Raw genomic sequence first — 48,417 nt, 5'->3', positions numbered from 1 at the left:
CGTGTCCGGTGAGCGCACACGAGCACCTCCCGGCCAGATCGACAGATCCGGTTGAGGACCCTTGGTCAGTCAGTCGGTGGGTCAGACCCCGCCGGGAGGTGCTCACCTACATCCTCACTGTCAGTCGGGGCAGGGGGTGAGGCGAGGTCGGGATGCTCTGATGCCGACCCACGCTTCTCCGGCTCTGCCCGCAGGGAGGCGCACTGCCGTCAGGCACTCTCAACCGGGGCGAAGGGATGCGTCCTCGTCGAGGATGGTCAACCTGCCGAGGGATGCGGAGCCTCCGGAGACGACGAGCCGGACGGCCGCGCTGAACTCGGTCTCCGGGTTGGCGATGAGGGCGCCGACCTGCCCGGCGGCCGCCATCTGCTCCACCGGCGCGCCGGGGCGGACACCGATCACGAAGTCGGCGTCCAGAGGGCTTGCGGCGGTGACGCATCCGGCCGGCAGGACCCCGAGCGGTCCTTCGAAGACACGGCTCCCCTTGGGGATCAGTGATGCGAGGGCGCGGACCACGACGCGCGCGGCCGGACCTCTCACCGACACGGCCTCCATGTGCGTGAGCGCGTTCTCGATGTGGGAAAGCTGAGCCTCGGTGAGGATTCCGGAGGTGAAGAGATCGATCGCGGTCGGGCCCGGGTCGTCGCGCCGGCTCACCACGACGGAGTCGCCGACGCGGGTGACGATGGCGGCCATCCGGTCCGCCGCCGCCTCGACGGCTTCGATGGCGCGGCGGGCGACGGTGCCGCCGGGGAAGCCGAGAACCTCACGGATGCCGCGTCTGCCGCAGACGATGACCCCGGTACCGCGGATGTGCACTTCGGCGATGTCCTTGTCCTGCCACAGCTCACCGATCAGGTGCGTGCCGTCCAGCACGTGATAGATCCTCCTGCCCAGCGTCTGGTCACCGTCGGCCTCACCGATGAGCAGGTCGAGCCACATCCGACCGAGCCGCGGGCCGATCGACTCCGCGATCCGCGCGGCGTTGTCCCAGCTCGGGTCGGGCTCGTGCGGAAGGTCCGAGCTCGGGGCGGCGCCGTTCTCCGTCGTCGTCTCGGGAGACGCTTCGGGGGAGGACGCCGGTACGGACGGGGACGGTTCGCTCTCAGCGACCGTCTGTTCGATGTCGATGGACGGTGGGGTCTCCTGAGGCTCAGGAGGCGTTCCCGGAGGCGTCTCCGGCGGCGGCACCGACTTGGTGCCCGCCACGAGTTTGTCCTGCTGGGAAACCGGGTGCGGCTCTGCCTCGGACGTTTCCTCGGACGTGTCGTTCACGCCGATGGTCTCCCAGAAATCCAATCCTGAAGTGGGCTCTTCTTCGGTCGTCATCTATCGAATCCCTTCAGGTTGATCAGCTTTTTCCAGCGGCCTGCCGACGGCGGGCTCACCGGGGTGCCGAAAACGGGGTCGTCGCTGACGACTCGCAAGATCCCCCGGAGGGTCGCCTCAAGTTCCGGGCTTGTCCGCAGCTTCAGCAGCCGGTGGCCGTTCACGGCCTGCATCCATTCCTCGTCCTCGGGGATCAGGCCGACGAAGCGCCAGCCGCGCAACCGCTCCATGACCTCTTCGGGGCCGCACTCGACATCGGGACGCGCCCGGTTGAGGATCAGCGAGAACTTCTCGGGGGAGACTCCGCCGCCCTGCGAATTCTTCGGCATGGTGATCGCGGTGAGCCACGCGCGAACGGCCTCCAGCGTCACCCGGTTGGGCTCGACGGGTACCAGGATCGCGTCCGCCTCCGGCAGGATCAGGTCGGCGAAGGTCGCGTGGTGGAGTTCGGCGACCGGCGTGTCGACGAATACGAAGTCGAACGCCTCGCGCAGCACGGTGAGGATGCGGCGGTACAGCGTCGAGTTGATCATGGCCGGGTCGGCGCTGACGGCGTCCGGCGGGCCGAGCAGCGTGTACAGGCCGATCTCGGCGATGTACGCGAGATGATGGCGGACCGACCGGGGCGAGAGCGCGCCGGGCGCCTGCAGCAGATCCAGAATCGTGGGCGATCTCAGGCTGAGATACCGCCCCACATCGGCCTGCTGGAAATTGGTGTCCACCACCACGGCGGACCCTGCCCGCCCGGCGGTCTGCAGCAGCCTCGCCGTATGGACCGCGAGATTCACGGTCGTGCTCGTCTTGCCCACTCCGCCCTTCGCCGAGGCGACCGCGATCACCCGGCCGCGCCTGCCGGGCGCGCCGGGCGGCGGACCCATGGCCCCGGCCGGTGCCGCCCAGCCGTTCACAGGCGCCGCCCAGCCGTTCGGTGGCCCCGCCGGGGCGTTCGCGGGCGCTGCCCAGGCGTTCGCCGGCGGGGTTTCGGGCTGTCTCACCTCCCTGCCGTAGGCGGCCGGCGCGGGACGAGAAGGCGGCCTGCCGTTGGGAGGGGGCGGTGGTCGAGTTCGAGGACCGGCGCCCTGCCCGGCAGGCGGTCCGGGAGCCGCCCAGGGTTCCGGGGGCGGGGGCGGCTCGAACGGGAGTTCCGCCCCGGTGACGCCGAGTGCCCCCAGCAGCTCCGACATCTTCATCTGCTTCCCGGCCGCGACCACCCTCGGGTCGAACGCGCCGCCGCCTTCCGCGAAGGTCGCGTGGACGAGCACGGTGAACCCGCTGCGCGCGAGCCCGTTCGCCAGCACGACGACCCCGGCGCCCGGGAGGTCCTCGTCGAACCCGGGCGCGAACATGAACGCGGCCGGAGTGCCCACCTTGCCGTTCCTGGACAGTTCCCGGAGCTCCGAGGCGGAGGCGACGTCGTACACGACCGGGAACAGTCCGGTGTCCCGCAGCTTCTGCGCGACGCCCGGGTGCCCCGCCACGACGAGACTCGGCGCAGTGGCCATCAAGAATTTCCCTCAGAACTCTGGTCTCGGCCGGCCGACCCGGCCGGTTCTCCCAAGCAGATAGTGCGGTCAAGTGGCGCCGCCGCCAGCGCCGGGCCCGGATTGTCCGCGGACAAAGGCCGCGAGAAGACCGAGGAGGCGCGCGGACCGCGGCGCCACCGCCCGGGTGGCGCGTCCAGGCAGCCGGTGGACGAGTGCGCCGGAGGGGCTTGCGCATCCGAGCGGTGACCGCACTGTCTTCAGGCAGGCGTGGCAGAGATGAAACATGCTGAGTCGGCCGCGATGCGCCTGACCATGGGCGCCTGCCCCGCGCAGTGCGGCTCCAGCAGGTCAGGATGGCTTGTCGATGTGGCAATCGAGGATGAAATATCGTGCGCCGGGACGGTAGTAAAGTCGCGGTCGGGATCGGCGTTGCGGGTGTCGGTCTCGTGGGTATCGTCGCCATGGCGGTGGCGCTGCTGGTCGGCCTCGTTGCCCTGATCTTCAGTCCCGTTACCGGGCTCATGTCGAAGATATGCAGCCCGAGCATCGGCTCGGGCGTGGCGCATGCGCAAAAAGCGTTGGCGTCGGACGCCATCCCCAGGAAATACTTTGAGCTCTATCGACGGGCCGGAGCGGAGTGGGGCATTCCATGGAATGTGCTCGCCGGGGTCGGATACGTGGAGACGAAGCACGGCACCTTTGGTGCGTCTCGTAAAGACGGGCCGAACTTTGCGGGGGCCGCAGGTCCGATGCAATTCAAGCAGGGGACATTCAATTCATACAAGGTGGACGCCAACGGTAACGGGGCAGATCGGTACGAAGCGGGCGATGCCGTCTTCAGTGCGGCAAAGCTACTTAAGACCCAGTTCTCTTCCTATGCGGGTCTCCAGCGAAATCTGACCGCGGAAGAGTTGAAAAGAACGATCTTTGCGTACAATCACGGGCCTGGAGCTGCCTACCGCCCCTCGGACACGTACGTTAATGATGTGCTGGCTGCGGCCAACCTTTACGCTAAGAAGTATCATCTGACGTCGGACAATTATCTGGATTCGAGCCTGTGTTCGGCGGGGCTGGTATCAGGGTCCGGGCCCTTCGGACGTCGCATCGCCGAGAAGGCCGCATATTATGCGAAACCGGGCCCGGGGCAGCCGCATCCGGCCACATCGCTGGGCGTGAAAGTTCCTTATATATGGGGTGGCAACGGCCCTCCTGGCGGCTTCGACTGCTCCGGCCTGGCGGTGCGTGCCGTCAATGAAGCCTCTGCGGGAAAGGTCTCGCTGCTTCGAACGACGCAGGCCATGTGGCGGGGACAAAAGGGAGTCGTCAAGATCGGCGGAGACCGCAAAGACCTGGTGCGCCCCGGGGATCTGCTGTTCTTCAATGATCCGAATGCGCCGACGCACATGGCGATCTATTACGGCGTGTTCAAAGGCACCCGGTGGATGGTGGAAGCCCCGCGCCCGGGTAAGTTCGTGCAATTCGCCGATTTTGACGCCAGGGCCGAGTATGTGGGCGCCCTTCGAGTCACGCCGCCACCCGGCATGGAGGGCAGGTCCCCGGGGACGGTGCGGGCGATGTCTCGTCCCGGTCCACGGGGTGGCGTGGCATGACCGGGGTGTCGGTGACGGGAGTTCGTTCCGTGTTGTGCGTCGTGTCGGCGGTCGCTCTGGTGAGCGGCTGTAGTGCCGGGGAGCGGGTACGGCCGGGCACGAGGTCATTCGAACCGGGCGCGAAGACCCTGATTCCGGCGATCAGCGCAGGCTCGCCGTCGCCATCGCGCAGTCCTCGGATACCCGGGGGCCTGCCGGATCCGGACCGGATCGACCAGAAGGACGCGACGGCGGTGTCGCGGGCGGCGTTGACCGTCATGTACACGGTCGACAGCACCGTCGATTCGGGATTGCGAGATGCGAGACTGCGTGCGGCCCGCTATCTCGCCCCGGCCTACGCAGCCGAGATCAAGGCGGAGCCCGTGCAGTACATACCTGAGGAATGGAGGCAGCACCGGGCCTATCTCGCGGTGCGGCTGAAACGGCTCGCCCCGGAGGCGGGAGTCCCGTCCGACGGGCCTGCCGCCGCCTACCGCGAATGGGGAATGACCACGGTCCCCACGGGGCGGGACCGCTGGCGCGGCACCAGCAGGGAATCGGTGGTCTACATGTCGCTCACGAGGTCGTCGAAGAATGCTTCCTGGCGAATATCCGATGTCACCGTTCAAGATGCGAAATAGCCGGAACGTGGCCGAGCTCGGAACGGAATTCGAAGTGAGGAGCGCTCGTGAGTGATGACGATGACGGTGCGGTGTACACGCTCTTCATCGGTATCGCCCTTGTGACCGTCCTTCTGGGTAACGCGGTCAGTTTCGTGACCTGGCTGGCGGGCCAGGTGTCCGGGCTGCTCACGGGCGGCGGCTGGCCGGACTCCAGTCCGAAGGACTTCCTGAGCGTCGCCTTCCATTTCGTTCGGCATCCCGGCGATCCGCACGGTGCGTGGCCGCCGGCGGCGGCGGCCGCGATGGGGCCCGCCCCGGTGTTCTTCGGCCTGCTGATCGTTTTCCTCGTCCTGGTGGCGGTGGGCGGTTACGTCCTGGTGCGGGTGATCCTGAACGTGCGGCGGCGCCGGTCGTTCCGGCGGCTGCGCCTGGGGTTCGCGTCCGGGTGGGAGGTCCGCAGACTGCTGAGCGCCCAGACCGTCCTGAGCAAGACGCGGCAGGTCCGGCCCTCCATCGCGAACCTCCCCGCACGCCAGGTGAGGCCCGAGGAAGTGGGCTTCCTCCTCGGACGAGATATCAGGTCCCGGCGGAAGCTGTACGCCTCCGTCGAGGACATGGCGATCGTCGTCGCGGCGCCGCGGCAGGGGAAGGACGTGCACTTCGTCACACCGTTCACCATCGACGCGCAGGGACCGTGCATCGTTACCTCCACCCGCCGGGAGACCTTCGTCAATACCGCGATGGCACGGGCGCAGTTCGGCGAGGTGTACGTGTTCGATCCGTACAACTTCACCGCGTGGCCGAACCGGTTGCGCTGGTCACCGCTGGACGGATGCGAGGACCCGAATGTCTGCGCGGTGAGATCCGGGACCCTGGTCGCCGAGAGCGGTTTCCAGATCGGGATCGAGGGGGCAGGCGTACTCGGCGGGGTGATCACCATCATCCGCTGCCTGTTCCACGCCGGAGCGATCGGCAGGGTCAACTTCCGGGAGGTGATGGGCTGGGTCTACGAGGCCAACGCCGACGAGCCCATGGCTATCCTGCGCCGGGGCGAGCGCGAGGGCAGGGTCGCCGAGGGATATTCGTCCCAGCTGGAGTTCAACAGGCAGGACGAGCGTGTCTGGTCCGGTGTCATCCAGGTCATGAGCTGTTTCTCGGATCCGCGCGTGCTGGCGGACTGCTCGCCGCTCCCCGGCGAGGAGTTCGACTTCGGCGAGTTCATCAGGGGCCGCAACACCATGTACTTCATCGGCAAGCAGCAGACCGACTACGGGGGGATCGCGCCGATCGTCACCACGATGATCGAACAGTTCTTCCGGTCGGCTCGCGGTGCGGCGATGCAGGAGCCGACCGGCCGGCTCGACCCGCCGCTGACCTTCGAGTTGAACCAGGTGACCGACATGTGCCCGCTGGGCGGCCTGCCCACCTACATGGGCGAGTCCGGTGGTTACGGCATCACCGTGCACGTCTACCTGACCTCACTGGCGGAAGCACGTACCAAGTGGGGGGCCGACGGGACCGCGCGCCTGTGGGACAACGCCACGGTCCGGATCATCTCGGGCGGTACCGGTACGGCCAAGGACCTCGAAGAACTCTCCGATCTCGTGGGCAAGCACGACGGGAAGCCGGCACTGCAACCCGAAGAGCTCAGGACCATGCCGTTCGGTCGCGCGGCTGTCGTTGCCGGCACCGCACGTCCGGTCGAAATGTGGCTCACCCCTTGGTGGAAGCGCAAGGACCGGGACGCGATCTCCAGAGGCAGGCATGCCGTCGAGGAGATGATCCGGAGGTACGACCCGTCCGAGATCGCCTACGCTGAGGACGCTCCCACCGTGGCTGCGCCGGATGAGGAGAACCCCTGGCCCGCGTTGTGAGGCGCGGGCCTGCGACCCTGCCGTTACCTCCCCCCTTCCGGATCCGTCATCACCCGTGACAGGTTCCCTTTGTGGAGGCTGACTAGTTGCGGGAGGTACCAACATGACCGGACTTGTTCCAGATGAGGTCGTGGCGGAAGCCTTCGAAGACCAGCGCGGGCGCCTTGTGGCGGTCGCCTCCCGGATGCTCGGGTCGCGGGCGGACGCCGAGGACGCCGTCCAGGAGGCATGGCTGCGGCTCGCGCGCCAGGACGCGGCCGCGATCGACAACCTCGCCGGCTGGCTGACCACCGTCGTGGGCCGGGTGTGCATCGACATGCTGCGTGCGCGCAAGGCCAGGCCGGAGGCATCGTACGAGGACCGGCTGCCGGAGCTGGTGGTGACCGAGGACAACGACCGGGCTCCCGAGGACGACGCGCTGCTCGCCGATTCGGTCGGGGTGGCGCTGCTGGTGATGCTCGATGCCCTCCGCCCCGCCGAGCGGCTGGCCCTGGTGTTGCACGACATGTTCGCGGTGCCGTTCGAGGACATCGGCCAGATCATCGGCAGGTCCGCGGACGCCAGCAAGATGCTCGCGAGCCGTGCCCGCCGAAAGGTCCAGGAGACGCATCGTCCGGTCGATGAGCGCCGGCAGCGGCATGCGGTCGTCGATGCGTTTCTGGCCGCGGCGCGGACCGGGGACTTCGAAGGGCTGCTGCGGGTGCTCGATCCGGAGGTGACGTGGCGTGCCCACACGTCGCGCGGCCTGGTCGTCAGGGTGGGGTCCGCCAAGGTCGCCGACAGGGCCCAGCACGGGATCAAGGCGAAGCTCACCGTGCGCCGCGTTCTCGTCAACGGTGAGCCGGGGGTGGCGGCCTGGGACACCAGCGGCAAGCCGCGGGGCGTGATGACGTACACCGTGGTCGGGGGCCGGATCGTCGAGATCCTCTCGGTGACGGACCCGGAACGTCTCGCGGCGGTGGACGGGCTCGGCTCATTGCCGGCCGGGTGATCGCCACCGCGCGGAACGGGTCTCTCCGGCATGGATCAGCCGCCGGCCTCGCTGAGTGAGGTGGTCACGACGGGCCGAGTGCCGCGGTGGGTGACTACGTCGGGTACAGGGAGCGGTTGTCCACCGCGGTGCGGCGCCGCGAGATCCCCTCCAGTGACGTGGTCATGGTCGTGGCCTTCGGCGATCCGCTCCACCCGCTGCGGTTGCCCCGAGGCGCGGCAGGAGAGCGCTACACCTGTCTGGTCGTGGCACTGCACGACAGCGTGGCGGTCATCGAGCACAGCGGGCTGCAGCACGGGGTCGCGATCCGGCTCAGTCCGCTGCGGGCCTCGCCACCGACCTGGCCGAGCGGCTTGCCGTCGCATCCGGTTGGACGGCGCGTTTCGAGATCCTGAACACCACCCTCACCGCCCTCTCCACCGCCGGCCCGGCGCCGGATCCCGCGCTGCGGTGGGCGTGGCAACGGCTCAAGACCAGTGCCGGAGCCACCTCTGCGCCGCGCTGGCCGGACGGATCGGCTGGAGCCGAGCGCACGCTCGGCCTTCTCGCCGACCCCGCCAAGGGGCTCGCCGACATCGCCGCCCAAGCCGGGTACAGCGACCAGGCCCACCTCAGCCGCGACGTGCACGTCTTCGCTCAGCGCACTCCCGGCGAACTGGCCGCCAACCTGCGGTCGGCCACGCCTCGGTGCCCTGCTGTCGCGCTCGGCTCCCCGCCCTGCGTTCGCAGCATGTCGCATTCGTTCAATCCGGTGCTCTCCACTGCCGAATAGCGTCCGGCACATGGAGACCAACACGAACGTCCCAGCGCAGTACCGCAGCGGAACACCCCTGATCGCCGTCCATGACGCTCCCGGCCTGGACTTCTACCAAGCCGCCTTCGACTCCTCGATCATCCTGGCCTGTCGAGACGCCGAGGCCGTGCGAGCAAAAGCCGTCGCGGCCGGGCCCGGTCGCTGGCCCCGGTCCAGGACGACTTCAGCGGAGGCCGGCACGGACTTGTGGAATGTCCCTTCGGGCACCGGTGGCTGCCCTCCTCCCGGACCGAGGACCTCACGTGACCTTGACGATGGCCCGGACGGCGTCCCTCCTGTCAGCCACGACGTCGCCCGCGACCCGGTTCGGCCCGCTCTAGTGGTCCTGCTCGGATGACCGCGTCGGGGTGGCGGCGATCTGGGTGATGAGGAAGTCGAGGCGTTCCTCGTCCGGGGGGAGGCGGCCGCTGTCCGACAGGACCGCTATGCCGTGCAACGCGCTCCAGGTGACTTCGGCGAACAGTTCGCGTCGCTCGTTGTCCGGGCGGAAGCAGTAGACGAACTCGTCGAAAACGGCCCGCAGCGGGGGCGGTGTCTCGGCACTCCCGAACTTCAGATCGGTGGGCAGGACGAACATGCCCTGGTACAGGACAGGTCGCTCGGTCGCGAACTCCAGGTAGGCGTTGCAGACGGCACGTAGGGCGTGTGCGGGCTCGACGGCGTCCTGCCGTGCGTGGCGCATGCCTGCGGCGAGTTCATCGAAGCCGTCCAGGGCGACGGCGCGCATGATGGCGTCCTTGCCGTCGAAGTGGCTGTACAGCACCGGCTGGCTGTACTCGACGCGTTCGGCCAGCCGTCGTGTCGTCACGGCCTCCCAGCCTTCGGTCTCCGCGAGTTCGCGCGCGACCGTGATGATCAGCTGATGACGGTGGGCGCGTTCACGTTCGCGGCGCTCGCTGATGGCGGACATGGGTGGCATCATAGCAACGCTAGACATTCTGTCGACGATAGATTAACGTCGCTACATCAGCTAGCGCTGCTAGATAATGCGCCGTCGCCAAGAAGGGGAAACAGGCCATGCTCACCAGCGTCACCAACGTGCTCGCCGGACTGATCGGCGTAGGCAGCATCTTCATCTGCGTACGCGTCTTCTGGGCGCCACAGGCAGCAGTCGGCTTCGGCATACCCGGGCACGCCGGCCGAGGGCCGCAGCTTCCAGGCCCGGCCGCCCGTCAATACCCTGCGCGACATGGCCAAGGGGCAACCGCAGCGGTGATGCTGGCGATCAGAGTGCTCCTGCTCGTCGCGTGACCGCTTGTCGCGCCGCGCCGGTCGGAGGTCGGGTCCACCGACGGCTGCTCCTGGCGGCCGTACCGGTTACCTCGGCCCTTCCGGACTCGTCGTAGGAGGACCGGCCGCCTGAGCCGGTGGTGACAGAGGCCGACGAGCCGGCTGAACCTGCCGGCGTGCACCGTGGCCGATGGTCGGATCGTCGATCTTTCACCGGCTCTGACCTACAGGGAACCGGATCCGGGCGTGCGGACAATAACAGGGTGATCTGCATTGACGTTGGGGAAGGTCCACGATGACGAGAATGAAGCCGCGGTGACCGCCGGAACGTTTCTGCAGGCGTTCAGGCAGCGCGACCGCCGCGACGCCTACGCCTGTACGGCGCCCCACCGCCGGTCTGAATGTTCCTGGGTGCCGGTGGCCGACGGCACTTGCGGTCTTTGCCCTTGCCCGGACGGTCGGGGCCATGACCCCGCGTGCAACTGCGGACGAACATCTGCGGAGTGGCGTGCCGTCACTGACGTGGCAGCGGATGCGAGTCACCGAGCGTTGACACAAAAGACCCTGGAAAGCAGGAAGATGACTGTGGCAGGTTTCTACCGGCCCATCCATCAGTCCTCACCCCCGCACCGGGCATCAGGAGATTCTCCCGACCAGCGACCCAGGTCAAGGCCCGGTCCACCCCCTCCCACGTCCGGGATGGCCTCGGTCGTGGCCTTCGTGGCACCGCTGGCCTTCTGCCTGTCAGAGAGCATCCCCGTGGTGTTGGCGGGGGTCGGGGCAGTGCTGCTGAGCAAGGTGCTGGTCCCACGCCGACCCCTGCGATGGTCCACGGCCGACATGATCGGCACGATGCTCGCGCTGTTGATCGCCGGCGTCCTGGCCGGTTCCATGGGCCTGCCCTCTTCGGCGCCGAGCACCGCCCAGATCGGTGTCCTTGTCGCCGGCGCGCTGGCGATCGAGACCGTCTTGAGCCGGTCCGTGCGGTCGACATTGATCGGCGAGGGGCTGGCCAGGGCGAGCTGCGCCGTCGTGTTCGCGGTGCTGATGCTGAAGGCGCTGCGCGGCGGGGAGCCGGTGTGGGGGCTGCTGGCCGTGATGCCCGTCCTGGCGTACTACCTGGACACCAGAGTCCTGCCGAGCAGGGAGAGCACGCCGGCCACCGCGCGACAGCTGCTCCGGCTGCCCGGCCTGATCGCGGCGCATCGGACGACCGTCGAGGATCTGGTCTCGTTCGTCGAGGGCCTGCAGCCGATCATTGGGTCCGACCTGGTGTGGCTGCACATGTCGCTGCCGTCCGGGGTGGTGCTGGTCGAGGCGTCCGCCGATGGCGGCGTCCGGCGGGAAGGGTGGGCCGACGGTCAGCGTGGGTTCACGCGGCCGGCGGGCGGCGAGCGTCCCGAGACGATTCGGCGGGAGGCGCTGCCGGCCGGCTGGCGCGCGGGTGTCCACGTTCCGCTGCTCGCTCCGGACGGACGTGACGCCGGGTACCTGCTGCTCGGCTGGACACGCTGGAGCGGCTGGTATCTGGCGCGCTGGACGGTCGCCGGCATGCTGGGTGGAGCGGTGACCAGCACAGGCCGTGCGCTGGGGGCCTTCTGGGCCAACGTCTGGGCCGCCCACGACCTTGAGGGCGAACGTTCCAGGCTCAGCGCGGCCATCGATCAGTCCGGCGTCGCCATCCTGGCCCTGGACCCCTCCGGTCAGGTCGTGGTCTGGAACGCCGCGATGGCGGACCTGACCGGCACGCGTACCGCCGATGCGCTCTTCCGGCGGCCCGCGGACCTGTTCACCCTGACCGACGAGAACGGCTCGGCGGTCAGACTCATGGACGGGGTGGACGGCAGCGCCCAGCTGACCACGTCGGCGGACCGTTCCCTATGGGTCGAGATCTCCTCCTCGGCTCCGGATGATGTCGGCACATCGGGACTGCTGACCGCGGTATTCGTGGACAAGTCCGCGAATCGTCAACTGGAGTACATGCGGCACCTGCTCCTGGTTTCGGTCCATCACGAGTTGCACGGCCCGCTCACCAGCATCAGCGGTCATGCCCAGCTGCTCGGCACGGCGTCGGTCGGTGAACGCGAGACGGCCTCGCTGACGGCCATCACCGACGCCGTGGAGATGATGCACCACGTCATAGCCGACCTCGTCCTGATCCTCGGCGAGGACCCGGCCGCTCGCCTCACCCCCGCGCGCGAGCCCGTCGACCTGCCACCGCTGCTCCGGCGGACCCTGCAGGGCGTTCCGTCGGTGACCGTCCGCACGACCATGCTCGTGCCGCCTGAGATGATCGTGCTCGGCGATCCGGTCCGGTTGCGGCAGTGCCTGCTCCTGCTGCTGGGCAACGCCGAGAAGTACGCCCCCGAAGGCAAGATCACCATTACTCTGCGCAAGGACGGCGACCACGCTGTGATCAGCGTTTCGGACGAGGGGCCGGGGATTCCGGACGACGAACGCCGGCTGGTCCTGCGGCCGTATTATCGGTCGGCCGACGCACAGGACCTACCCGGATCGGGGATGGGCCTGCACATCGCCGAGGTGATGATGACCGCCATGCAAGGCCGGATCGAACTGGGGTCCGCGCCGGCCGGAGGTCTTCAGGCGGACCTGTGGATTCCCCTCGCGCCCACCGACCACGGAGACCACGGCCGGGAGGAGGGAGACCGTCCTTCCGGCCACGGGCCCCCGCTGTGATCGCTGACTAGTTTCCGGCCAGCTCGGACAGAACCCGCCGCAGCTCCACGAGGTCGAAAGGCTTGCCGAGGACCCGGGTCAGCACCCCGTCGTCGAGGTCGCGGGAGGCGCGGGCGGCCGCCGTCAGCATGAGGACGGGCAACGCCGCGGTACGCGTGTCACGGCGGAGCCGGGTCAGTAGATCGGCACCGTCCATGTCCGGCAGCATCCGGTCGAGGATCAGCATCTGCGGAGGGTCGGCTCCGGTGACCTCACGCCATCCGGTGGCGCCGTCCCCGGCCAGGACCGGCTCATGCCCATCGCGTTCCAGGACCGTGCAGAGCAGTTGCCCGACCCGAGAATCCTCGACGATCAGCACCCGCATGTTCGCCCTTCCGGTCGGGGGACAACCGCGATATCGCTGGAGACGTTGCGAGGGAGGGTACCAGCGCCCTCCGGCCCCGCCGTCCCTCGGACCCGCGCGGTGCCCGAGCGGAGGACGATCATGTGCGCGGGGGTGAACGCCAGTCCACCACTTCGGCTTATGTCCGGTTTTGGCTGGTGTCTTTTCGATAACATGGAGTTGTGGCACGGGTGCTGGTGGTCGATGACGACGCACGGCTTGTGAAGGTCGTGGGAAGCCTTCTGCGCAGGCACAACCATTCGGTGGAGTCGGTGCCCAACGGGGAGCTGGCCCGCCATGTGCTGCATCGCGGCGACATCGACATCGCCCTGCTGGACGTGAACCTCCCGGACGTCAACGGCCTGTCCCTCGTCCTCCAGCTCCGCGAGGAGGGGAACGACGTACCCGTGATCCTGCTGACCGTCCGGACCGAAGTGCACGACCAGGCTCTCGGTCTGCGGCTCGGCGGGGACGACTACATCGCCAAGCCCTTCGACCCGGAGGTGCTGCTCGCACGGATCGAGGCCGTCCTGCGGCGCAGTACGGGGAGCACGTCCCAGCGGGCCGAGAACCCGCGTGCGGACCAGCTGGAGTTCCCGCCCATAATGATCGATCTCGCCGCACGCCAGGTGTTCGATAACGGAGTGCCGGTGCGGTTGGCGCCCATGGAGTACGCCGTCCTGGAGTTCTTGGCGATCAACCGGGGCCGTGCGGTGTCCAAGGAGGAGCTCATGCTGCACGTGTGGGGCACCAGCCGGGGCATCTCGCGGACACTCGCCGAGCACATCTCCCGGTTGCGCCGCAAGCTGGGCGATGGCCTGATCATGACCCAGACGGGTTACGGGTATCTCATTCCCGCGGCTCCGGGGGACTCCGCAGCCACAGGTCGGTGACCAGGGCGGTGCCCTCCTCCAACCGGGACCACATCTGGTGGCCGTTGACCTGCATGGTCGTGCACCAGCGGGCCAGCCCGAGGTCGACGCCGACCCCGTTCTCGACGCGCGCGGGCCAGGGCAGGCCGACACGTGCGCGCAGTCGTTCGAGAGCGGGGCCCCGCAGGTCGGCGGAGACCGAACGTACGGTGTGGACGGTGAACTCATCCCGTTGCCGCACGGTGACCCGCTGTTCGATGAGGGGGCCCATCAGCGCGGCGTGGGTGCTGAGCGCATCGGCCACGATCCGGTCGGCGGACTCCTCCGGTGCCTGCGAATCCTCAAGATCCGTGAGCAGCCTGGCGAGCCCGTCAACGGCCGAGCCGAGCATCTCCGCGTCCTCGTCGGCCTCCGCGCCGGCCGTCTCGTCGAGGAGCCCGACCGTGACGGACGCGATGGTGAGCTCGCCCGCCATGCGGTGGGCGAATCCTCGGGCGAAACGGCGGTTCCAGCGGCCCTGGCCTGTCCCGTCATCGTGGTTGAAGACCACCGCGGAGGCGCCGGACACCGGAACCGCGGTGGCGGAGCCACTCGTGAACGTCGTCTGCCAGGTCAGGGCCTGACCCGCGACGACCAGCGGATGCCGGTCCACTGCCGTGCCGTCGCCGCTGGCCAGATCCTCCACCCGGCTGGGCGGCACCCCCGCCTGTGAGTGGACGAACGTGAAACCCATCGGACCTTTGTACCTCAGCGCTCGGCCGCAGCGGTCCGCACCGCCGCGAACTGACCGGATACCGTCCGCGGGACGGCGGCGTCCATGGGCGTCCCGCCGAGTGGGGACCTGGGCCCCGGATCGCTGAGGATCGTTCGCACCGTATCGGTTTCCTCTCGTCTCGCGGACGCGCGTGATGCCGCCTGCCATCACCAGGACATCAGGCACTTCCCGCTCGTCTTCTAGAGTCCGTCCGCTCGCGAATCGGCAACCCGCCGCCGCTCTATTCCGGACGATTAGCCCCACCTTGCACACCACAAGTGCACTGGGAGGACACCGGCGAATCAATGCGATGCCCACCAGTGATCAATGTTTTGTCAACGGAATTGCATCTCGCCACCGTCCGCTGGCCGGGAGCGTGCAAACGATCTTCGGGTGCTCACCTGGGCAGTCGGCTGCTCCCGCCTCTTCAAGGGGTGACGAGGACGGCCGCTCCCGTGCGCCGAACACCGTCACCGGCCTGTCAACGGCCTCTTTCTGAGCCGCGCGATCTTGGGCATCGTCGCATCGAAGCTCGCCAGGGAGAGAGATGGACATCGTGCAACCGACCGGCGACGGACGCCCCGCCACGCAGTCCCACGACCGGAACGAGGAATACTTTGCTCGACGCATAGAACTCTTGGACCGGATAGCCGTGCTGCGGGCCAAGGCGGAGACCGGCGAAATCGACGAAGTGTCGGAGCTCGCCTTGCGGCGGGACAAACGGGAACTGGATGACCTCACCTCCGAGATCATGGTCGCCAATTACGGGCTTGTGCGCCGGTACGTCGCCATGTTCACCTCACGGTCGAGTGAGCACAGCGAGGACTTCCAGAGCGCCGGCAAGGTCGGCCTGCTGTGGGCCATCTGCTCGTACGACCCCGCCCGGGGCTCGTTCGCCAGCTGGGCGTTCAGGCCGATCCAGCGGGAAGTCCTGCGGGCCGTACGTGATGCCGACCACCCCAACCTCAACCTCAGCGACTTCGAGAAGCGCCCGATCATCCTCGCCGCCGAACGGGCCCTTCTGGAGATAGCCGGCGCGGACGCCGTCCCGGACTACGCCGAGATCGCCCGACGGGCCGGAGTGACGATCGCACAAGTGCACCGCGTCCTGGACGCGCCCCGCTTGGAAAGCCTCCACGCGCCGATCGGAAACCAAGGTGAGGGCGTGGTCCCCTGGGAGGACCGGCTGGCCGATCCGTCCTCGAGTATCGAGGAGCAGGTGCAACTGCGGTTCCACCTGCGCGCCCTTGCCCGTTACGGGCTGCCGAGGCTCGACGACCGTGAGCTCTATGTGCTGACGCGACGGTTCGGCCTGGGCGGCGAGGAGGAGCAGCCGCTGCGCATCATCGGTGAACAACTCGGGTTGTCTCGCGAAGGGGTGCGGCAAATCCAGCAGAAGGCGCTCGCCAAACTCAACGAGCCCGTCGCCGACGCGGTATGACCGGATCGCTGCCAGGGACACCCCGCCGTTACATGCCATGAAGAAAAGGGAATTCGCATGAACAAGATCCCTGGTACGACCTCGATCCCGCCGGTGGACGAAGCGGCTTGGTACGTCCTTTTGCACGATCCCACGCTCGGACTGGTGCGCGCCGCCGAGGGGCTCCTGCGCGCAGCCCTCACGGGCTGGGCCATACGGAACTACCGCGTTATCGTAACGGCGCAGGTCGTTGTCGGTGAACTGGCCGGAAAGGCGGTGCGCATCGCGCAGGCCGCGGGCCGGTCCGATGAGCTGGAGGTCATGATCCGACTCGTCCGCAGGAAAGAGAAGCGGTACGTCCGGGTCGAGGTCTTCCACCAATTCTCGGAACCGGCGGATTACGAGAGCCGACTGGGCGATCTCACTGATCTCGACCTGCCCGCCGCCGAGTTCGGGTGCCTCCTCGTGTCCGGCGGCACCCGCGTGTGGGCCGAAGTCGACGCGGCCGGCGGTTCGATCTCCAATGGGGAGGCTCCACCGTCCGACGAGTTCTGGCCCCGATGACCGGAACGGCCGGCCGCGGCGCCTGACGTCCCGCGGAGGCCGCCTGGAAGCGCACGGTAGGCGACATGGGAACAGCACAACGCGTCCTGGTGATCGGCGACATCGAGATCGCCCGGCTCGCCTGTACATCACTCACCCGGCACGGCAGCGAGGTCACCCACCTTTTCCAACCCAGCGAGAATGAACTGCGATTGGCCCTGACCGTCGAACCGCATGCGGTCGCCGTCCTCGTCCGCAGCGACGTCACCGCCCTGCGGTACGCGCTGCTGGTCGAGCACCTGCGTCCCCGCATCCGCCTGGTGGTCATGCTCTTCGACCGGACGGTCGCCGACCAGCTCCTGAAGACCGTTCCCAACTGCCAGGTGACCTCCCCGGCCGACATCTCCGTACCCGCGATCATCGGGGCGTGCCTGGACACGGCGGTCCTCGCCGTCGACGTCCGCGGCCGCCCGGCAAGGGTGCTCGTCGAGACCGCCGACGGCGTCACCGCCGACGTCTGGCGGGCCGATCCCCTTCCGCGCAGGCTCGCGCGCGCCTTCACCCGCCAGTTCCGTTCCCACGATCTGACCAGCCGCATTCTGCTCACCGGTCTCGCGGGCCTGAGCATCACCCTGCTGCTGGAGTGGCTGCTGGCCGTCCTCGTCCTGCATCAGCCGGCCGTCGCGGCCTTCTACTCCGCGACCCGTGTCGTCGCCACGGTCGGCCCCAGCGAATCCCATCCCGCACCAGGCTGGTACCTCGTCCTGTCCGGCGTCGGGATGCTGCTGACGATCGGCTACGGCGCCCTGTTCACCGCCGGGATCGTCAACCGGTTCCTGTCCGACCGCAGCATCGACATCATCGGTCCAAGGACCCTGCCCACCCGCGATCATGTCGTCGTGGTGGGGCTGGGACAGGTCGGTCTTCGTCTGTGCATGGCGCTGCGATGCCTGCGCATACCGGTCCTGGCGGTGGAACGCGATCCCAGGGCCACCAATCTGCGGCTTGCCAAGGCCGCCGGGATCCCCGTGCTGATCGCGCACGCCGAGGACCGTGAAGTGCTCGGCAGGCTCTCCCTGCACCGGGCCAGGGCGTTCGCCGCCATGGGCGCCGACGACCTGGACAACGTCGAAGCCGCCATCGCGGCGCTCGCCCTGGTTCCGGATCTGCGGGTGGTGATGCGCGCCGGCGACCACACCGTGATCACCGAGACCAGGTCGCTGTTCCCGATCGGCGACGTCTGCGACATCTCAGCGATGACGGCCCAGGCGGTCGCCGCGGGCGTGAACGGTTCGGCGGCGGACTTCGTCTACCCGTACGGCGGGAAACTGGTCACCCATCCTCCCGCCGAGTCCATGCCGGGGACCGGCGGCCATCCTGTCTCCAGATGCGATTGTCCAGCACCGTCCCCGGTGTGAGGCGGTCGTCGCGGCCGCGAGCGTCCGCCCCTGCCCGCACGGGGCTCGTCAGATGGCGGATGAGTTCGCGCAGCGTCGGCCAGGCGGTGTCCGGAGCGCCGTCCGTGAGCCGGTACCAGGCCCCGGGCTCGGCGGGGTCACCGATCAGCTGTGCCCGTACGGGGGCGGACAGTACGCGCCGCGTCCCCGTTTCGGCGATGCCGGACGGGCCGATGGCCATGGCGACCGGAGTCGGGTGGCCCAGCCGGCGGGCCGGATGGGTGAGGTCCGCGCGGCCCGGTGCCCAGTAGGCCGTGAGGGTGCTGAGCGCGGTGGTCGAGGCATGCTGGCCGGCCAGTTCCGCGAGGGTGTCCAGGGTGTCCGGCGACAAGGTTCCGCCGGGCCGGGACATCACGAAGGTGATCTCCTCCTTGACGCCCGAATCGACGCGGGCGACGCGGACGGTGCCGGCGAAGGCCGGGCCCGTGCCCCCGTGGCCGCCGGTGAACACCAGCCAGGTCGCCCGGGGCGTGCGGCGGCGGCACAGGGCGGTGATGGCGGCACGGTCCCACCGCGACAGGGCCGGCTCGGCGGTGCCCCAGCAGACGGGCGCGGCGCCGGCGAGCGCCTTGGCCAGCCCCTCGACCGCCGCGCCCAGTTCCAGCTCCGCCGTGGCGTCGTGAACGACGCGGAGATCGACGATCACGTGGTGGCCGAGCACCGCGCCCGCCTCGTCCCCGGTGCCGTGCAGGAACGTGCTGGACGGGCCGTCCGTCCGGGCCCGCTCGGCGGGGACGAACTCCATGCCGTCCCAGTCGAGCGGGAGCCCTGTGAAGCCTTCGTAGTGGCCGTCGCCCGGTTCCCGCACGACCCATCTCATCTTGGAGCCGCCGAGCGCCATCCGCAGCGGCAGCGTGATCCGGCCGTCGTGCGGGGTGAGCACCTGGAGGGAGAGGCCGCTCTCCGCGCAGCGTGCCATCGCGTCGATGAGCCATGACGACATGGGCACGAGTGCGCGGTTCTGGACGACGACCGCGCTCCTCGCCGTGATCACGTCGACGGCCGGATGTCGGCTCATGCCGTCTCCCGGTCGCCGCGGGGAGGGGAGGGGGGCCATACCGCGCCGCCCAGCCGCTCGACCAGCGCCGCGGCGAAGCGGTGCGCGAGGGCGGGGGCGGGGGCGCCCCCTGCGGCACGTGCCTCCACCCACCAGTACGGCAGGGTCAGGCCGGCGGTGACGGTGGTCCCGAGCAGCCTTTCCACCTCGCCGGTGACCTCCACCGGCTGGGCGGCCTCGATGCTCACGAGCGGCCGGCCGGTCTCGTCGCAGAGCTGGATGATCGCGCCGTCGCCGGAGCCGCGGACCCGCAGGGTGTCATCGGCCGCCACCATGGAGTCGACCAAGCTCTGCGCATCGGGCGCCAGCTGGGTCAGCACCACCAGGTCGTAGGTCACCTGACCTCCGGAGCGCTCGCCGCCAGGTCTCCGGCGGGGATGGTGACCGGCTCGTCCGGGAGCGCTGTCTGCACCAGCCGGGGGCTCTCGCCGCGGCGGAGCCACAGGCCCCGTCCCGGGGGCTGCGGATCGGCGTAGACGCGCGGGAACAACTGCCCCTCCGACCGGTCGCCGGACATCAGCAGTGTCCCGGTACCGATCTCCCGCATCGCCTGGACCAGCGGTTCGTAGAGGCCGTGGGAGGCCCCGGCGACGCGCCGGGTGACGATGATGTGCAGCCCGATGTCGCGCCCGCCGGCGATGAACGGGACGAACGCCGCGAGCGGCTGCTGCCCGGCCGCCGTGAGGAGGTCGTAGTCGTCCACCAGCACGACGACGCGCGGTGCGGGAACGACGTTGGCGGCCCCCGCCTCGTCCGGCATCCGCTGCGCCAGTTCCGCCACCACGCCGCCCGCGAGGCCCGCGCACACCCGCGGGGTGGCGGCGTATCCGCCGACGTAGGGCTCGGGGATCGCGTCGCGCAGTGATCGGCGCGGGTCCATGACCGCGAACACCAGTTCGCCGGGTTTGTACCGGGCCATCAGCCCGCTCGCGATGAGCCGCAGCAGGGTGGACTTGCCGCAGCCGCCGTCGCCGAGCACGAGCAGGTTCTGGTCGGCGCCGAACAGGTCCAGCGACACCGGGGCGAACGATCTCTCGTCCATGCCGATCGGCACGAGCCGCGGCTCCTCGTCCGGGCCCGGCAGGTCCGCCGCGGGGAGACGATGCGGCAGGACGCGGACCGGCGGCGCCGCCGGCCCGGTCGCAGCGCCGCTGATGGCGCGCACCGCCGACTCCACCGCCTCGCCGAGCGAGGACGGGTCAGGCCGGGCACCGAGCGCCGGCACCGCGACGTGCCCGAACAGCTTGCCGTCGGTGAGGGCGCGCCCGGGAAGTTCCGCACTGATCGTCTGGGCGAGCTTGCGGTCCACGGTGGAATCGGAGGCGTCGTTCAGCCGCAGCTCGATCCGCCGGCCGAAATTGGACTGCGCCGCGATCCGCACGTCGTTCCAGCGCAGCATGCCGGCGATCACGTGCACTCCGTACCCGCCGCCGCGGCGCAGCAGGTCGGAGACCATCTCGTCGATCTCCTCGAAGTCGGCCCGTACCGCTCCGAACCCGTCCACGAGGAGGACGACGTCGGCGCACGGCAGCTCCGGAAGCAGGCCGTCCGCGTGCATCCGGCGCATCCGCGCCACCCCGTCGACCCCGCGGTCCCTGAACACCTCCTGGCGCTGCTCCAGCATCCCGTGCACCTCCTCGACCGTGCGCCGGACGCGCTCGCGGTCGGTGCGGCCGGCGACGCCGCCGACGTTCGGGAGCCCCTCCAGCGTCCGCAGCCCGCCGCCGACGAGGTCCAACCCGTACACCGAGACCTCCTCGGGAGAGCGGGTGAGGGCCAGTGAGAGCGCGATGGTGCGCAGCAGTGTGGTCTTGCCGGTCTGCGGGCCGCCGATGACCGCGACATGCCCGCCGGCCGCCGCCAGATCCAGCCGCCAGACGCCCTGCCACTGCCGGCGGGCGTCGTCCAGCAGGCCGATCGGTGTCGCCAGACCCGTGCCGGCGGCGCCCGGCAGGCGCACCCCGGCCTCGGTGACCTGGACGGGACCGCAGCCCTTGTCCAGCGTGACGAGGGACGGCAGCGGCGGCAGCCATATCGTCTGGATCCGGCGGCCGTGCCGGGTCAGCGACCTGACCGCCACGTCCAGCAGCGTCGGCCCGGACGTCCGCTCCGGCAGGGTGAGCCCGTCGCCCTCGGGTTCGCCTGATCCTGCGGGGCCGTCCGCGGTCTCACCGATGCTGGTCACCGGGTAGGGGCGGATCTGCGGAGCCTCCGCGTCGTCCTCCTCCGCGTCGGCCCCGTCCCGGTACGGGCCCGACACGTAGCCGCCCTTGAACCGCAGGTAGATGCTGGTGTCGACTTTGAGATACCCGAAACCGGGCAGTGCCGGCAGGTGGAAGGCGTCCGCTGTGTCGAGGACGGTCCGGCTCTCCTCCTCCGAGAACGTCCGCAGCCCGATCCGGTAGGACAGAAAGGTCTCCAGGCCGCGTAGCTTGCCGCTCTCGACGCGCTGGCTGGACAGCAGCAGGTGCACGCCGATGCTGCGGCCGATCCGGCCGATGGACAGGAACAGCTCGATGAAGTCGGGCCGTGCGGCCAGCAGCTCACCGAACTCGTCGATGATGACCAGCAGGTGCGGCAGCGGCGGCAGGTCGGGCCGCTCCGCGCGCAGGTGGTCGTAGTCGCCGATGCCGGCGATGTTGCCGGCGTCCCGCAGCACCTGCTGGCGGCGCTGCACCTCGCCCGCCAGGCTGGCGTAGGCGCGTTCGATGAGGCCCGCGTCGTCCTCCAGGTTGGTGATCACCCCGGCGACGTGCGGAAGCCCCTCGAACGGCGCGAACGTCGCGCCGCCCTTGTAGTCCACCAGCACCATGCTGACCTGCTCGGGGGAATGCGTGCACGCGAGGGCGAGTACGAGCGTCCGCAGCAGTTCGCTCTTGCCGGACCCGGTCGCGCCCACGCACAGCCCATGCGGGCCCATCCCGAGGCTCGCCGCCTCCTTCAGATCGAGGATCACCGGCCGGCCCGTGTCGTCCAGCCCGATCGGCACCCGCAGGAACGTGCGCTCGGCGCGCGGCGCCCACAACCGCGCCACATCCACGTCGGCCGGGTCGTCCAGGCCGACCAGCGCGGCGAAGTCGACCTCGCCGCGCTGCGCCGTCGTCTCCTCGGCGGACTCGCGGGACAGCCGCAGCGGAGCGAGCATGCGGGCCAGCCCCTCCAGCATCCCGGGCGGGACGTGGTCCACGGTCCCCGCCATCGTCACCGGGGCCTCGCCGCGCAGGTCGGTGACCTCGACGCGGTCACCGTCCACCAGGATCCGCACGCTCACCTCGTCCGGCTCGTGCTCCCGCCGCTCCACCAGGTGCACCACGGTCGCCGCGAAGTCGGCCACCGGCAAGCTCTCGTCCGGACGGACGAGGCCGGTGGCCGGTGCGCCGTGCATGTCATGGATCACCAGGAGGCGGCGCTGGAAGCTCAGCGACTCGCGCGTCCCGAGTCCCCGCCGCACCTCCGCCGCGACGTCGGCGCGGGCGCGCAGGTCGTCGGCCAGCAGCCCGGCGAGTCGCAGCGGGCCGTCCGCGACGAGCCGCGCGGGGACACCGCCGTCCCGACGGTGCCTGTCGAGCGCGTGCGGCAGCCACTTCAGCCAGTCGACGTCGGGCACGCGTTCGCCGCCGTAGGCGACGGCCACGTCGTCGGGCGCGTGAAAGCAGGCGAGTTGCGCGAGCATCGCGCGCAGCACCCGCATCGTGTCCTCGCGAGGCCCCACCACGCTGACGTCGCCGGCCATGTCGAGCGGGAGGACGAGCGGCATGTCGGGCGCCGTCCGGAACCGGCCGGCCAGCGCCTGCGCCTCCGCCCGCATGAACGGGTCGGGCGGGGTCATCGCCGAGTTCTTCTCATCGACCTCCAGCGGATGCCAGGGCACCAGGCCGGTCCCGACGCGGACCCGCAGGAAGTCCGGATGGCGGCGCCGCCGCTCCCACAGCCGGGCGGGATCGCGCACGACGTCGTACAGCGCCTCGGGCGGCGGGTCGAGCACCCTGGCCTCGGCCCGGCCTTCCCGCTCCTCCTCGGCGAGCGTCTCCCGCAGCTCCTCCAGATACTCCAGGTACCGCTCACGCTGCCCCCGCCGCTTCCGCGACACCTGCCCGCGCCGCGACACCAGCAGTGCGACACCCGCCAGCGCCGCCACCACCAGCAGCACCGCGCCCAGCGCCATGAACGCGGGGTTGCGCAGGACGGTCATGATGGTGAGCGAGCACATCATGCCGACCATGGGCAGGATGCTCATCAGCTGGTTGGCCGAGTCGCCCCCCTCCGGTAGGTCGGGTGGTGCCTCGATCCGCCGGGCGGGACGCTCCGGCAGGGGGTGAACGGCCCGTGCGGGCCGATGGACGAGCCGCGTCGTCACGGTCTCTCCCTCACGCTCAAGGTTTTCCGCGTCCTCCGGTGTCGGGCCCGAGACGCCGGCCCTCTCCCTCCAGCGGAGACGAACGCGATGGCAGGGCGCGGCGGATCGCGCCGGCCGCGGCCTCGACGGCGGTGACACGGGCCGGATGGCCGAGGCGCGCGGAATCCACGGTCGTGCCGACGGCGAGATGCCGGTCGAAACCGAGCACGACCGCATCCGACCCGACCTTGCGCAGGCTCTCGCGGGCCGTGGCGAGGTCCATCGAAAGACCACCCTGCGGTGTCTGCACGGTGAACACGACGAGGGTGCGTTGCACCAGTTCGCGCAGGTCGCCTGCGCGCAGCCGGGTAAAGGCGCGGCTCACGCCGGCGGCGCCCATCGCCGTGCCGGGTGTGACGAGCACCTGGGCGTGCGCGCTCGCGAGGACCGCGCGGTGCAGGTCCGTCCGCGGGCCCCCGCCGCAGTCGATGACCGTCACGCCGAAGAACCGGCTGAGCGGCAGTCCCGCGGAGCGGTAGACGGCTGCCGCGCCGTGGTCCGCTTCGCCCCTCCAGCCCGGCGAGCCCGGCATCGCCCACAGCCGCTCGCCCGGCTGCGCCAGATAGGGCTTGATCTCCTCGAACGGAGCAGTCCCGAGCCCCGCCCGCCGCAGGTCGGCCAGGGACCGGCCGCTTGAGACGCCGAGCCTGAGCGGCAGCGACCCGAACTCGGGATCAAGATCGAGGGCGAGCACCCGGTCCTGCCGGTAACGGGCGAACGTGGCCGCTAGGAGCGCCGCGACGGTGCTCTTGCCGGCCCCGCCCTGGACGCCGGTCACCGCGATCCGCAGCCCCGTGTTGACCGGTTGCTGAACCCAGCGCCCGCTCTCGGCGAGCGCCTGCACGTCGCCCGCCGCCCGGAACGGCCGCGCCATGCCGCGGCCGAGCCGCCGCAGCAGCGATTCGCCGTGCACGTCCTTCAGGACGAGGCCGTCCGGCTCCCGCAGCGGAATGGAAGGCCTCGGGCGGCCGGGCGGATCGAGCACCGTCCGCTCCGATGAGGTGCTCTCTTCGATCCAGTCGTGATCCAATGCTCCCGCTCCTTCAGAAGGTGCCGAGCAGGCGCTCGAACGTGCCGAAGGTGCCGAGCACCACCGGAATGATCGCCACCAGGGCCACCGTCTCCACCCTGTTCATCGCCTGCCGCAGCCGAGCCCGCACATGCTCGGGCCGCTCCCCGGCCAGCACCACGGCGGGGACGACCAAGGCCGCCCCCAGCAGGCCCAGCGCGGGAGCCGCCCCCCAGGCGAACTCGCCGGCGCAGCGGACGGCGAGGCCGATGACGACGGTGACGGCGGCGGCCAGCAGCGCGACCTTCTCCGCCACCAGGGGGAACACCCGTGCCCGGCCGGCCACGACCAGCGCCAGCAGCCCCGCCAGCGCGGCCGTGTAACCGTCGAACCGGCTGAGCGCGCCGAGCCCGGCGACGGCCGCCGCCACCGCGATGGAGCCGATGGCGATGCTCATGCTGCGATGCGCGCCGTCCAGCGCCCGCATGACGTCGCCGCGCAGCACAGGGTCCCCCGCACTCCGCCGGTCGTCCAGGGAGGCCAGGCCGGACAGCGAGAGCGCCAGCCGGAGGACCGTGCTGAGCAGGACGACGCAGCCCAGTGTGAGGACGGCGGCGGTCCGCGGCGTGTCCAGGCCGAGCGTGCCGCACACTGCGGCCGTGGCGCCGAACACCGCCATCGTCCCGCCGCCGATGAGACCGCCGCGGCCGAGCGGCGAGGTGAGACCGAGCAGCGCGAGCAGCACGGCGGCGACCAGAACGACCCCGCCCCATCGCACCCACACCGGCCAGCCCCAGGCATCGGCGGCGGCCCACACGGCCGGCATGGCGATCGCCCCGCCGCCGAAGGTGATCGCGATGCCCAGAGGTTCGCGCCGGCCACCGCTCGCGACCACACCACCCAGGAGGGCCGGCAATGCGGCGGCGGACAGGACCCAGTGGCCGGCCCCGGCGGGCAGCACGGCCCGCGCGACCAGGCTCGCGGCGAACAGCAGCGCGGTGAACGCGGCGGTCGCCGTCCAGCGGGCCGCGGCCGGGTTCCACGACCACGGGCGACCGGCCGTCGCGTCCCCGACCACCTCGGGCATCTCATGCACCACCGGTGCGGGCAGCGGCTCGTCGGCGTGCAGCAGCCGCAGCACCGCGCCGTCCGGGACCCGCCGGTCGGCCAGGCTGGCCGCGGGGTCCAGCACCTCGCCCGTGGACGTGACCAGGTGGCGCAGCCGCGGCGGGCTCAGCACCGGGTCGCCGAGCAGTTCCAGGACGTCGGGCATCATCACGCCGAGCGGCGCGTGCGCCGGCAGCACCATGTCGACCCGGCGCGTCTCACCGACTACGGTCACCTTGCTCCACGCGGACATGGGGCCTCTCTATGCGAGTCACCGGGGCACCGACGTGCCGGCGACGGGTTCCAGGTAGCCGACGCGTCGCAGCCAGCGGACCGTGGGCAGCGCGGGCGGTCGTTGAAACAGTCCTGCGTTGACCGTGAAGCGCACGTCGCCGCCGGGGCTGCGTCCTGCGGGCGCCGACACCGACGCCCGCACGGCGAACGGCTTGACGACGCGATAGCGGTGATAGGCAGAGGCCGCACGCGTCTGGGCGGGCAACCCGCGCGACCCGAACGGCAGCCCGAACGGGAACAGCACCGACCCGCTCTCCTGCCCGAACGCGTCGACCAAGGTGCCCTCCGGCAGTGAGTAGGTCACGGACGCGCTGCCGTCCTGGGCGACCTTGCGTCGCGCATCCGCCGCCAGCGTCTTGCCCCGGCCGATCGCGTCCTGCTCGGCGCGGGCGTCAAGGCTGCGCGGGGGGTGTTCCGGAACGATGAGCTCGCCGTACAGCCATCGGCACGCCTCGTCCTCGGAGGGGAACTCGGCACTGATCCGGCCCTGCTCGAACTCGACCACGCCGCCGGAGTACCGATCCGCGCCTTTGACGATGACGTAGTAGCTGGAGACCGCATGAGGGCGGGACCGGCCCGGCAGAACATAGAGGCTGTGGGGGATCTCCGCCTGGTCGAGCGCCTTCCGCAGCATTGGGAACGTGACCCTGGCGCCGACCCAGCCCGCGGGCACCGCCGTCGGCTCCTCCAAGGGGACGGCGGCCTGCGTCTGGGTGTCCTTCTGCCGCTTCTGCTCCGACAGCATCGAACGCAGGAAGGACACGCCGACCAGGCCCGCACACACCACCGCGGCAACGCACAGACCGGCGACGATCTTCATGGTGCCCTCGGTGAACTTGCGGCGGGTGCGCTGCGGGCCGAACAGCAGCGCGTCACGCAACCGCCTCCGGCGTACGACGACCGACTCCAGCAGCTGGGCGTCGTAGTCACGGACCACCGCCGCCCCCTTCTCCTTCAGCTCTGCTCAGTCGTGCTTCACGGGACGTCCGGTCAGATCTCCTGGACGGCTGCGCGTGCCCTCGCCAAGGTCATGCCCGCCGTCTCGTCGTTCTTCTCAAGCGTTCGCTTCACCAGGCGGATGATCTCCCGGGTCTCGTGTGCCGCGGCGAGCCACTTGGCCTCCTTGCCCTGGTACTCATCCGAGACCCCGGTGGCCTCCCAGTCCGCGAGGGCGGCCTTGACATCGGCGTCCCGCCCACCGATCAGTGTCTCCAGTCGCGTCAGGATCAGATGGATGTTGACCTGGGCCTCGCCCGAGCTGCCGGTGTCGTAGCTGCGCCGGTCGAATCCGTCTCCCACGTGACATGTCCTTTCTGAAGATGGTCAGCCGGTGCGGAACTTCGCCTGATCGAAGTGGGCCGCAGACATGCTGCGAGTCGCCTCATCGGCCATCTCGTGGTCGCCGCCGGCGAACGCCTGCTCCATCCCGAGCTGGCCGGTGCCCACCCGGTTCAAGCCGCCTTTCAGGTCGGCGGTGATCTCGTCCGAGTGGGCCTTGAACCTGTCGAACGCGGCCTTCCCGCTTCCGTTGAACCTGCCGGACAGCGGCTCGGCCGCCGTGATCAGCAGCTTGATGAGCGCGGCGAGCTCGTCGCCGCGGTTCCCGGTGTGCCGGGCCAGGGTGAACAGCGTTTCCGTGCCCTGATCCCAGCCCTGCCCCGAGCCCGGTCCCCATCTCCCCATAGCGGTTCACCTGCCGTCGGATCGGCACGCAGGCCGATGTTGAACAGAAGTCCTGCCATGACAGTCCAGCCGGCCACACGAGCCGCCACCGATCGATCCGAGAAGGACCCGAGGAAGTTTGTGCGGGGTGTGGATGAGCGCGGGCGCGTCCGGACGGTCAGTGGTTGATGTTGCAGTCGTCGGACGCGGCGCGCGTTCGGTCACGGCCGACCGGACGGGTGGGCGGCCGCTGGGGCGCACGCCGTGAGGTTGGGGAAGGGTGGCGCTGATGTCGGGATGGGACATAGAGCCGAGGGGTGTCGGCTCGATTCTGATCAAGGTCCTCGGTCTGGTGGAGGACCCGGATGACGGGCTGGAGAAGGTGGTCGGTGACGTTTTCAAACACGTGGGTGAGGCGGGGACCGCGGCGATGAGCGAGCCGATCGCGACGGCGCTCGGGGAGTACGCCAAGTATGCCGAGCCCCAACTGAACGGCATGGTCTCCACTACCGGCCGTTGTGTGAGCGGCACATACGAAGCGGTCAAGGCGTATATCGATGGTGATCTGGAAATGGCGGCCGAGGCGCAGGAGAAAGCGGCGGGTGTGGGTGTTCCGCGGATTCCGCGGCTGGGTGATCGGTAGCTGGGTGCCGCTGGGTGTTGGGGTGGTGTGGTGTCTGGTGGGTTGATCGATCCGGAGAAGATGCCTGTTCCTGGTGTTCATCTGGGTGATGTGGAGGTGGTTGCTGCGGCGTTGAAGCGGGATGGGGGTCGTGTCGCGGGGTTGGGGCATGACGTGGATGCGGCGTGGCAGGGGTTGGCGGGGGTTAATGAGGCGCCCGAGGCTGCGGAGTTGTTCCGGGCGAGCAGGCCGGTGGTGGCGCATGGGCGGGCGCTGGGTGATGAGCTGGGCATTGTTGGTGATGCGCTGGCTGTTTTTGTGGATGAGGTTCGTCCGGTCGTGGCGCGGTTGCATGGTTTGCGGGTGGCGGCGCGCGATTTTCGGATGGAGGTCGACGGGGATGGGGACGGGGATTTCGGTGATTGGCGTGATGATGGTGACAAGGTTGATAGGAACAACAAGCTGAGCAATGATGCGCTGGTGGCTCTTGCGCAGTATCAGGAGGCTGAGCGGGCCTGCGCGAACAAGATCACCGCCATTTTCGGTGGTACCCGCTTTGTCCCGTCCGGCCCGTTCATTCCGCGTGGGCGTGAAAAGTATGGGCTGGGGGAGGTGCCGCAGGATGTGGAGACTCCGTGGGCGACGCCGCAGGAGCGCGACAAGCCGTGGTACGAGGACGTGTGGGATGGCTTCGCCGAGTTCGGCGAGGGCGCCGCCGACATTTTCGGGGACCTGGTGGGGCTGCACGGCCAGGATGGCTGGCTGAACGCGTGGGGCACCGAGGGCAGCTGGTGGGGCAACATCAAGGGCAACTATCCCCGGATGCTCGTGGGGCTCGGCAATCTGGAGCGCTCACTTGGAACGCGGGATGGCTGGGTGGAACTGGCGCACTCCATCGTCCCTTGGCGGGAGTGGGATGACCGTCCCGGTTATGTGATCACCCACGGTGGGCTGAGCGGCTTGGCGTTGCTTTTCGCCGGGAAGTCTCTGAGCAGATTCAAGCGCACTGCTCCGGGCGGGTTCGACCTGTTCCCGGGTAAAGGGTTGGGAGGCAAACTGGACCGCCCGGCTGACCTCAACACCGCACACTCGCAGACTCTCGGCCACATCAACGTTGGCAGGCCTCACGAAACCCCACCGGACGGTACCGTCGGCCTCGCCGCCGACCGTCCCCCGGGTGGACACGTGTCCGAGCAGGCCGCCGGGGTTCCGTCCCCCAGGACCACTGGTCCAGCCTATCCGACCACGCCTATGAGTCCGAGGTTTGTCGGCGAGGACCTCCCCGGCAATGAGATTTGGGACGGTTCCAGAGTCGTCAGATACCTCGATGCCTTTCGGCGCGAGGGCTACCGGATCTGGGTGGACGACGAGGGGCTTCTCCGTGATACCGGCGGTCGCCTTTACGACACCACCGAGTCCAGTTGGCGGAGCAAGGCCCTTTTTGTCATGGATAGGCTCGGTAACATCTACGCGTCGAGGACCTTCGCACCCGGCGGTTTTCACCATTCCAGCTTCCTGGCCGGTGGCCCGGTCACCGCGGCCGGCGAGCTCACAGCGGTCAATGGCAGACTCGAAATGATCAATGACTTCAGCGGGCATTACAAACCCAATGTCGAAGACATGACGCGGACCATCGAAAGACTGCGGGCAGCAGGCGTAGCCATTTCCGACGACATGATCAGAAGGATGAGGAGGCGATGATATGACGGGGGCGCCGCCGTGGCGCGGGCTGGTGAACGCGCTCTTGCACCAAATGCGGTTCTGGCTCGCACGTGATGAGGAAGCCACCGAGGAGTTCGCTGCCTACCTCGTCTTCGAAACGCTGCTGGAATTGGCGCCCGAGCACGAGCATGCACTCCTGGCCGAGGTATTACGGGCGGGCGCTCTGGTGAGGAGGCAGTCCTTGAATTCCTGCGCGGCTGACCGGCCGCATGGAGGCGATGCGGCCGTGGCCGGAACCTCCGTATCGCGGGCTCTCAATTCTCATGCCGTGGCTGAGGTCCGGCGAGGAAGTCGCGTTCGCAGGGCCGTGGTGACCGAACAGCGGCGATGCCGCCCTGCTGGCTCGGGAGCGCGAATGAGCGGAGGAGACGGCGGCGGCGTTTCTCAATGTCACCGACATTGGTGTGAAAGACGTATCCGTGTCGTCCTCCTGACGATGGAGGACAAGCGTGAACGCTTCCTTTCCCCGGACGGTGAGCGGGTTAGGGGAGTTCGGTGTCGGGTGGGTTGATCGATCCGGAGAAGATGCCTGTTCCTGGTGTTCATCTGGGTGATGTGGAGGTGGTTGCTGCGGCGTTGAAGCGGGATGGTGGTCGTGTCGCGGGGTTGGGGCATGACGTGGATGCGGCGTGGCAGGGGTTGGCGGGGTTTTATGAGGCGCCCGAGGCTGCGGAGTTGTTCCGGGCGAGCAGGCCGGTGGCGGTGCATGGGCGGGCGCTGGGTGATGAGCTGGGCATTGTTGGTGATGCGCTGGCTGTTTTTGTGGAGGAGGTGCGTCCGGTCGTGGCGCGGTTGCATGGGTTGCGGGTGGCGGCGCGTGATTTCAGGATGGAGGTCGATGGGGATGGGGACGGGGATTTCGGTGATTGGCGTGATGATGGTGACAAGGTTGAGAGGAACAACGAACTGAACAATGATGCGGTGGTGGCGCTCGCGCAGTATCAGGAGGCTGAGCGGGTCTGCGCGAACAAGATCACCGCTATTTTCGGTGGTACTAACTTCATCCCGTCCGCTCCGTTTGTTCCACGTGGGGCGGAAGGGTATGGGATGGGGAAGGCACCGACCGGTGTGGAGACTCCGTGGGCGACGCCGCAGGAGCGCGACAAACCGTGGTACGAGGACGTCGGGGACGGCGGCCTGCACTTCGCTGGGGTCGTCGGCACCTTTTTCGGTGATCTGACCGGGCGGCACGGTGAGGACGGCTGGTCCTATGACATGAGCGTGGGCCAGTGGTGGAGTAATATCAAGGGCAACTATTCCCGGATGCTGGTGGGGCTGGGCGACCTGGGGGGTTCGCTGTCGGGGCGGCGTGGCCAGGACGGCACCTGGTACGGCGATATGAGCGCGGGCCAATGGTGGAAGAACGTCTCCGGCGGCTGGGGGCACCTAGCGCGATCGATGGTTCCGTGGCAGGAGTGGGGTGACCGGCCCGGCTATGTGATCACCAATGGTGTTCTGAACCTCGGGACTCTGCTGGGGCCGGGTGCGGCTTACGGGGCCTATAAACTCGGGAAGGAGTTCCGTGCCGGCTACACCGGCGCGGCTGACCAGGGACCGGCCGGCTTGCTCGCCGGTGCCGGACCCGAGTTCGGTCTGCCCGTCGGCAAGGGCCTGGAGATCAAACTGGACCGCCCGGCCGGGCTTGGCGACCTTAACACCGCGACTACGGGCACCTTCGACGGCGTCAACCTCCGCGACCTTTCCGAGGCGCTACGCGACACCGCGACCCCGGCCCGACCGGGCAGCGTCACCGTGCCCACCCTGGGAGACACCCAGCCATCACCGCACATTCCCGGTCAGCACGCGCCGGACGACCGACTGCCAGACGATCACGACGGATCCAGCCATGCCGCCGGTGGCGAGCCTGCGAGTGGGGCTGCGGGAGTCACGCTGGACAGCTTCTTGCAGATCGTCGATAGATCGGACGATCTGGATATCGCGAGGGTTCTGCTGGAGCGGAATCCGGGTGTCGCGAACCAGATGCGCTCGATGGCCATTGAGTCTCCCGGTTTCCAGGGAAACTACAACCACCTTCTGCGGTTCGGGAAGCTTATGGTGCGGAGCCCCATCGCGAATGCGGACCTGCTTGACCTGCGCATGTTTCGTGAGAGCGAAGTCTTGTCCCTTGTCGTTCCCTATCTCGATGGCAGAGTTCCCCGCCTGGTCCATAATGGAGAGGATTGGGCGGTACATGAATTCGTAGAGGGGAGTCTGCTTCACGAAATAGCACCCCCGAATGTTCCGGTGCCGAGATTCCTAATCTCCGAAATTCCCAACTTTTTCGTGGCACTGGCCGACGTGCCGTGGCAGGATTTGCCAGTGGGCGAGTGGCAGCTTGAGGGCAGCACGGTAACTTTTGCTGACACTCAGATACTGCAAACGGAGGGCTTGTCCATAGCGGCCCATGGCACATATGGTCACGAGTTTGGTCGTTTGATTCCATGGGACCCATTGCGGTTGATCCGTGATCGCGTCGAGCAACTTAAGCCCCGGCCGTTCCGGCTGCTCCACAATGATCTGCATCGCAAGAACATAATAATAGCTCCAGATAACCGCCTGATCGTCCTCGACTGGGAGTTGGCATTGGTGGGCGATCCGGTCTATGAGCTGGCGCGCCATTTTCATCTGATGCATTATGTTAAAGCGGACCAAGAAGCCGTACTGCGGGGCTGGCTTAATAAAATGCCGCCCGAACTGACCCGCGGATGGGAGACGGACCTGCGGACTTATCGAGAACACGAGCAAGTGCGTTCGGCGATCAATGACACCATCCGCGCCGTACGGGCCGTCAGGAGGAATGATCTAACGATCGGCGAAAAGCACAAGCTGGTCGCCGACCTCACCAGAACGCTCAACATCGCCGGTCGCATCTGGGCCCGGCAAGACCGGGCCTGGGGTGAGCCGCGCTCCGTCGCCGACGTGGCCGACGCCATCCGAGCGTTCTGACACTCCGGCATGGCGGCCGACCCGGATTCCTCCCGGTCCGGGCGGCCAGGGACGGCTCAGTCTCTTCGGGGGCGGGAGGAGATGTGTTCGCCGACCTGCTTGACGAGGATGGTCATCTCGTAGCTGATGTGTGCCGGGTCGGCGTCTGCGCCGCTGAGCACGGTCAGTGAGGCGCCCTCTCCTGCCGCGGTGACGAACAGGAACGCGTTGCTCATCTCGATGATCGTCTGGTGCACCTCGCCCGCGTCGAACTGGCTTCGCGCTCCTTGCGCGAGGCTCTGCAAGCCGGCGGCCAGCGCGGACAGGTACTCCGCGTCTTCCCGGCTCAGGCCGGTGGAGGCCCCCATCAGGAGCCCGTCCGCCGACTGCACCACCGCTCTGGTCACCTCGGGTACGCGTTCGACGAGCCCGTCGATCAGCCAGTCCAGCCGGTCGGTCGATTCGCCCTGCAGTGGCGTCACGTGAATCCTCCTCTTCTTGGACAGGGGTGGACAGTCCGGAGTTGCCGGATCGCCGCACATGGTTCCATCGGCGCCCATGCGGGATCCACGGAACTCCGGACGATAGATCCGTGGCCACGCTGCCACGAGTTCCGCCCGCGCGGTGCATCACCGAGCCCGATGAGGAGTCGACCCATGGATGATCGCATCCCCCAGATCCCCAACTGCCGCGGCAGTGTCGTCCGGTGATGCGCCCACGCCGTCGCTCGATCCGGTTCTCGCTCTACGGCCAGCTCATCATCCCGATGATCTCGCTGGTCACGCTGTGGTTCTTCGCCGCGCAGAGCACCGCGTCCGATGCCATACACCAGCGCAACATCGATACCGCCAACAAGATCTACGGCAACGCCGTGCAGCCGATGCTGGTCACCCTGGCGCAGGAGCGGCAGGAGTCGGTGGTCTGGCTGAGCGGTGGCGGACGGCTGCCGCGCACCTCGATGGACGCACTCCGCCAGAAGATGGACGGCACGATCGTCCAGATGAACAGTGCCGCGCGCTCCGACAAGTTCCAGGGCACCCTGACCGGCCCGATGAAGCAGCGGCTCTCGACACTGATAGCCAAGCTCAACGGCATCGGCGCCCTCCGGGGCCAGGTCGACTCCGGCTCCATGAGCAAACTCGCGGCGTTCAACGCCTACAACGACATCATCGACACCCATTTCGGGTTCATCTACCTGCTCGTGGCCGACAACGGCGATCAGCAGGCGTACCACCTGACGGGTATGTCGCGCGCCATCGAGCTGGCCGGACGCGAGGCCGCGCTGGTCGGCGGCGTGATCGTCGCGGGGGGCCGGATGACCTCCGCCGAGCACACCGCGGTCACCAAGGTCGTGTTCGAACGGCGCTACCTGGAGACCTCCAGCATCTCCGAGTTCACCCGGGCCAACGGCGCGCCCTTCAAGGAAGCGCTGGCCTCGGACGCGGCGGACAACTTCACCGCGGTGGAGGACGGCATCCTGGCGACCCGCCCCGGGGCCCGGCTGCACCTCACACCGACCGCGTGGCAGGGCGACGTGGGGGGCTTCATCAAGGAGCTGGACGGCGGGCTCGGGAAGTCCCGGGTGGTGCTGGCCGGCGACGCCAAGAAGACCTCCGACGCGACTCTGCTGCGCCTCGCCCTCATCGGCGTCATCGGCCTGGTCGCCGTCGCCCTGACCGCGTTCCTGATGCTACGGTTCGGCCGCCGCATCAGCCGTGACCTGCTCGGCCTCCAGGGTGCGGCACGCGATCTGGCCGACCAGCGGCTGCCAAGCGTGGTGAGCCGGCTGCGCCGCGGCGACGAGGTCGATGTCGCCACGGAGGCGCCGCCACTCGCGGTCGGCAGGACGGCCGAGGTGTCCAACGTCGCGGCCGCTTTCTCTTCCGTGCAGCGCACCGCCGTCGAGGCCGCCGTCGGCCAGGCCGAGCTCCGCATGGCGGTCAACGGGGTGTTCCAGAACCTGGCCCGGCGTAACCAGTCGCTGCTGCACCGCCAGTTGTCGATGCTGGACACCCTGGAGAGCAAGGCGTCCGACCCGGAGGCCCTGGCCGACCTGTTCGCCATCGACCACCTCACCACCCGCATGCGGCGGCATGCCGAGGGCCTGATCATCCTGTCCGGTGCCGCCCCCGGCCGCGGCTGGCGCCATCCGGTCGGCATCCTGGACGTGCTGCGCGGCGCGATCGGCGAGATCGAGGACTACGCCCGCGCCGAGGTGGTGAGCACGGCGGAAGAGGGGATCATCGGCTCGGCCGTCGCCGACGTGATCCACCTGCTGGCCGAGCTGATCGAGAACGCCGCCGCCATGTCGCCGCCGAACACACCGGTCGAGGTCGACGCCGGGCTGGTGGGCCAGGGCTTCGTGGTGGAGATCCAGGACCGCGGCCTGGGCATGGGCCCGGTCAAGCTCGCGGCCGTCAACGAGCAACTCGGCCGCGAGCCGGAGTTCGACCTGTCCAACGGTGACCAGCTCGGACTGTTCGTCGTCGGCAGCCTCGCGTACCGGCACGGGATCAAGGTGGTGCTGGAGCAGAACTCCTACGGCGGCATCAAGACCATCGTGCTCCTGCCGCACTCGATCGTCGTGCCGGCGGACCGGATCGGCCGTGCGGACGAACCCGAATCGGCGAACGCTCCCGCCGACACCGCTCCGGCGGCCGGCTCCGAACCTCCGGACACCATCGGCGGCGACGTGCAGAAGCATGCGGTGGATTCCGTTGGACGGCACCGCGGCGGCACTGAACCCCTCGCCGTGCATGAGGTGACCGGCACGCGACCGCCACCCGAGCCGCCCGTCGCACATCTACCGTCGGCGGCGGCGGCGTCCACGACCGGGGGCACGCACGCGGGAATGCCGCGCCGCGTCCGCCGTGCCAACCTGGCCCCGCAGCTGCGCGACGCCGCCCCGCAGCCCCCGTCCGAGGGGGCCCCGTCCGAGGGGCGGAACGCGCGTTCGCCGGAGCGGGCCCGTTCGGTCATGGCATCGATGCAGAGCGGATGGCGGCGCGGGCGGGCCGAGCCGCTCACGCCGACGCCACCCGCGGGATGGAACGACGGCAGAGGTGAACGATGACGGAACCACCGATCACGGATAGGGAAGTACGCCGGCTTCTCGACGGCATGGCCGGCCGTGCGGGGCTGGTGGGCGACGCGGTCGTCCTGTCGAGTGACGGGCTGGTCGTGGCCTGCACCTCGGGTTTCGGCCGGGAGGACTCCGAACATCTGTCCGCACTGGTGGCGGGCGTGCAGGGCCTCGCCCGCGGGGCGTGCCGGCGGCTCGCCGGCGGCGAGCTCATGCAGAGCGTCATCGAGATGGACTCGATGCTGGTGTTCATGGTCCCGGCCGGTGAGCACCTGTGCCTCGCCGTGCTGAGCGCCGCGGACGCGGACGCGGGCGCGATCGTGTACGAGATGACCGAAGTCGCCGAACGCCTCGCCGAGCGACCGCCGTCCGCTCCCCGGCTGTCGGGGTCGGGCGTGAGGTGAGTCCGGGTGAGCACTGACCGATGGCTCGACAGGGACGCGGGACCGGTCGCCCGCCCCTACACGGTCACGCGGGGGCGGACCGAGCTCCGCGACGACAGGCTCGATCTGATCTCCATGTTGGAATCGACCGGCGTGCCGGTGCCCCGGCGGGTGCGCTTGGACCCCGAGCACCGGAGGCTGCTGGCGATCTGCCTGCGGCCGATCACCTTCGCCGATCTGGCGTCCGAGATCAATCTGCCCGTCGGCGTCGTGCGAGTCCTGATCGACGACCTGCGCGACGAGAACATGCTCAGGGTGCTGAAGCCGACCCCCGCCGGCGACGTCCCGGACGAGCTCGTACTAAGGAAGCTGCTGAATGGACTACGTGCACTCTGACACCGCCGTCCACGAGCCGGGCGCGCAGGCCGTCGGAGACGGCCGCCAGCTGACCGCCGCGAAGATCCTCATCGCGGGCGGGTTCGGGGTCGGCAAGACGACCATGGTGGGCTCGATCAGCGAGATCCGCCCCCTGCGCACCGAGGAACTCCTCACCGACCGGAGTGTGGGCGTCGATGACACCACCGGTGTGGACGGCAAGACCAGCACCACCGTGGCGATGGACTTCGGCCGGATCACGCTGCCGGACGACCTGGTGCTGTACCTGTTCGGCACGCCGGGCCAGCAGCGGTTCTGGTTCATGTGGGACGAACTCGTGGTGGGCGCCATCGGGGCGGTGGTACTCGCCGACGTGCGCCGGCTCGCCGACTGCTTCGGCGCCGTCGACTACTTCGAGGACCGCCGCACCCCGTTCCTCGTAGCGGTGAACTGCTTCGACGGCGCCGAGCGCAAGGATCCCGGGGACGTGCGGATCGCGCTGGACCTGGACGAGAACGTGCCGCTGCTGCTGTGCGACGTGCGCAGCCGGGAGTCGGCCAAGCAGGTGCTGATCACCATGGTCGAGTACGTCCTCGCCAGGGCCATACCCCAGCGAAGCCGATGACGCCCAGACGTCGGCTGGCCGTCGCGCGTAAACGCGCCAGCCACACCCAGGTGTCTCTCGCCGAGGAGATCGGTGTGGACAAGACGACGGTCAGCCGGTGGGAGCGGGGCGCCACTGAGATCACCGACCGGCACCGTCCCCGGCTGGCCGCCGCGCTGACCATCAGCCTGGCCGAACTCGACCGGCTCCTCGATCCCTCGGCGGGCCACGGCCCGAGCGCCCCGGTCGCCTTCGCACGGCTCCCATCCGGCGATGCCGATGCGGCGGGCGGCTACAGTGCGCACAGGTCCGCCCTCTTCCACACGGCGGGCCTTCCCGCTGAGCCGCCGACGGCGCTTCAGGCGCCGGGGGCCGGATCGACCGGCACTCCGATCTCGGTCGATCCGGTCGAGACGCTGCGCGTCAGCCTCGATCGAGCGGTGCGTGCCGCCGACACCGTCGATCTCGTCGAGGACTGGAGACTGACGGCCTATGAGTACGCCTGCTCTGTGCGCATCGGTCCGCCCCAAGCGTTCATTCGGGACATCGGCACGGACATCGTCGACCTGGGCAAGGCCATCGACGCGTGTGGCCCGGACCTTGACATCGCCGCGGAAGGGTCGGCCGACCACGTCGCCCTTCTACGAGTGAGCGCGCAGCTCTCCGCACTGATGGCGATGGCGCTGACCGAGGTCGGCGAACTCGCCGCGGCGTCCCGCTGGTGGCGCACCGCCCGGCGGATCGCGCGGGCGGGCGGCGACCCGGTCCTGCGGGCATGGGTCTGCGGACGACAGGCGATGGCCGCCCAGGCGATCGGGTTGACTTCACTCGCGCTGCGGGTCGCCGACCAGGCGCGGGAACTGGCCGGGGGGGTGCCCTGTGCCGGATCGGCCGATGCCGGGGCGGCGCGTGCCCTGTCCCTGGCCACCTCCGGCAGTCCCGCGCTGACACGGCTGGCCCTCACCGAGCTCGCCGCTCTGGACGACCTGTTCGAACGGCTTCCCGAGGACGTGCGCGGCGAGGAGCAGGCCGTCTGGGGGTGGCCGGCGCAGCGGCTGCGATCCACCCGCACCGCCGTCTTGGCGGCCCTCGGCGACGGCACCGTCCGCACCGACCTCAGAGGCGAACTACGGGCCGAGCTCGATCATCTGGAACCGGTCTCCATACGTGAACGCGCCGAGGTCGAACTCAAGACGAGCATGGTTCTCATCCGTTCCGGGCAGACCCACCAGGGCTTGGACGCCGCGACCGCCGCGTTTGCCGGACTACCGCCCGAGCACCGCACCGTCACTCTCGCCGGCCTGGCCCGCCGCGTGTACCGGTGCGTCCCGGACCGCGACCGCGACCGCGCCGCCGCCCAGGCATTGCAGGCGCACATCGGCCAGTACTGGCGCTGAGCGTCCTGCGGAAAGCGTCCGCTGGGCGGGATCGTGTACGCGGTCCGGCACGGGACGCGGAATCGGTCCCGTGCCGAAGCGCGGCGGAGAGGTTCGTCAGCCGGCGGACATGCCGCAGTCGACGGCGATCGACTGGCCGGTGATGTGGCGGGACGCGTCGGAGCACAGGAAGGAGAAGGTTTCGGCGACGTCGTCGGGGTCCAGCAGGACGCCGGTGGGGTGCAGTGCGGCCGCTTGCTCCTCGGTGAACATGCCGCCCTGGATGGCCTGGTCGAGGAGGGCGGTGCGGACGACGCCGGGGCAGACGGCGTTGATCCGGATGCCCTGTTTGACGTACTCGATGGCGGCGGTGCGGGTCATGGCGACCACGCCGCCCTTGGTCGCGGAGTAGTCGGAGATGCCCAGCGGGAGGCCGACCAGTCCGGCGACGGAGGCCATGTTGGCGATCGTGCCGCCGCCTTGGGCGAGCATCTGCCGGATCTCGTACTTCATGGACAGCCAGACGCCCTTGAGGTTCACCGCGACCAGCCTGTCCCAGGACTCCTCGGTGATCTCGTGCAGCGCCGAGCCCTGTTCCTCGATGCCGGCGTTGTTGACGGCGCAGTCGAGGCGGCCGTAGGCGTCGACGGCGGCCCGCACCGCCGCTTCGGCGTCGGTTGCGGAGGTGAGGTCGGCGCGGACGAAGACCGCTTCGCCGCCGTCGCGCTGGATCGCCTCGACGGTCTGCTTGCCGCCGTCCTCGTTGATGTCGGCGACCACCACCCGTGCCCCGCGCGCCGCGAACATGCGCGCCGTCGCGGCGCCGATGCCCTGCGCGGCGCCGGTGATCAGCGCGGACCTGCCCGCGAACACTTCGCTCACTGTCGACTCCTTCTGATTCTGAACGGACGGTCACCTCATCAGGTTCACATTGTGGCGTCCGGTCGATCCATATTTCCACCGTTTCTGGTTTTTGGTGCGCGATGCCCTCCGTGCAGTTTTGCCGGGAATCTCTCCGCATGCTCGCCCAGGGCGTGGGCACCTGGTCGGAGGGCACTTCTGTGAAATCCGGGCCGGGGCCCGGTTGCGAGCCGATGCCTAGTGGGCGTCCAAGATGCCTTGTCCATGCCTAGTTCATGCATAGTAAATGCCTGTTGATTTCTGGTCGCGTGTTCCGATGAGATCTCCGTCATGAAATCCAAGAGCCGCCTCGCGGCCTTCCCGCCTGATCGTCAGCGGGGGTCCGAACGAGACCAGGCGGTAGCAGCTCGCCGGTGGCGTTCACCGTTCCCCACGGGTTCGGCGCGGGTTCGTCCGGCAGTACGCTCACTCGGTGCCGGGCTGGTCAGCCTGCTATTTCTTGCGGTCGCCGGCTGCGGCTCGTCGTCCGAACCGAATGCGAACGGCCTGGAGAAGGATCATATCTCGGTCGGCGTACTTCCGATTCCAGATGCCGCGCCGCTGTTCATGGCGATAAAGAAGGGCTTTTTTCGTGCCGAGGGCCTGACCGTGAAGACTGAGATCTTGCAGTCCAGTTCCTTTGCGGTGCCCAAGCTGCGCTCGGGTGCGCTGGACATCTCCTTGGACAATTATGTAGCCTCGTTCGCCGCCGATGACCAGGGGGCGGCGCACTGGCACCTCATCGCCGACTCCTACCAGGCCGGCAAGGGTGCCTTCGTCGTGCTGGTGAACCCGAAGTCGTCCATCAAGGACCCCAAGGGGCTGCAGGGAAAGAAGATCGCGATTCCGTCACTGCATTCGGTCGGGCAGTTGATGATCACCGCGACACTTGACACCTACGGGGTCGAACCGGATTCCGTGACGTACGTCGAGATGCCCTTCCCGCAGATGCCGGCGGCCCTGGAGAAAAAGCAGGTGGACGCCGTCTGGACGCCGGACCCGTTCATCAGTGCGATGCAGAAGTCCATGGGCGCGCGCACCCTGCTGGACACCGCCGAGCCCGGCGGCCCGACCAGCGACTTCCCCATGGCGGGCTGGGGTGTCCTGGACGACTACGCGCAGAAGTACCCCAAGACCGTGGCGGCGTTCCAGCGGGCCATCGGCAAGGCGCAGCGAGTGGCGGCCGGCGACCGCGGGGCCGTCGCCAAGATCCTTCCCACCTACGTCAAGGGCCTCCCGCCCGACACCGCACAGCTGATCACGTTGGGCGCCTACCCCACCACGCTCAACCCGATCCGGCTGCAGCGAGTGGCCGACCTGATGTTGCAGTACGGCTTCGTGAAGAAAAAGGTGAACGTCAAGCCGATGATCGTGTCGCCGCCGATCGCGAAGTGATCGGCGGACATCGCGGGGCCCGCCGCTGGGTGTCCGGCGCGGTGGGCATCGCCGTGCTCCTGGCGGCCGCCGAGACCGCTGGACGGACCGGGCTGGTGGACCGGTCCGTCCTCCCCCTGACATCCACGGTGCTCGTCCGGGCCGCGGAACTGGCGGGCGATCTCGCCTTCCTGCGCGCGGCCGGGGTCACGCTGGGCATGTGGGCAGCCGGGGTGTTCATCGCCGCCGCCCTGGCGGTCCCGGTGGGCCTGGCCCTGGGCAGCCTGCCCCGGCTGGAGGCCGCGAGCCGTCCGGTCCTGGAGTTCCTGCGGCCGATCCCCGCGGTGGCCCTGATCCCGCTCGCTTTGCTGATCGTCGGTGACGACACCCGCATGACCGTGGTGGTCATCGCCTTCGCGTCCGGCTGGCCCGTCCTGGTCCACACCATGTACGGCCTGCACGACGTCGATCCTCTCGCCACCGACACCCTGCGCGCCTACGGCTTCGGCCGCGTGGCGATCATCTTGCGGGTCGCCCTGCCCAGCGCGGCGCCCTTCATCGCCACCGGCATCCATGTGGCGGCCGGCATCGGCCTGATCGTGGCGATCAGCGCCGAGCTGTTCGCAGGCGGGGGCAGCGGGATCGGCACCTGGCTCATCTCCCTCAACAGCGGTTTCGGCCAGACGGATGTCGTGCTGGCGACGATCGTCTGGATGGGGGGCCTCAGCGTCGTCGTCGACGGCCTGCTGACCCGTGTCGAGCGGCGGCTGTTCCGATGGCATGAGGGGGCCGGCGCCGAATGACGGACCATGCCGGCACGCCGATGGGAGAACACTTCCCGGCAGGGCGCGCGGACCACCGCACGGGCGCTCACCCGAGCGGCCGCCGGGAGAAGGGGCGCGTCCAGGGCGTCCTGCGGGCCGGGGCCGAGAGACTGGTGCCGATCATCGCCGCGGTCATCGGCTGGGAACTGGTCGCACGTCTGATCGGCGACACCTACTTCCCCCCGCCCTCGCAGATCGCCGGGAGGCTCCGGCAGCTGTGGTTCTCGGGACCGCCCACCCGGGCCTGGCTCACCGACCAGGCGATCGACAACATCCCGCCGAGCCTGGCCAGGCTGCTGGGCGCCTGGCTGCTGGCCGCCGCCTGCGGTGTCGCGGTCGGCATCCTCCTCGGGCGCCTTCGATTCCTCGCCGACTGCCTGGAACCGGCCATCCATTTCGCCCGCGCCGTGCCGCCCCCGGCGATGCTGCCGGTCTGGCTCGCGCTGCTCAACATCGGCAGCCAGATGCAGGTCGCCACGATCGTCTTCGGGGTGGTCTGGCCCGTCCTGCTGGCCGCGATCGAAGGCGCCCGCTCGGTGCTGCCGGAGCAGGCGGACACCGCACGGGTGTTCCGCCTGACCGCGCTCCAGCGGCTGACCGGCGTCATCCTGCCCGCCGCCCTGCCCAAGATCTTCGCCGGCCTGCGGCTGAGCCTGTCGTTGTCGCTGATCCTCATGGTCGTCTCCGAACTCATGGGCGGCGCCACCAACGGGATCGGCTACACCCTGCTGCTGGAGCCCCAGCGCACCTACGACATCCCCGCCATGTGGGCCGGGATCGTCGTCCTGGGCCTGCTTGGGCTCGCGCTCAACACCGCTCTGCTAGCCGTGGAACGCCGCGTCCTCGCCCCACACGGCCGGACGCAGCGGAACCACCGGGCCGCACGCCGTCACAACCGCCGACCCCCGTCATGAACAGGAGAAAGAGATATGGCTCTACCGGACGCGAGCATCTCGTCCCAGCCGCCACTGATGGTCGCGAGCGGTGACTCCCGGGCGGCCGTGTGGAAGATGGTCCAGGGCGTCTACCGGTTCAGTGCGCTGTACACCATGGCCCGGCTCGACCTGGCCGGACGGCTGAACGAAGGCCCCCGCACGCCCGCGGAACTCGCGACGAGCTGCGGGGCCCGGCAGGACCAGCTCACCCGCCTGCTGCGCGCATTGGCCGCCATGGGCTTCCTCGAAGCCGTCGGCGACGCCTACGCGCTGACCGGGCAAGGGGCCACGCTGTACTCCGACATCCCCGGTTCCATGCGGTGGGCGGTCCTCTCGGCAGGAGAGCCAGGATCATGGAACGCCATGACCGGGGTGACCGAAGCGGTCCGCACGGGTGTGTCCCCCTTCGCCGAACGGTACGGCTCGATGTACGGATACCTGGAGCACAACCCGGAGGCCGGGCACGATTTCGACGCCTTCATGGTGTCGCGCTCCAAGGACGCCGCGGCCGCCTTGACAAGGCAGTACGAGTTCAGCGGCATCCGGACGGTCACGGACGTCGGAGGCGGGGTCGGCCTCGTGCTGTCCACTCTTATGGACGCTTACCCCGAGGTGCAGGGCACCGTCCTCGACCTCAAAGAGGTCGCGCAGAGGGCCGAGCAGTTCCTTGCGGACCGGGGCCTGACGGACCGATGCCGTTTCGTCGCGGGAGACTACTTCGACTCGGTGCCCGAGGGCTCCGATCTGTATCTGCTGGCGAACATCGTCCACAACCATGGCCGTGAGGACGCCGTACGGGTTCTGCGTCAAGTACGCGCGGCCATGCGCCCCGACAGCCGGCTCCTGGCACTCGATGTACTGCTTCCCGGGGAGTGCCGTCCCCATTTCGGGTTCGACCTGGACATACGCATGATGGCGGTCTTCAGCGGCGGGCGGGAGCGCGACCAGGACGAATACACGGCGCTCCTAGATGAGGCCGGCCTGCGCGTGACCCGTGTGGAGGCCCTGCATCCGACACCACTGAGCATGATCGAAGCCGTGGCGACGCAGTGACGGTCGAGCGGCCCCGGCCGCCGGCGGCAGCCGCGCATGCCGAGACCGCCTTCCCCGAAGCGAGCCGAAGCCCGGGTGCCAGTGCGGCCACCTGGTCGGCCGGCGCGGAGTACGGGCGGGGGCCACTGGCGAGAGGTCGACGAGCGAGGGCGTCGCCGGACGGTTGAGGCGATGACGCGCGAGCCGGTTGATCCAGGTGCGGGCGGCACTGGTGGCCGCGGGTCGGCGGAGGTGCCACGGAATGGCCGGTTGCGCAGCACGCATGCGGTGTCGGATGGCCGCCGGGGTCCTCGTGCCGCTCGTTGCGGGGGTGGACGACGGGCTGATCAAGATGGTCGGTGATCTGCGGCGTCATGCGGACCGTACGCGTGTCGCGCGGTGAACTGCCGGTGGGGGTGGTGTGGTGTCCGAGGGGTTGGTCGATCCGGAGGCGATGCCGGCCCCGCCCGTTCGGCTGGGTGATCTGGAGGTCGTGGCTGCGGCGTTGAAGAAGGACGGCCGCGGTGTCGGGCGGCTGGGGCATGACGTGGACGCGGCGTGGCAGGCGCTGGCGGGGTCCTACAAGGCACCGGAGTCCGCGGTGCTGTTGCGGGCGACCGGACCGGTGGCGGCGCATGGCCGGGCGATCGAGGACGAGTTGGCGGCCGTGGGGGGCGCGCTACTGGCTTTCATAGACGAGGTTCGCCCGATCGTGTCGCGGTTGCATGGCATGCGGGCGGCGGCACGTGATTTCCGTGCAAAGGTCGACGGTGACTGGGATGGGGATTTCGGCGATTGGCGCGACAACGGTGATTGGGTTGTGGAGAACAACCGGCTGAACGATGGGGCGCTGGCGGCGCTGACGCAGTACCAGGAAGCCGAGCGGGTCTGCGCGAACAAGATCACCGCACTGTTCGGCGGCACGCATTTCGTTCCGCTGGATGCGGTCTTGAAGCGTCCTGGGGACCGGGCGTACGGATGGGGCGAGCCGCCCAAGGACGTCAAGACGCCGTGGGGCGCGCCGCAGGAGCATGACAAGCCCTGGTATCAGGACGTCGGGGACTTCGGCCACGATTTCGCCCTCATGGCCGTCACTTTCGGGGGCGATTTGATCGGGGCGCATGTCTACGGCGATGAGGAAAGCTGGGGAAGTGCGGGGACCGGCGGCCAGTGGTGGGACCGGGTGTCAGGCAACTGGTCGAGGATGCTTCATGATATCGGCAGGTTGGAGAGAGGGTTCGCAGGGGAGATCGACGAGAACGGCCATCGCCGGACGGATCTGAGTTGGGGGGAGCGATGGCACAACGGCAAGAACTTCTCAAAGCAGATCGCGAACGCGCTGGTCCCGTGGCAGGAGTGGGACGACCGGCCCGGTTATGTGATTGCCAGCGGGATAGTGAACGTCGGGACGCTGCTGGCAGGCGGTGCGATGGGAGTATCCAGGCTCAGCAAGGGTTTGAAGGATCTACGGACGTTGTCCCCGGAGATTTTTGAAGCGGGGGCGCTGCTGCCGCCGGGACCGGCTCCGCGTTTCGTATTCCCGGACATCCACATCCCCGACAAGGGAACGATGCTGGACCACCAGGCCGGGCTGGACGATCCCGCCCAGCTCGGGACCACCGGTGCCCTGCCGGAAACTGCCAGGAGCGCGCCTGCCATCGAGCCATTTGGCGCGGGAGGATCCGGACTCAGGGACGCCGAGATCGGGAGGCAGAGCCTTTCGGATTGGCCCGGCTGGCGCATCGCACAGTTGATGGACGCCGACCTTGAGACCCGTACGATCCTGGCCCGGTTCGGCAGCGATGCGCCGGTCATCGACCTCACCACCTATCCGATTGACCCAGGGGTCGTTCGCGAGATCAATCGTGCCCTCAGGCCGCTGGTCGCCGAATATCCCAGCATTTGGCCGAAATTGAGCTTCATTCGATCACTGAATTTCTCGAAGAATTTTCCCCTACTGGAGGGAGGCGGTCTGGCCATGAGTATGCCGCCCGGAGAGCATCGAGGAATATTCTTTTCCGCCCAGGCATATATCGATCGAATCAAGTCTTGGGACTTCGGCCTTGAAATGGAGCTTTCCGGTTGGAACGTCCGCACTTCCGGAGGTATGGTTGAAGCTACCTTTAATCACGAACTTGGACATCAATTCTTGCAGGAAATAATGAATGATCCGACAATTGCGTCCAAGTTTGCGCAACTTTTGAATGAGACGCTCTATCCGCATGTTCCCTTCTATGTGGACTTGGATAGCGAAGGTACATATGTGGCCGTCTTCCTGATGCGGGAAATGGGAAGAGTGGTCCCGTTCGAGAATCACGCCTCCTGGCGGTCATTGATTCGGTCAAAATCGTCGCAATATGGCGAGGAGTCGCTTGATGAAGCGGTCGCGGAGGCGTTCTCTGAATACAGACTCAACGAACATCCGCGTCGATTCGCATTGGAGGTGGGCAGCTTCATAGACCGCTATTGGCATGAGTAATAGAGCTGGTGGCCGAAATGCCCCATGTTCTGTGCGCCTCCTGGCCCGTCGGCGCTCCTTCGTGCCGCCACGGGCCCACCGGAAGCGCGTCCTGCGGCAGTGCCCATCGCCCCCGCAGCAGGTCAGGCCGCCAAGATCCCCCACGCGCCCTGACGAGAGCCGGATGGGGCCCTATCGATTCGCGAGGTCGCTCGCGTGCGACAGACCCGGTTGGGATCGCCGTCCTCGACCGGCGGCCTCCGCGATGAGATGGCCAGATCACGCACGCGTTCCGGGCGTCAGCATGAGGATCTGGCACACGCTCGCACCGCCGCTGGTGGTGCTGGGACTGGCCACCGAGTTCGTCGCCGGCGGAGGCGAGCGGCGTCATGCGGCGCCCTTTGACGTCCCAGCGCAGGACGCTGGGTGGGTGCCGCGCAGGGAGCTCGCCCTCGCGGTGGCCGAGCTTCTGCGGGTGGGGCGCGGGACGACCGTGGCGTTCACCACGGGCCTGCAGGGAGCGGGCGGTTTCGGGAAGACCATGCTCGCCCGTGAGGTGGCCCGGCATCCGGATGTGCGGCGCCGGTACCGGGGCGGGGTGGTGCGGACGACGGTCGGGCGAGATCAGCGCGGGGTCGATCTCGCCCGAGCTGATCGGGACGCTGACCGCCAGGCTCGTCGGTGTCCCGGTGCCGACCAGTGACCCCGAGCGGGCCGGGCCGCAGCTCGGGCAGGTTCTCGCCGGCCGGCGGCCGACCCTGCTGGTGATCGATGACGTGTGGGACGAGGGGCAGCTCACCCCGTTCCTCGGCGGCACCGGTCCGTGCACCCGGCTGGTGACGACTCCGAACGCGAAGGTCCTGCCTCGCGGGGCGGCTAGGGTCCAGGTCGTCCAGATGGATCCGGATGCCGCGGAGCGCCCTCCGTGCAGAGGCCCTCGTAGTACTCGGAATTGACACCGAACCACGGGGTCGCCATACGGTTCGCGTGCTCAAGCACCCGATTCCGTTCGGTGGAGTCCGCGGACCCAGCACCGAGGTCAGAGGCGGGCGATGGCTTCGAGTACGGGGGCGGCGCCGTCCTCTCCGGCGATGCGGCCCGCGATCTCGCGGGCGCGTTCGCGATGGGCGGCGGTCTCGCCGATCGCCGCGGCGAGGATGTCGGCGCTGAGGCGGCGCAAGGGGATCGGCTTGGGTCCGGCGCCGAGCGCGGTCACCCTGGACGCCCAGAACGGCTGGTCGGCGGCCACCGGCACGGTGATCGTCGGGACCCCCGCGCGCAGCCCCGCCGCCGTCGTCCCGGCGCCGCCGTGGTGGACGACCGCCGCCATACGCGGGAACAGCCACTCGTGCGGGACGTCCCCGACCGGCAGGATGTCCTCGCCCGCGCCGGCGGCCAGGTCCCCCCATCCGGCCTGGACCACCCCGCGCACCCCGGCACGCCGCAGCCCGTCGGCGACCCGCTCGCCCAGCCGCGTCCCGTCCCCGACGTTCATGCTGCCGAACCCGACGAACACCGGCGGCGGCCCCGACTCGACGAACTCGACCAGGTCGCCGGGCGGCCGCCATCCGGCGACCGGCTCGGGCCACCAGTACCCGGCGACGTCCCGGTTCCGCGGCCAGTCGGCGGGCCGGGGCACCACCGTCGGGCTGAACCCGTACTGGACGGGCCAGTGCGTCCGGTCCAGACGCCGGAACAGCGCCGCCGGGCCGATCGGCGGCAGATCCAGCCGCTCGCGCAGGTCCTTGACCACCTTGCGGAACGGGAACTGACCCGCGACGCGCAACGCCTTGGCGGCGGCACGGTTGCCGGGGCCGCCGAGCGAGCGGGTGCCGATCATCGCCGGCGGGAAAGCGCGAGTCGGGTCCAGCGGCTGAAGGTAGACGCCCATGCTGGGGATGCCCAGCCCCTCGGCCACGTGGATGCCGAGCCAGCCCATCGCCGACAGCAGCAGCAGGTCGGCGCCCTTGGCCGCCTCCAGGGTCGCGTCCGCCATGTCGGACCAGTGCGCGGCGTACATCCGGGCGAACCGCGCCGTCGCCAGCGGGGACGTGCCCAGCGCACGACCGCCCTTCGCCGACGTCAACTCGTCCCGCAGATCCATCGGCAGCGCACGGAACTCCAGCCCCCGCTCACCCACCAGCCCGCCCAGCGGCTCGTGCGCCGCGATGGCGACCTCGTGGCCAGCCTCACGCAGCCGCGCCCCCAGGCCGGTGTAGGG

41 protein-coding genes are annotated in these 48,417 nt (G+C 69.1%); 25 read left to right on the top strand and 16 right to left on the bottom strand.

What is annotated here, in order from left to right; all coding sequences use genetic code 11:
* Positions 1 to 219 precede the first annotated feature (219 nt).
* Positions 220 to 1,329, bottom strand: coding sequence for a hypothetical protein (locus E1293_RS10960; RefSeq protein WP_132196582.1), 1,110 nt, complete (start codon positions 1,327 to 1,329; stop codon positions 220 to 222).
* The gene (locus E1293_RS50160; protein ID WP_132196580.1) at positions 1,326 to 2,831 is read right to left on the bottom strand and encodes a CpaE/TadZ family protein; all 1,506 of its coding nucleotides are present in this window, start codon (positions 2,829 to 2,831) and stop codon (positions 1,326 to 1,328) included. Before E1293_RS50160 ends, E1293_RS10960 begins: the two co-directional genes overlap by 4 nt.
* 371 nt (positions 2,832 to 3,202) lie before the next feature.
* On the opposite strand from E1293_RS50160, the gene E1293_RS10950 reads away from it, so the two are divergent.
* The 5 genes from E1293_RS10950 to E1293_RS10930 all read left to right on the top strand — a co-directional run bounded on the left by E1293_RS10950 (position 3,203) and on the right by E1293_RS10930 (position 8,285).
* Positions 3,203 to 4,423 carry a C40 family peptidase gene (locus tag E1293_RS10950; RefSeq protein WP_132196578.1) on the top strand — a complete coding sequence of 407 codons (1,221 nt, stop codon included), beginning with the start codon at positions 3,203 to 3,205 and terminating at the stop codon, positions 4,421 to 4,423.
* Positions 4,420 to 5,043 (top strand): hypothetical protein, encoded by a 624-nt coding sequence (locus tag E1293_RS10945; RefSeq protein WP_132196576.1) that lies wholly within the window; start codon positions 4,420 to 4,422, stop codon positions 5,041 to 5,043. The genes E1293_RS10950 and E1293_RS10945 overlap by 4 nt, the downstream gene beginning before the upstream one ends.
* Positions 5,044 to 5,090: 47 nt before the next feature.
* Positions 5,091 to 6,899: a type IV secretory system conjugative DNA transfer family protein gene (locus E1293_RS10940; protein WP_132196574.1), complete on the top strand. Its 1,809-nt coding sequence runs from the start codon at positions 5,091 to 5,093 to the stop codon at positions 6,897 to 6,899.
* Between the two features lie 103 nt (positions 6,900 to 7,002).
* On the top strand, positions 7,003 to 7,890 hold the full coding sequence (locus E1293_RS10935) for a sigma-70 family RNA polymerase sigma factor (RefSeq protein ID WP_132196572.1): 888 nt from the start codon (positions 7,003 to 7,005) through the stop codon (positions 7,888 to 7,890).
* Positions 7,891 to 7,976: 86 nt separating this feature from the next.
* The gene (locus tag E1293_RS10930; RefSeq protein WP_132196570.1) at positions 7,977 to 8,285 is read left to right on the top strand and encodes a hypothetical protein; all 309 of its coding nucleotides are present in this window, start codon (positions 7,977 to 7,979) and stop codon (positions 8,283 to 8,285) included.
* Between the two features lie 735 nt (positions 8,286 to 9,020).
* On the opposite strand, the gene E1293_RS10925 is transcribed toward E1293_RS10930, so the two are convergent.
* A complete protein-coding gene (locus tag E1293_RS10925; RefSeq protein WP_132196568.1) occupies positions 9,021 to 9,614 on the bottom strand; it encodes a TetR/AcrR family transcriptional regulator in 594 nt (197 codons plus the stop codon).
* A gap of 107 nt (positions 9,615 to 9,721) precedes the next feature.
* Between E1293_RS10925 and E1293_RS10920 the strand changes: the two genes are divergently transcribed.
* Both E1293_RS10920 and E1293_RS10915 read left to right on the top strand, forming a co-directional pair.
* The gene (locus E1293_RS10920) at positions 9,722 to 9,955 is read left to right on the top strand and encodes a hypothetical protein (RefSeq protein ID WP_132196566.1); all 234 of its coding nucleotides are present in this window, start codon (positions 9,722 to 9,724) and stop codon (positions 9,953 to 9,955) included.
* 678 nt (positions 9,956 to 10,633) lie between these two features.
* On the top strand, positions 10,634 to 12,631 hold the full coding sequence (locus tag E1293_RS10915) for a PAS domain-containing sensor histidine kinase (RefSeq protein ID WP_165978169.1): 1,998 nt from the start codon (positions 10,634 to 10,636) through the stop codon (positions 12,629 to 12,631).
* A gap of 7 nt (positions 12,632 to 12,638) precedes the next feature.
* Here the strand turns inward: E1293_RS10915 and E1293_RS10910 are convergent, their stop codons facing one another.
* Positions 12,639 to 12,995, bottom strand: a complete 357-nt coding sequence (locus tag E1293_RS10910) for a response regulator (protein ID WP_132196562.1) — start codon at positions 12,993 to 12,995, stop codon at positions 12,639 to 12,641.
* A 200-nt stretch (positions 12,996 to 13,195) separates the two neighbouring features.
* On the opposite strand from E1293_RS10910, the gene E1293_RS10905 reads away from it, so the two are divergent.
* Positions 13,196 to 13,906 carry a response regulator transcription factor gene (locus tag E1293_RS10905; protein ID WP_132196560.1) on the top strand — a complete coding sequence of 237 codons (711 nt, stop codon included), beginning with the start codon at positions 13,196 to 13,198 and terminating at the stop codon, positions 13,904 to 13,906.
* Here the strand turns inward: E1293_RS10905 and E1293_RS10900 are convergent.
* Entirely contained in the window at positions 13,863 to 14,618 is a 756-nt protein-coding gene (locus E1293_RS10900) for a hypothetical protein (protein ID WP_132196558.1), read from the bottom strand. The genes E1293_RS10905 and E1293_RS10900 overlap by 44 nt on opposite strands.
* A 568-nt stretch (positions 14,619 to 15,186) precedes the next feature.
* Here E1293_RS10900 and E1293_RS10895 point away from each other — a divergent pair.
* The 3 genes from E1293_RS10895 to E1293_RS10885 all read left to right on the top strand — a co-directional run bounded on the left by E1293_RS10895 (position 15,187) and on the right by E1293_RS10885 (position 18,020).
* Positions 15,187 to 16,080, top strand: coding sequence for a sigma-70 family RNA polymerase sigma factor (locus E1293_RS10895; protein WP_132196556.1), 894 nt, complete (start codon positions 15,187 to 15,189; stop codon positions 16,078 to 16,080).
* Between the two features lie 57 nt (positions 16,081 to 16,137).
* Positions 16,138 to 16,623, top strand: coding sequence for a hypothetical protein (locus E1293_RS10890; protein WP_132196554.1), 486 nt, complete (start codon positions 16,138 to 16,140; stop codon positions 16,621 to 16,623).
* 65 nt (positions 16,624 to 16,688) lie between these two features.
* The gene (locus E1293_RS10885) at positions 16,689 to 18,020 is read left to right on the top strand and encodes an NAD-binding protein (RefSeq protein WP_132196552.1); all 1,332 of its coding nucleotides are present in this window, start codon (positions 16,689 to 16,691) and stop codon (positions 18,018 to 18,020) included.
* Here E1293_RS10885 and E1293_RS10880 read toward each other — a convergent pair.
* From E1293_RS10880 to E1293_RS10845, 8 genes are read right to left on the bottom strand one after another with little or no spacing between them, the layout of a single operon-like run.
* Entirely contained in the window at positions 17,935 to 19,077 is a 1,143-nt protein-coding gene (locus tag E1293_RS10880; RefSeq protein WP_132196550.1) for a DUF6177 family protein, read from the bottom strand. The two genes, E1293_RS10885 and E1293_RS10880, sit on opposite strands and share 86 nt — an antisense overlap.
* Positions 19,074 to 19,454 (bottom strand): hypothetical protein, encoded by a 381-nt coding sequence (locus E1293_RS10875; protein WP_132196548.1) that lies wholly within the window; start codon positions 19,452 to 19,454, stop codon positions 19,074 to 19,076. The genes E1293_RS10880 and E1293_RS10875 overlap by 4 nt, the downstream gene beginning before the upstream one ends.
* Complete coding sequence (gene eccCa, locus E1293_RS10870) at positions 19,451 to 23,473, bottom strand: type VII secretion protein EccCa (protein WP_132196546.1); 4,023 nt, start codon at positions 23,471 to 23,473, stop codon at positions 19,451 to 19,453. Before eccCa ends, E1293_RS10875 begins: the two co-directional genes overlap by 4 nt.
* 16 nt (positions 23,474 to 23,489) lie before the next feature.
* Complete coding sequence (locus E1293_RS10865) at positions 23,490 to 24,542, bottom strand: nucleotide-binding protein (RefSeq protein ID WP_132196544.1); 1,053 nt, start codon at positions 24,540 to 24,542, stop codon at positions 23,490 to 23,492.
* A gap of 13 nt (positions 24,543 to 24,555) precedes the next feature.
* Entirely contained in the window at positions 24,556 to 25,863 is a 1,308-nt protein-coding gene (gene eccD, locus E1293_RS10860; protein WP_243716151.1) for a type VII secretion integral membrane protein EccD, read from the bottom strand.
* Positions 25,864 to 25,899: 36 nt separating this feature from the next.
* On the bottom strand, positions 25,900 to 26,859 hold the full coding sequence (locus E1293_RS10855; protein ID WP_132196540.1) for a TNT domain-containing protein: 960 nt from the start codon (positions 26,857 to 26,859) through the stop codon (positions 25,900 to 25,902).
* Between the two features lie 53 nt (positions 26,860 to 26,912).
* Complete coding sequence (locus E1293_RS10850) at positions 26,913 to 27,221, bottom strand: pore-forming ESAT-6 family protein (RefSeq protein WP_132196538.1); 309 nt, start codon at positions 27,219 to 27,221, stop codon at positions 26,913 to 26,915.
* A gap of 24 nt (positions 27,222 to 27,245) precedes the next feature.
* Positions 27,246 to 27,605 carry a hypothetical protein gene (locus E1293_RS10845; RefSeq protein WP_132196536.1) on the bottom strand — a complete coding sequence of 120 codons (360 nt, stop codon included), beginning with the start codon at positions 27,603 to 27,605 and terminating at the stop codon, positions 27,246 to 27,248.
* A 268-nt stretch (positions 27,606 to 27,873) separates the two neighbouring features.
* On the opposite strand from E1293_RS10845, the gene E1293_RS10840 reads away from it, so the two are divergent.
* From E1293_RS10840 to E1293_RS10830, 3 genes are all read left to right on the top strand, one after another.
* A complete protein-coding gene (locus tag E1293_RS10840; RefSeq protein ID WP_243716152.1) occupies positions 27,874 to 28,227 on the top strand; it encodes a DUF6507 family protein in 354 nt (117 codons plus the stop codon).
* Between the two features lie 42 nt (positions 28,228 to 28,269).
* Complete coding sequence (locus tag E1293_RS10835) at positions 28,270 to 29,907, top strand: hypothetical protein (protein ID WP_132196532.1); 1,638 nt, start codon at positions 28,270 to 28,272, stop codon at positions 29,905 to 29,907.
* 528 nt (positions 29,908 to 30,435) lie between these two features.
* A complete protein-coding gene (locus E1293_RS10830; RefSeq protein WP_132196530.1) occupies positions 30,436 to 32,874 on the top strand; it encodes a phosphotransferase family protein in 2,439 nt (812 codons plus the stop codon).
* Between the two features lie 56 nt (positions 32,875 to 32,930).
* Here E1293_RS10830 and E1293_RS10825 read toward each other — a convergent pair whose 3' ends face one another.
* Positions 32,931 to 33,335 carry a roadblock/LC7 domain-containing protein gene (locus E1293_RS10825; protein WP_424923617.1) on the bottom strand — a complete coding sequence of 135 codons (405 nt, stop codon included), beginning with the start codon at positions 33,333 to 33,335 and terminating at the stop codon, positions 32,931 to 32,933.
* 227 nt (positions 33,336 to 33,562) lie between these two features.
* On the opposite strand from E1293_RS10825, the gene E1293_RS10820 reads away from it, so the two are divergent.
* The 5 genes from E1293_RS10820 to E1293_RS10800 are packed head-to-tail and all read left to right on the top strand — an operon-like array spanning position 33,563 to position 38,694.
* A complete protein-coding gene (locus E1293_RS10820) occupies positions 33,563 to 35,926 on the top strand; it encodes a sensor histidine kinase (protein WP_132196528.1) in 2,364 nt (787 codons plus the stop codon).
* On the top strand, positions 35,923 to 36,339 hold the full coding sequence (locus E1293_RS10815) for a roadblock/LC7 domain-containing protein (protein ID WP_132196526.1): 417 nt from the start codon (positions 35,923 to 35,925) through the stop codon (positions 36,337 to 36,339). Before E1293_RS10820 ends, E1293_RS10815 begins: the two co-directional genes overlap by 4 nt.
* A gap of 6 nt (positions 36,340 to 36,345) precedes the next feature.
* Entirely contained in the window at positions 36,346 to 36,714 is a 369-nt protein-coding gene (locus E1293_RS10810; RefSeq protein WP_132196524.1) for a DUF742 domain-containing protein, read from the top strand.
* The gene (locus E1293_RS10805) at positions 36,695 to 37,318 is read left to right on the top strand and encodes a GTP-binding protein (RefSeq protein ID WP_132196522.1); all 624 of its coding nucleotides are present in this window, start codon (positions 36,695 to 36,697) and stop codon (positions 37,316 to 37,318) included. Before E1293_RS10810 ends, E1293_RS10805 begins: the two co-directional genes overlap by 20 nt.
* A complete protein-coding gene (locus tag E1293_RS10800) occupies positions 37,315 to 38,694 on the top strand; it encodes a helix-turn-helix transcriptional regulator (protein ID WP_132196520.1) in 1,380 nt (459 codons plus the stop codon). Before E1293_RS10805 ends, E1293_RS10800 begins: the two co-directional genes overlap by 4 nt.
* Positions 38,695 to 38,790: 96 nt before the next feature.
* On the opposite strand, the gene E1293_RS10795 is transcribed toward E1293_RS10800, so the two are convergent.
* Complete coding sequence (locus E1293_RS10795; protein ID WP_132196518.1) at positions 38,791 to 39,555, bottom strand: glucose 1-dehydrogenase; 765 nt, start codon at positions 39,553 to 39,555, stop codon at positions 38,791 to 38,793.
* A 309-nt stretch (positions 39,556 to 39,864) separates the two neighbouring features.
* Between E1293_RS10795 and E1293_RS10790 the strand changes: the two genes are divergently transcribed.
* The 6 genes from E1293_RS10790 to E1293_RS10765 all read left to right on the top strand — a co-directional run bounded on the left by E1293_RS10790 (position 39,865) and on the right by E1293_RS10765 (position 46,899).
* On the top strand, positions 39,865 to 40,968 hold the full coding sequence (locus tag E1293_RS10790) for an ABC transporter substrate-binding protein (protein ID WP_132196516.1): 1,104 nt from the start codon (positions 39,865 to 39,867) through the stop codon (positions 40,966 to 40,968).
* A complete protein-coding gene (locus E1293_RS10785; protein ID WP_243716150.1) occupies positions 40,965 to 41,750 on the top strand; it encodes an ABC transporter permease in 786 nt (261 codons plus the stop codon). Before E1293_RS10790 ends, E1293_RS10785 begins: the two co-directional genes overlap by 4 nt.
* The gene (locus tag E1293_RS10780) at positions 41,747 to 42,685 is read left to right on the top strand and encodes an ABC transporter permease (protein WP_243716149.1); all 939 of its coding nucleotides are present in this window, start codon (positions 41,747 to 41,749) and stop codon (positions 42,683 to 42,685) included. The genes E1293_RS10785 and E1293_RS10780 overlap by 4 nt, the downstream gene beginning before the upstream one ends.
* Positions 42,686 to 42,700: 15 nt before the next feature.
* Positions 42,701 to 43,759, top strand: a complete 1,059-nt coding sequence (locus E1293_RS10775) for a methyltransferase (RefSeq protein WP_132196514.1) — start codon at positions 42,701 to 42,703, stop codon at positions 43,757 to 43,759.
* A gap of 403 nt (positions 43,760 to 44,162) precedes the next feature.
* Positions 44,163 to 46,217, top strand: coding sequence for a hypothetical protein (locus E1293_RS10770; protein ID WP_132196512.1), 2,055 nt, complete (start codon positions 44,163 to 44,165; stop codon positions 46,215 to 46,217).
* A 283-nt stretch (positions 46,218 to 46,500) separates the two neighbouring features.
* A complete protein-coding gene (locus E1293_RS10765; protein WP_132196510.1) occupies positions 46,501 to 46,899 on the top strand; it encodes a hypothetical protein in 399 nt (132 codons plus the stop codon).
* Positions 46,900 to 47,235: 336 nt separating this feature from the next.
* Here the strand turns inward: E1293_RS10765 and E1293_RS10760 are convergent.
* Positions 47,236 to 48,417 (bottom strand): glycosyltransferase (locus tag E1293_RS10760; RefSeq protein ID WP_132196508.1); only part of this gene is annotated, 1,182 nt, incomplete at its 5' end.

This window comes from Actinomadura darangshiensis, from assembly GCF_004349235.1.
Taxonomy (GTDB): Bacteria; Actinomycetota; Actinomycetes; order Streptosporangiales; family Streptosporangiaceae; genus Spirillospora; species Spirillospora darangshiensis.
This window is presented reverse-complemented; position numbering and strand designations above follow the sequence as displayed.

What these genes read in the sequence shown, in the direction of transcription:
- E1293_RS10960 (WP_132196582.1), bottom strand. Translation starts at nt 1,329, where the DNA reads ATGACGACCGAAGAAGAGCCCACTTCAGGATTGGATTTCTGGGAGACC.
- E1293_RS50160 (WP_132196580.1), bottom strand. Translation starts at nt 2,831, where the DNA reads ATGGCCACTGCGCCGAGTCTCGTCGTGGCGGGGCACCCGGGCGTCGCG.
- E1293_RS10945 (WP_132196576.1), top strand. Translation starts at nt 4,420, where the DNA reads ATGACCGGGGTGTCGGTGACGGGAGTTCGTTCCGTGTTGTGCGTCGTG.
- E1293_RS10935 (WP_132196572.1), top strand. Translation starts at nt 7,003, where the DNA reads ATGACCGGACTTGTTCCAGATGAGGTCGTGGCGGAAGCCTTCGAAGAC.
- E1293_RS10925 (WP_132196568.1), bottom strand. Translation starts at nt 9,614, where the DNA reads ATGTCCGCCATCAGCGAGCGCCGCGAACGTGAACGCGCCCACCGTCAT.
- E1293_RS10920 (WP_132196566.1), top strand. Translation starts at nt 9,722, where the DNA reads ATGCTCACCAGCGTCACCAACGTGCTCGCCGGACTGATCGGCGTAGGC.
- E1293_RS10915 (WP_165978169.1), top strand. Translation starts at nt 10,634, where the DNA reads ATGGCCTCGGTCGTGGCCTTCGTGGCACCGCTGGCCTTCTGCCTGTCA.
- E1293_RS10910 (WP_132196562.1), bottom strand. Translation starts at nt 12,995, where the DNA reads ATGCGGGTGCTGATCGTCGAGGATTCTCGGGTCGGGCAACTGCTCTGC.
- E1293_RS10900 (WP_132196558.1), bottom strand. Translation starts at nt 14,618, where the DNA reads ATGGGTTTCACGTTCGTCCACTCACAGGCGGGGGTGCCGCCCAGCCGG.
- E1293_RS10895 (WP_132196556.1), top strand. Translation starts at nt 15,187, where the DNA reads ATGGACATCGTGCAACCGACCGGCGACGGACGCCCCGCCACGCAGTCC.
- E1293_RS10890 (WP_132196554.1), top strand. Translation starts at nt 16,138, where the DNA reads ATGAACAAGATCCCTGGTACGACCTCGATCCCGCCGGTGGACGAAGCG.
- E1293_RS10885 (WP_132196552.1), top strand. Translation starts at nt 16,689, where the DNA reads ATGGGAACAGCACAACGCGTCCTGGTGATCGGCGACATCGAGATCGCC.
- E1293_RS10880 (WP_132196550.1), bottom strand. Translation starts at nt 19,077, where the DNA reads ATGAGCCGACATCCGGCCGTCGACGTGATCACGGCGAGGAGCGCGGTC.
- E1293_RS10845 (WP_132196536.1), bottom strand. Translation starts at nt 27,605, where the DNA reads ATGGGGAGATGGGGACCGGGCTCGGGGCAGGGCTGGGATCAGGGCACG.
- E1293_RS10840 (WP_243716152.1), top strand. Translation starts at nt 27,874, where the DNA reads ATGTCGGGATGGGACATAGAGCCGAGGGGTGTCGGCTCGATTCTGATC.
- E1293_RS10820 (WP_132196528.1), top strand. Translation starts at nt 33,563, where the DNA reads ATGCGCCCACGCCGTCGCTCGATCCGGTTCTCGCTCTACGGCCAGCTC.
- E1293_RS10815 (WP_132196526.1), top strand. Translation starts at nt 35,923, where the DNA reads ATGACGGAACCACCGATCACGGATAGGGAAGTACGCCGGCTTCTCGAC.
- E1293_RS10805 (WP_132196522.1), top strand. Translation starts at nt 36,695, where the DNA reads ATGGACTACGTGCACTCTGACACCGCCGTCCACGAGCCGGGCGCGCAG.
- E1293_RS10800 (WP_132196520.1), top strand. Translation starts at nt 37,315, where the DNA reads ATGACGCCCAGACGTCGGCTGGCCGTCGCGCGTAAACGCGCCAGCCAC.
- E1293_RS10790 (WP_132196516.1), top strand. Translation starts at nt 39,865, where the DNA reads ATGAAATCCAAGAGCCGCCTCGCGGCCTTCCCGCCTGATCGTCAGCGG.
- E1293_RS10780 (WP_243716149.1), top strand. Translation starts at nt 41,747, where the DNA reads ATGACGGACCATGCCGGCACGCCGATGGGAGAACACTTCCCGGCAGGG.
- E1293_RS10775 (WP_132196514.1), top strand. Translation starts at nt 42,701, where the DNA reads ATGGCTCTACCGGACGCGAGCATCTCGTCCCAGCCGCCACTGATGGTC.
- E1293_RS10765 (WP_132196510.1), top strand. Translation starts at nt 46,501, where the DNA reads ATGAGGATCTGGCACACGCTCGCACCGCCGCTGGTGGTGCTGGGACTG.